This window comes from Luteimonas sp. A537, assembly GCF_054052065.1.
In genome coordinates, this window is the sequence record NZ_JBSVRH010000003.1 from 112448 (window position 1) to 167379 (window position 54932).

Consider the following 54932-nt stretch of genomic DNA (forward strand, 5'->3'; position numbering starts at 1 on the left):
TCGCCTGGAGCGGCTGCGCAGCGGTGCGGCCGAAGGGCTCATCCAGGACCGGCAGGGCGCGCTCTGGGTCGCGGCCACCGACAGCACGCTGCTGCGCTACTGGCAGGGCGAATGGCAGCAGCTGGACCAGCGCCACGGCATCGAAGGCTTCGCCTCGGGCGCGCTGTTCGAAGGGCGCGAGGGGCTGGTCTGGATGGGGACCACGCACGGCCTGTTCCGCGTGGGCGACGGGCCGGTCTGGGGCGTGGGCAAGGAGCAGGGCCTGCGCAACGATTTCGTCCGCAGCCTGGTGGAGACGGCCGACGGCCAGGTCTGGGTGGGGCATTCCGGCGGCTTGAGCCGCCTCCGCGATGGGCGGGTCGAGGTCGTGATGCCCCGGCCGGGATGGCCGTCGGCGTCGGTGCTGTCGCTGGCGCCGGCCTCCGATGGCGGGGTCTGGGCGGGCACCTACAACCGCGGCGTGATGCACCTTGACCCCGGTGCCGAGGCGCATGCGCGCGCGCTGGTCCCGGAAGGCAGCCCGCTGGCCACCGAGCATGTCCGCGCGCTGCTGGAGGATCCCGACGGGACGCTGTGGATCGGCACCGAGCGCGGGCTTACGGCCTGGCGGGACGGCCAGGCGGAGGCGCAGCCCTTCCCCACGCTGCCGACGCTTCCGGTCCGCGCCCTGCACCACGTCGACGACGGCACGCTGTGGATCGGCCTCCTTGGCGGGCTGGCACGACGCGGAGCCGATGGCCGCCTGCAGGTGCTGGAGCCGCAGGTCGATTTTCCGGCCCTGTCCGCCTTCGACTTCCTGTCCGATCCCGACGGCACGCTCTGGATTGCCAGCGATCGCGGCGTGCTGCGCCACCGCGATGGCGCCTTCACGCTCTACGGGCGGCGGCAGGGGCTGACCGGTAGCGCACTGTTCCGGATCCTTTCCGACGACTTCGGCAATCTCTGGGTCAGCAGCAACGAGGGCGTGAGCCGGATACCGCGTGCCTCGTTCGACGAAATCGACCGCGGCGATGCGATGCAGCTGGACATGCAGTCCTTCACCCGCGACGACGGCATGCCCAGCCGCCAGTCCAACGGCGGCAGCTCGCCGGCCGGCTGGCGCATGGCCAGCGGCGAACTGTGGATGCCGACCGCGGCCGGCATCGCGGTCTTCGATCCAGCCCGGGTCGTGGATGCGGCCGCCGGCAACGTTTCGCTGGTGATCGACCGGGTCCTGGTCGACGGTGCGCCGGCGACGGACGTCCCGCCCGGCGGGCGCGTGCAAATCCAGTACACCGGCGTCAGCCAGCGCAGTCCGAACAGCCTGCGCTACCGCTACCGGATGCAGGGCGTCGACGCCGACTGGATCGAGGCCGGCTCGGCCGGCGAAGTGGCCTACACCCATCTGCCGGCGGGCACCCTGCGCTTCGAGGTCCAGGTGGCGCGCGCACCGGCCGACTGGTCGCGCCCGGCCAACCAGGCGCAGGTCGAGCTGCGGGTTGCGACGCCCTGGTGGGCGCGTACGTCGGTTCGCCTGCTGGGCGCGTGCCTGCTGGCGCTGCTGCTGGCGGGCACGCACGCCTGGCTGGGTCGCCGCCAGCGCGGGCGCCAGCGGCGGCTGGAGTCGAAGGTCGCACAGCGGACCGAGGAGCTGCGCGAGAAGAACGCCGAACTCGAACAGGCCTCGCGCGAGCGCGAGCACCTGATGGAGCAGCTCGCCCACCAGGCCCACCACGATGCCCTGACGGGCCTGCCCAATCGCCGCGCCTGCGACCTGTGCCTGGAGTCCGCGGTGGCGCGCGCCGCCGCCACCGGCAGCCCGCTGTGCGTGGCGCTGCTCGACGTCGACCGCTTCAAGGCCATCAACGACCGCCACGGGCACCAGGCCGGCGACCAGATGCTGGCGCACGTGGGCGCGCGGCTGCGCGACTCCCTGCGGGACCCGTCGGTGTTCGTGGGGCGGACCGGCGGCGAGGAGTTCCTGGTGGTGCTCCACGACATGGGCCTGGACGAAGCCCTGCCGCGCCTGGAGCGGGCGCGGATGGAGATCGCCGCGATGCGGGTCGCATCGCCCGGCGACGACCTGGCGTGCACCATCAGCGCAGGCCTGGTGGAACGCGCCGGTGGCGAGCAGCCGGACGACCTGCTGCGACGCGCGGACGAGCGCCTGTACGAGGCCAAGCGCAGCGGCCGCGACCGCGTCGTCGCCGCCTGAGGCGGGCCGAATCCCCGCGCTGCGCGGGGACGGGCGCGTGCCCCTCAGCTGCGCTTGGCGCGGGCGAAGGCGTCGGCCAGGGCGTTGTTGGCCGGCGCCGCGCCGGTGCGCGGGGCGTTGCCGCCGCCGCCGCGGGGTGCCGGGCCGCCGCGCTGGTTGCCACCACCGCCACTACGGTTGCCGCGTGGACCGCCATCGCGCCGCGCCTCCTGCCGCTCTTCGCGCGGCGCCTGGGTATCGTCCAGGCGCCGCGTCAGCGCGATGCGTTTGCGCGCCACGTCGACCTCCAGCACTTTCACCTTGACGATGTCGCCGGCCTTCACCACTTCGCGCGGATCCTTCACGTAGCGGTCCGACAGCGCCGAGATGTGGACCAGGCCGTCCTGGTGCACGCCGATGTCGACGAAGGCGCCGAAGGCCGCGACGTTGCTGACCACGCCCTCCAGGATCATGCCTTCGCGCAGGTCCTTGATGTCCTCGACGCCGTCGGCGAACACCGCGGCCTTGAACTCGGGGCGCGGGTCGCGGCCGGGCTTTTCAAGTTCGGCGAGGATGTCGCGCACGGTCGGCTCGCCGAAGCGCTCGTCGGTGAACTCGCGCGCCTTCAGCGTGCGCACGAAACCGGCGTCGCCCACCAGCGCGTGGATCGGCTTGCCAGTGGCGGCCACGATGCGCTCGACCACCGGATAGGCTTCCGGATGCACGGCGGAGCCGTCCAGCGGCTCGTCGCCGTCGGCGATGCGCAGGAAGCCGGCGCACTGCTCGAAGGTCTTGTCGCCCAGGCGCGGCACCTTCAGCAGGTCCCTGCGGCGCTTGAAGGGGCCGTTGGCGTCGCGATGGGCGACGATGTTCGCGGCCACCGTCGACGACAGCCCGGACACGCGCGCCAGCAACGGCGCCGAAGCGGTGTTCACGTGCACGCCGACCGCGTTCACGCAGTCCTCGACGCGGGCGTCGAGCGCGCGCGCGAGGCGATACTGGTCGACGTCGTGCTGGTACTGGCCGACGCCGATCGCCTTGGGTTCGATCTTGACCAGTTCGGCCAGCGGATCCTGCAGGCGGCGCGCGATCGACACCGCGCCGCGGATCGACACGTCAAGGCCCGGGAACTCCTTCGCGGCAAGCTCCGACGCCGAGTACACCGAGGCACCGGCTTCGCTGACCACGATCTTCTGCAGCTTCAGCTCGGGCGCGGCCTTCATGACGTCGGCGGCCAGGCGGTCGGTCTCGCGCGACGCGGTGCCGTTGCCGATCGCGATCAGCTGCACGCCGTGCTCGGCGCACAGCTTGCGCAGCGTGTGCAGCGACTGGTCCCACTGCTTGCGTGGCTCATGCGGATAGATCGTGTCGGTCGCGACCAGCTTGCCGGTTGCATCGACGACCGCGATCTTGCAGCCGGTGCGGATGCCCGGGTCGATGCCGAGCACCGCCTTCGGGCCTGCGGGCGCGGCCAGCATCAGATCCTTGAGGTTGTCGCCGAACACGGTGATGGCTTCGGCTTCGGCCTTCTCGCGCGCCTGCGCGAACAGGTCGAGCATCAGGTGCAGCTGCAGCTTCGCGCGCCAGGCCAGGCGACAGGCGTTGAGCAGCCAGGCATCGGCGGGGCGCCCCTCGTTGCGGATGCCGGCCCGCAGCGCGACGCGGCCCTCGGCGTAGGCGTTGCCGGCGTCGAGGTCGGTGCCCGGATCCAGTTCAAGCTGCAGGAACTCTTCGCGGCGGCCGCGGAACAGCGCCAGCAGGCGGTGCGAGGGGATCTTCGACAGCGGCTCGGCGTGGTCGAAGTAGTCGCGGAACTTCTCGCCGGCGGCTTCCTTGCCCTCGGCCACCTTGGCGCGGATCACGCCGCAGCCTGCCAGCCACTCGCGCAGCTCGCCGACCAGGCTCGCGTCCTCGCCCCAGCGCTCGAGCAGGATCGCGCGCGCGCCTTCAAGCGCGGCCTTGGCGTCGGCCACGCCCTTTTCGGCGTCGACGAACTGCAGCGCGAACTCCTCCGGCACCTGCGTCGGGTCGGCCAGCAGGCCGTCGGCCAGCGGCTCGAGCCCGGCCTCGCGCGCGATCTGGGCGCGGGTGCGGCGCTTGGTCTTGTAGGGCAGGTAGAGGTCTTCCAGGCGCGCCTTGCTGTCGGCGGCCTCGACGTCGGCGCGCAGTTCGTCGGTCAGCTTGCCCTGCTCGTCGATGCTGGCCAGGATCGCCGCGCGCCGGTCTTCGAGTTCGCGCAGGTAGGCCAGGCGCGTTTCAAGGTCGCGCAGTTGGGTGTCGTCCAGGCCCTCGGTGACTTCCTTGCGGTAGCGCGCGATGAAGGGCACGGTCGCGCCCTCGTCGAGCAGGCCGACGGCGGCCTCCACCTGGGTCTGCCGGGCGCCGATCTCGTCGGCGATGGTCCGGGCGATCTTGCGCGCGAGCGCGGTCTTGGGGTCAGCCATCAGTGGTCTTGCATCGGGCGGCACGGGCCGCGGAGGCGCCGATTGTGGCCCCGCATGGCGATGCGCGGAACCCGTTGACAGCGCGGCGCGCGCGGGTCAGGCGCGGCGCACCACGGCGTCGTCGTCGCGTTGGCGCCGCCAGGGCAGCGGCAGGCCGAGCAGCATCAGCGCCGCCCAGGCGATGCGGCTGGAGAGGCTCTCGCGATCGGGCGGGTGCAGCCTGTCGCGCGCATCGCGGGCGGCAGTGCCGCCGGTGCCGTCGCGGCTCGCCTCGAGGCCGTGATCGCGCCCCGGCTGCAATGCGTGACCGCGATGTCGGGCTTCTTCCGGCGTCGCCTCGTGGAGCGCGCCCTCATCCAGCGCGTCCTCATCAAGCGCGTATTCACCGGCGTCCAGCGCCGCCAGCACGCGCCGCGCGTGGATGGCCTGCGCATCGGGCACGCGCAGGCGCATGCCGCCGATCGCCAGCCGCCACTCCCAGTTGGCGATCGCGGTGCCGGTGTCGTCCAGGCGCGCGGGAATGCCTTCCGCCTGCAGCAGGCCCGCTGCGAGCTGGGCTTCGATCGGATCGGTATAGGCGGCGACGGTGGTGAACATGATCGATCCCTACGGTACGCTGCCGGGATGCGCATCGCCATGATCACCCTTGCCGTGCTGGGCCTTGTCGCCGGATGCGGCGGCGAGGCACCGGCACCCGTCCCGGCGGCGTCCACTGCCGCGGTCGATCCCGCCGCGGCTCGCATGGTCGAAGAGTGGCCGCTGCCGGCGATGCTGCCCGGTTCGGCGCTTCCCGACCTGGCTGCCGTCGACGGCGGGAAGCTGCTGCTGGCCTGGACCAATTCGCAGCCAGGGCGCCGCCACATCCTGCAGTTCTCCAGCTACGACCTCGCAGGCGCGCGCTGGGAATCGGCACCGGTGACCATCGCGGTGGGCAACAGCATGTTCGTCAACTGGGCCGACACGCCGCACATCATGGCCACGCCCAACGGCGCGCTGTGGGCACACTGGCTGCAGAAGAACGGCGACGCGCCCTATGCCTATGACGTCCGGCTGAGCACCTCGCTCGATGGCGGCCGCAGCTGGAGCGAGCCGGTGAGTCCGCACGATGACGGCACGCAGACCGAACACGGCTTCGTCTCGATGTGGCCGCAGGGACAGAGCACGCTCGGGATCGCGTGGCTGGACGGCCGCAACACTGCCGGCAACGGGCACGCGGGCCACGGCGAAGCGGACGCAGCCGGCGACGCGGCAACCGGTGCGACGACGGGCGCGGCAACGAATGCTGCCAGCGCCGCCGTTGCAGAACCGGCTGCGATGACCCTGCGCGCCGCAAGCTTCGACGGCCACCTTCGCCGGGCCGCCGACGTCGAGATCGACGCCAGCGTCTGCGACTGCTGCCAGACCAGCGCCGCGGTCACCGCGCGCGGTCCGCTGCTGGTCTATCGCGGGCGCGCCGAGGGTGAAGTGCGCGACATCCTGGCCACGCGCCTGGACGGCGAGGCCTGGACCACGCCGAAGGCCGTGCACGCCGACAACTGGGTGATGCCGGCCTGCCCGGTCAACGGCCCCGCAGTGGCCGCCGACGGTGAGGCGGCCGTGGTCGCCTGGTACACCGCCACCGACGGCGACGTGCCCGAGGTGCGCATCGCGTACAGCGGTGATGCCGGTGACAGCTTCGCCGCACCGGTCACGCTCGATCGCGGCGAGGCGGTGCAGGGGCGTGTCGCGATCGCGCTCGGCGACGGCCAGGCCTGGGTGCTGTGGCTGCGGGAAGAGAGCAGTGGCCAATCGCTGTGGCTGTCGCGGCGCTCGCCGGACCTGGCCACGGAGTTCGAGCGCATTGGCGTTGCGCACCTCACCGGTCGCGGCCGCGGTACCGGCTTCCCGCAGCTGGCGGTGGCCGGCGGCATCGCGCACGTGGTCTGGACGGATGTCCACGACGGCGTGCCCGGCCTGCGCGGCGCCCGGATCGTGCCGGCGACGGCTGGCCCGTGAGCGCCGCCGCCAACTGACTCCGGGCGCCGCCAAGCGATTCTGCGGGAGCGGCCATCGCCGCGACCGTGGCTTTTGTAGGAGCGGCGATAGCCGCGACCGGGACGAAGCGATAGCGCTTCGTGGTTGCCGTTGATCCTGCAGGGGCTTCGCAGCTGTAGCTGTTCCTACAACGGCTAGCGTTCGTGGCGGTAGTTGACCGAGCCGCGGCTCTCCAAGGTGCTGGATTCGACTTCGACGTCGAAGCCCTTGCGCAGCAGGTACTTCAGGGTCAGCACCTGGCCGGTGCCCAGCAGCGAGACGCCGAAGCCGACGTACAGCCGCGGTGACAGCTGCTTGCCGATGCCGAGCACGCTGCCGCCGAGTGCGCGCGACTCCATCACGCCGGCGTCGTCGAGGCCGATCTGCTTGCCCAGCTGACCGGCCAGCAGGCTGCCGCCGGCGTTGAGCGCCGCCGATGCGGCATCGAGGTCGCTGGCCTGGCGGCCGCTCAGGCTCGACAGCGGGCGTCCCAGCGCGAGCAGGGCCAGGGCTTCGGACTCGTCGCTGGAAGGGTCGGTCCAGACCCGGGCACGCGGCGCCGATGCGCGCCCGTCGACGTTGATGCCGGCGGTCACGTCTCCGACCTTGCGTTCGGCGCGGATGTCGAGCAAAGGATCGGAGACCGGCGTGTTCGACCATTCAAGGCGGCCGCGGGTGATCGCGAGCTCCTGGCCATAGGCTTCATACCGGCCACCGACTTCGAGCATGCCCTGGCCGGTCATTTCGCGCCCGGCGCGCGAGAGCACGCGCAGTTCGCCGGTCAGCTCACCTTCGAGGCCGAAGCCGTTCAGATGCACGTCGTCGCCCATCGCGAGCGTGAGGTCGAGTTCCATCGCCATGGCCGGGCCCTCGTCGGGATCGACCGGGTCGAGCACCACCACGTCCGGCGACGCCGAGACGCCGTCGCTGAGCCGCTCCAGGTCCATGCGTGCGCTCGGCACCAGCACCCGGCCGCTGACCTGCAGCGGCCGGCCGGCGGCATAGCGCACCTCGATGTCGGGGCTGGCGACGGCGCGCAGGTCGCGGGTGTCGGACAGCAACACGTTGTCGCCGCGCAGCTGCAGCAGCAGCGGCGAGCCCTCCGTCTGCCAGCCGAGGCTGCCGTCGATTGCCAGTCGTCCCTCGCCGCCGGTGCCCAGCGTGCCGCTGATGCGCGCACTGCCGTCGGGCAGGGCCTCCAGCCGCGCCTGCCCATCGACGATCGCGATCGCAAGCGACGGGATCTCGGTGCTGAAACCGGCCAGGCTCGCGCTGCCGCCAAGCCGCGGTTCGGCGCGGGTGCCGGCCAGGCTGACGTCGGCGTCCAGGCGTCCTTCGGGCGAGACGATGTCGGGCGAGAACAGCTCCAGCCAGGTCAGCTCGCTGGTGGCAGCGGTGATATTGCCTTCCAGTGGCGCATAGGCGTCCCAGCCGGTGCGCAGCTGCGCGTCGATGCGGCCGTTGCCGTTGAAACCCAGCCCGAGCGTTGCCGCGATGCGGTTGGCATCGAACTCTGCGTCCAGCGCCAGGCCGCTGTAGGACAGCACGTCGCGGCGCGAGCGCGCGCTGGTGCGCAGGGCTCCGCTGGTCGAGGCGACGTTGAAATGGCCCTGCCAGGCGGTTCCGGCCGGGCGCAGGCGGCCGTCGATGTCGACCAGGCCTTCCAGGAACCACGGGCGACCGCTGTCCTGCTTCGGCAGGTACGGCGCGACAAGCGCAAGCGGCAGCTGTTCGCCGTCGATCGACAGCCCTTGTCGCGGCCAGTCGGCGCTGGCGCAGAGATGGCCGCCGACCTCAGGCGCCAGGCACGCCGGCGACAGCGTCCAGCGTCCGCCCGACGCCTGCGCGAAGGCGGCCGCGGACTGCAGTCGCCAGGCGGCACCGACCGCGGGCGCCACCTGGAGCGCGTCGAGTGCGCCGCGCCAGAGGCCGTTGCCGCCGCGCCGCGCGTTGCCCGACAGCGTCGCGTGGCCGAGGTCGCCGCGGGCCTCGGCATCGAGCTGCAGGTCCTCCACGGCGCCGCGCGCGCGCAGCGCCACCGTGTCCAGGGCCAGGCCGGCCTGCACGCCGCGGGCGTCGAACTCGAGCTCGCCACCGCCGCTGCGCCAGGGCAGGCGGCCGCGCAGCTGCAGGCTGTCGGCGCTGTAGTCGCCGTAGCGCAGCCCGCTGCCGTCGAGGTCGGCCTGCAGGTCGGGAGCGTCGCGTGCGCCGGCGACGGTGAGCGTGCCTTCGATGCGGCCCGTGGTGCCCGGCAGCAGGTCATCGAGCTGCAGCGGCGCCAGCGACGCTTCGATGTCCAGCTGCTGGTCGATGCGGCCGCGGGCGTCGATCCGGCTGCCTCCGATGCTGAGCGCGGCCTCGCCTTCGTACGCCGCCGGCGCGGTGCTGCCGGTTGCAGCGCCGTGCATGGCGACGCTGGCGCTGCCGGAGAGCCGGCGCCCGCGCAGCTGGCCGCCCAGGTCGTTGGCATCCACGGTGAGCTCGAGTCCGCCGTCGTCGCGGGTGCTTCCGGTGGACGAGATGCGGCCGTCGATCGCGCCGCTGAAGTCGGGGGCGAAATAGCCGGGGTCGAAGCCGGCGAGATCGGCATCGATCGACCAGCCAAGCGCCGGCGCCCAGGCCACGTGGCCGCTGCCATCAAGGCTTCCGCCGGGCGTGCGCGCGGCCAGGCTGCGCAGGTCCAGGCGCGACTGGTCGCCGCGGCCGCGGAGCTCGACCTCGGCGGCTTCGCCATCGCGGGTGAGCGTGGCCTTGCCGACCACCGCCCAGGCTTCCGCGGTGCCGGCCAGGCCGATGTCGGCGTCAGCGTGTACGGTCGCGGCGGGATCGGGGGCGGCGCCGTCCGCGGGCGTCGGTGCCCAGGCCAGGCCGCGCGCAAGCACGGCGTAGCGGACGCTGGCGGCCTGCGGATCGGCGAAGTCGCCGCGGCCGGTAACGGTGATGCGGCCGTCGAGCACGTCGACCACCAGCGGATCGAACTCCAGCACCTGTTCGTCGAGGATGGCCACCGAAGGCTGCACGGTGGCGCGGAATTCGCCGTAGGCGATGTCGCCTTGCAGCTCGGCGCGGCCGCCGGTGCCGCGGGCGTCAAGGTCGAAGGCCAGCGGCGTGCCGGGCTCGCCGAAGCCGGCCAGCAGCGCGGGATCAAGCGCTTCGCTGGCGGCCTTGAACGTCCAGCGCGGTGCCTCCTCGCCGCCGCGCAGGCCCAGGCGTGCGCGCACCGGCGCGGGCGCATGCCCGGACAACGCCACGTCGAGCGCGGCCACGTTGCCGCGCGCCACCAGGCCCAGGCGCGGCCGCGTAGTGCCCGCCGGCGCCGGCAGCAGCGCCGAGGCCGTGAGGTCCATGCGGTAGTCGTCGCCCGGCGCGTACTCGCCGCCGGCCCTGAACACGCCGCGGTCGCTGTCGACCACGACCTCGCGCAGGCGCAGCAGTCCGCTGCGTGCCTCCATGCCGCCGCGGACGCTGGCGATGTCGATCATCGGCTCGCCGCCGCGCAGCACGCGGAAACCGTCGATCTCGATGGCGTCGGCCTGCAGGCCGAGCGGCGGCTCGACCTGCGGCAGCACTTCGGGCCAGCGCGGCAGCGAGAACGGCTCGCCGTCATCGGACGGTGGCAGCTCCAGCACCGCGCCCTCGACCTGGGCCGCGTCCAGGCGCAGCACGCGGCCGAGCAACGGGCGCAGCGCCGGGTCGATGGTGACCCGCCTGGCGCTGAAGCGCAGCGCGTTGGGCGCCGCGCACTGGCCGTAGGGCACCGGCTGGTCATCGACCTCGGGGCAGACCAGCTGCTGGAAGGCGACGTCGTGCAGCGTCAGCGGTCCGGAGGCCGGGCCTTCGGCGTCGCGCCATTCCAGCGTGGTGCCGGCGGGCAGGCGGGAAACCACCTGTGACAGCAGGAAGTCGCGGCCGCCAAGCGTGGACAGCAGCCAGTAGCCGGCCACCAGTACCAGCAGCACCAGCGCCGCGATGCCGATGCCGCTGCGCACCGCCAGCTTGCGCACCCGTGCACGGCGCCGCGCGCGCAGCTCGACGATCCGCGCCTCGCGTTCTTCAGGAGTGATGTCGGGCGTGCGTGCCATGGCTACAGGCTGGTACCGATGTTGAGGTGCAGGGTGAAGGGCGAATCCGGATCGTCCAGGCCGCGGGCGATGTCCAGGCGCAGCGGCCCGACCGGCGTCTGCCAGCGCAGGCCGACGCCGACGCCTGTGCGCAGGTCGGGCGAGCCGTCGTAGGCGCTGCCGGTGTCGACGAAGGCACCGATGCCCCAGGGCCCGCCGCCGAAGTAGTGTTCGTATTCGGCACTGGCGGTGAACACGTGGCGCGCGCCCAGGGCGAAGCTGTCGTCGTCGTCATCGACCACGCGCGGGCCGACCTCGCGCCATTCGTAGCCGCGGATGCTGCCGTCGCCGCCCGCGTAGAAGCGCAGGCTCGGCGGCATGTCGACCAGCGCGCTGGTTTCGGTGCGGCCGTACTCGCCGCGCAGGATCAGGCGGTCGCTTTCGCCGACGCCCAGGTACCAGTGCGCGCGCGCGTGGAACTGGGCGAAGCTGGCCTCCGAGCCCGCGCCTTCCACGCCGCCGCGCAGCAGCAGGCTGCCGTTGTAGCCGCTGCGCGGGAACAGCGTGTCGTCGAGATCGACGTAGGTCGCGCGCAGCGAGGGATAGGTGAACGTGGCATAGCGGTACACCGGAGGCGTCGTGGGGTCGGTGTCGGCCTCGTACTCGTAGGCCCAGCGCTCGCGCAGTGCGTGCATCGAGGCCACCAGGTTGAGGTTGCGGCTGTACTGGCCGCTGCGGCTGGCGACGAACTCGATGCGCCGGCTGTCGATGTAGTCGGTCTGCTCGTCGGCGGCCTGCAGGCTGGCGGTGTACCAGCCGTCGAGCCAGTGGAAGGCCGGGACCCGGTACTGCAGGGTCAGGGTCTTGCGGTTCTGGGCATAGTCCACCTGCCACAGCGCCTTGTGCCCGCGGCGGTTGACGTAGCGGCGCTCCTGCCCGAGGCGAACGCCGGCGCCGCTGTCGGTGCCGTAGCTCAGGCCGGCGCTGTAGACATCGCGCTTGGCCGGGGTGAGCGTGACGTCCACCGGCACCCGGCCGTCCTCGGCCTCCTCGGGGCGCGGGGTGATGTCGACGCGGCTGAAATAGTCGAGCGAATTGAGCGACGTGCGCAGGCGGTCGAGCCGGCCCTGGTGGTAGTACTGGCCTTCTTCCCAGTACACCAGGCGTTCGAGCAGGCTGTTGTCGACGACCTCGTGCGGTGCCTGCGTGAAGCGCGTTGCGCCCATGTCGTAGCGGTCGCCGCTGGTCCAGACCAGTTCGATGTCGGCGGCTTCTTCGGCGCGGGTGACCGCGACCCGTCGCGCGGAGAAGTCGGCGTCGAAATAGCCGCGCTCCGACAGGCGGCGGCTGATCCGCGCCTTGCTGGCTTCGTAGGTGGGGTGGTGCAGCACCGAGCCCTCGCGCGGAAGGAAGTCGTCGACCTCCTCGCTGAGGTAGGGGTCGTCGTGGCCGTCGCCGATGATGGCGATGTCGGCGCGACGCACGCGCACGGGGTCGCCGGTTTCCACCGTGATCACCACCGAAATCGGCGCCTGCGCGCCGTCGCGAGCGCGCCCGGGGCCGGGGCCGGCCTCGCGCACCACGGCGGCGGTCGCGGCCGCGGTGTCGGCGGCGTCCTGGCCCTCGGTCGCCGCGGTGTCCAGGACCACCCGTCGCTCGCCATCGCGCACGCGCTCGACCACGATCCGTGGCGAGTAGTAGCCAAAGGGCTCCAGCGCCTCGCGGGTCTCCTCACCCGCGGCGCGAAGCATGTAGCCCAGGCGGCGCCAGCCCAGTTCATCGCCGATGGCATCGACCAGCGACAGCGAAGTACGGACGTTCTCTTCCATCTCGTCGTCGAGGCCCTTGACCTCGACCGAAGAGACGCTGACGGCATGCGCGCTGCCGGTGGCTGCGAGCAGAAGGGTGGCGAGGAGTGCGCGGGGGGGCGAAAGCATCGGTGAAGGATACCGGGGCCGCGTCGAGGCGCGATTAACGCATCGCCGCCGATGTCATGGCAGTTGCCTGTCGCCGGTCGCACCCGCGGCCCCGGTCAGCCGCGGGGCAGGCTCGCCGCGCACCGGTGACCAGGAGACCGGCCGACTGCCCGAGACCGTGATCCATCCCCGTGCCATCGCGCCTTCCGGATCCTGGCGCACGCTGTAGACATCCACGTTCGCACCGGCGGCTTCGCCCCAGGTGGCGGTCCAGGCGTTGCGTCCGGAATGCTTGGCGGCATACAGCGCACGATCTGCCATGCGAATGGCGCTCTTCCAGTCGGCGTGGCCGGGGAAGTACGGACAGGGTGCCAGTCCGAGCGAGACCGTCACCGAGGTCGACTGGCCGCCGGGCAGGGGGATCGCCAGGCGTTCCACGGCCGCGCGCAGGTGCTCGGCAAGCGCGTACGCGGCGGCCTGCGAAGTCTGCGGTCGCAGGACCAGGAACTCCTCGCCGCCCCAGCGGGCAACGATATCGTTGCCATCGCAGGCCGCGCGCAGGCAGTCGCCGAGGGCCACCAGGACCTGGTCGCCGGCTTCGTGGCCGTGCTCGTCGTTGACCGCCTTGAAGTGATCGATGTCCAGCAGCAGCAGCGCGGCGCGGAGGCCGTCGCCGGCGGCGGCGGGCAGGGCGTCGAGCTCCCGGGTCGCCGCGCGGCGGTTGGCCAGGCCGGTCAGCGCGTCGGTCGTGCTCGAGCGGGCCAACTGGCGCTGCCTGCGCCGGGCGTGCAGCAGCATCCAGCCGCCGACGAGCAGGGTGGCGGCCAGCGCCAGCAGCGCCAGGGTACCGATGACCCGGGCCCGGGTGAGGTTGCCCAGTTGCTCGACCGACTCGTCCGGTCGCGGCGCGCGCGCCTCCAGCGACGCGGCGATGGCGGGGTCGCGTTCGCGCTCGGCCTCGGCCCGGTGCTGGCGCGCCCGCTCGCTCCAGGCCCGGGATTCGGTTGCGTTGCCCAAGGCCGAGTGGATCCGTGACATCAGCTCGAACGACGGCTGGATCTGTTCCGCCATCCGCCCGCGCTCGACCAGCTCGGCGGACTCGCGGGCGTGCACGAGCGCCTGTGCCGGCGCGCTCTCGAGCAGGGCCAGTTCGCCCAGTTGGCGCAGGCTGGTGGCGAGGCCCGGCATGTCGTCCATGGCCCGCTGCATGCCGATGGCGTCCTCCAGCTGGGTGCGGGCCAGCGCGAGGTCGCCGCGCTCGAGCGCGATGCGGCCCAGCGTGCCGATGACCCGGCCGCGGAGGCGGTCCAGGTGCCGGTCGCGGCTGGCGAGGTCGCGTGCCGTCTCCAGCAGCCCGGCGGCGGCGTCCGTGCGTCCCTGCTCGAGCGCGGCGAGGCCGTAGTTGAAGTAGGGGATCGCATCCATCGGGATCTGGCCGCCGGGACGCTTGGCCGTGGCCGCGATGGCACGCTTGAACCAAGGCTCGGCGCCCGCCGGGTCGTCCATGCCGCGGGCGTGGTGCAGGGCGATGGCCACCAGCGTCTGCACGCGCAGGTTGGTGTAGGCCGCGGACTCCTCCAGCGCGCTTTCAAGCACCTCGCCGGCCAGCTTCAGCTGGCCCAGCTGCTGCAGCCCCGTGGCCGCGAGCAGCTGCATCTCGATCCGCAGCTGCTGCGGCATGGCCGCCGAGTCCAGCAGCGGCAGCAGCTCCGGCATCAGGGCCTGCGCGGCCTCGCCCTCCCCGGTCATGAGCTGTCCGCGAACCAGGCAGGACAGCGCCATCACCCGGCTGATGTCGCTGGCGCCTTCGCGCGCCAGCATGTTGCGGGCCTGGTCCATGGCGCCGTGGGCGTCGCGTTCCATCTGGCGCAGGCAGTGCTCGCCCTGGGCGATGTCCTGCTGCTGCCGTCCGTCCGTGGCCTGGGCCTGCGCCGTGCCCGCGGCGCAGCCGGCGGCGAGCAATACGGACAGGAGCATGTAGCGCAAGGACACGATGCATTCCCCGGTGGATTGATTAACCGCGGCCGCGGCGTGCCGGAATTGTGGCATCGATGGTGACCGCGGGCCCGGCCTATACTTTCGCCTTGCCGCCCCGGGGCAGGCGCCGCCGGGAATGGAATTCGACGAGGGTGCAGTCCGGATGGGTGTTGGCAGGAAGGGCGCGCGCGCTATCGGCGACGCGGCGGCCGGCGCGCTGGCCTGGATCCTCAGGCGCCAGGGCAGGGAGCCGGAAGAGCTGCGCAACGCGCGGATGCTGGCCGTGCTGCTGGTGTTCATGGGCCTGTACCACCCGCTGGCGCTGGTCCTGCACGCCTGGCTGAGGCCCTGGATGCCGCTGCCCCAGGCGGCGATCGCGTTGGCGGCGGCGGCGACCGCGCTCATCTGGGGCTGCTTCCTGCTGCTGCGCCGCGGGCGGTTCAACCTGCCCGTGCTGCTGTTCCTGGCGGGGACGCTCGGCATCCTTGGCTGGAACTACCTGCGCGCGGGGCTGGGCCTGCAGGTCGGTGGCCAGTTGATCACCCTGCTGCCGCCCCTGCTGGGCGCGCTGCTGCTGGGCAGGTGGGTGCTCTGGGCGTGCGCGGCCACGCTGCTGGCGATCATCGCCGGTGCCGCCTGGACCGACATCGGCCGCCACTTCTACGACCCGGTCGTGCTGCGGTCCGCGAGCCTGCTGGCCGCCCAGTTCGCGGTCGGGCTGCTGGCGACGGCGCTGCTGTTCGACCGCGCGGCGGTGCTGATGCGGGGCTACGTCAGCACGCTGGCGGAGCGCAACGCGCAGTTGGCCCGGACCCGCGACCGCCTGCAGCTGGAGATGGAGGAGCGGGAACGCTCGCAGCGCCAGCTGCTGCATTCGCAAAGGGTGGAGGCGGTGGGCCGGCTGGCCAGCGGCGTGGCCCACGACTTCAACCACCTGCTGGCGCTGATCCAGGGCTACGCGGAGCGCGGCCGCCGGGAGCAGGACGTCGCACAGCTGCATGCCATGTTCGAAGGCGTGGAATCGGCGTCGCGGCGCGCGACGGCCGTCAGCCGGCGGCTGCTCGACTTCAGCCGCCTGGAAGCGACGCGGCCGGAAGTGTTCGACGCCGCCGCCCTGGTGGGCGACCTGCGCCCGATGCTGCGGCAGCTGTTCCCGCCCGGCGTGGAGCTCCGCCTCGAACTTCCGTCCACGCTGCAGCCGGTGCTCTTCGATCGCGGCCAGCTGGAGCTGATGCTGTTCAACCTGGCGTCCAATGCCGCCGAGGCGATGCCGGAAGGCGGGCTGTTCACGGTCAGCCTGCCCGGTCCGGATCCCGGCCGCGTGGAGATCAGCGCGCGCGACACCGGGTGCGGGATGGGGGGCGAAGAGGTGGCCCGCTGCCGCGAGCCGTTCTACACCACCAAGCCTGCCGGCCAGGGCACGGGGCTGGGGCTCTCGGTGGCGTCCGACCTGGCGAAAGCGGCGGGCGGCGCGCTGCTGGTCGACAGCGCGCCCGGCCAGGGCACCACCGTCCGCATCCGCCTGCCGCGGCAGGCCGTGCCGCGCTGAGGCGGCCGGCGCCCGCAGGCGTCAGGCCGACAGGTGCTCGATGGCCGCCACGCTGCCCAGGCGCGAGGACAGCCGCTGCAGCAGGGCCAGGCGGTTGCCGCGCAGGGCGGGGTCTTCGGCGTTGACCATCACCGCGTCGAAGAATGCATCGACCTGTGGCCGCAGCCGCGCCAGGCGCGCAAGCGCATCCGCGTAGTTGCCGGCGGCAAGCGGCGCGCCGGTGTCGGCGTACGCGGATTCCACCGCGTCGGCCAGCGCCTGCTCGGCCGGTTCCCGCAGCAGCGCGGCGTCCACGGAATCGGGCACCGTGCCGTCGGCCTTGCGCAGGATGTTGCGGATGCGCTTGTCGGCGGCGGCCAGCGCCTCGGCTTCCGGGAGCTTCGCGAAGCTGGCGATAGCGTCGATGCGGCGGTCGAAGTCGCGCAGCGACGGCGGACGCAGCGCGGCCACGGCATTGAACTGCTGCACCGGCACGCCGCGGTCGGCGTAGTAGCCGCGCAGGCGATCGAGGATGAAGTCGTAGAGCTCATCGGCAGGCGTGCCGCCATCGCCCGGGGTCGCGGCGATCGCGGTGGCGAGCGTTGCCGGCAGGTCGAGTTCGACCTCGCCTTCGATGATCGTGCGCGCCAGCGCCAGCGCATTGCGGCGCAGGGCGAAGGGATCCTTGTTGCCGGTGGGCTTGAGCCCGGCCGTGAAACCGCCGGCCAGCGTGTCGATGCGTTCGGCGATTGCCAGCAGCCGGCCCAGGGCCGAAGGCGCGATGGCGTCGCCGGCGCCGCGCGGCTGCCAGGCTTCTTCCAGCGCGCCGGCCAGGGCCTCGCGGTCGCTGTTCGCCAGCCCGGCCAGTGCGGGGTCCTGGCTCGCGTAGTAGCGCGCGGCGATGCCCTGCAGCTCGGGGAACTCGTTGACCATGCGCGACTGCAGGTCGGCCTTGGACAGCAGCGCCGCCTGGCGCGCCAGGTTCGGGTCCACGCCTGCCGCCGGCGCCAGCGCCGCGGCCAGCGCCGCCACCCGCGCGACCTTGTCGGCCACGCTGCCAAGCTTCGCCTGGTAGGTCACCGTGGCCAGGCCTTCATTCATCGCCGACAGGCCCTGTTTCATGTCTTCGTCGAAGAAGAACCCGGCGTCGGCAAAGCGCGGGCGGATCACCCGCTCGTAGCCTTTGCGCACTTCGGATTCGTCGCGCGAAGCGATGTTGGCCACGCCGATGAAGTGTTCGGTCAGGCGACCGTCCTTGCCCAGCACCGGGAAGAATTTCTGGTTGGCTTCCATGGTCGCCACCAGGGCTTCCTGCGGCACGGCCAGGAAGCCGGGGTCGAAGGAGCAGGCCACGGCCACGGGCCATTCGACCAGGCACTCCACCTGGGCAAGGTTGCCGGGCTCGATGCGCGCGCTGCCGCCGGCCTTCGCGGCCGCGGCCTCGACGCCGGAGACAATGGCGCTGCGGCGCTCTTCGGGATCCACCAGCACGTTCGCCGCGCGCAGGGCGTCGACGTAGCCACCGGGTGCGCCGATCGATACCGGCCTGTCGTGCATGAAGCGGTGGCCGCGGCTCATGCGGTCGGACGCGATGCCGAACGCGCTCGCCGGCACCACCTCGTCGCCGAGCAGCACCACCAACCAGTGCGCCGGCCGCGCGAAGGCGTGCGCGTGCGCGCCCCAGCGCATGGGCTTGGGGATCGGCATCGCGGCGATGGCCTCGTCCAGCACCGCCTGCAGCAGGTCGCGGGTAGCCGCGCCGGGCGTCACCGAACGGTGCACGAAGCGTTCGCCCTTCTGGTCGGTGGCGCGCTCGAGCGCGGTCCACTCCACGCCGGCCTTCTGCGCGAAGCCCTGCAGGGCGCGGGTCGGCTGGCCCTCGGCGTCGAGCGCGATGTTGAGGTACGGGCCCATCACTTCCGACGCCTGCTCGGGCTGCGTGGTGGCCACGCCATCAAGCAGCACCGCCAGGCGGCGCGGCCCGTACAGCGGGCGCGCGCCGTCGGCGAAGGCGATGCCGCGGCGCGCAAGCGCGGCGCGCACGCCGTCGAGGAAGGCGCCGGCCAGTCCCGGCAGCGCGTTGACGGGAAGCTCGTCGGTGCCGAGTTCGATCAGCAGGGGGAGTTGTTCGCTCATGGATTTCAGGCGGCCTTGTCGTTGTGCGTCTTCAGGCCAGGGAAGCCGAGCTTCTCGCGCTGTGCGAAATAGGCCTCGGCGACCGCCTGCGACAGCTTGCGCACGCGCAGGATGTAGCGCTGGCGCTCGGTGACGCTGATCGCGCGCCGCGCATCGAGCATGTTGAAGCTGTGGCTGGCCTTCATCACCTGCTCGTAGGCGGGCAGCGGCAGGCCGAGTTCGACAAGCTTCAGCGCCTCGGCCTCGCAGGCGTCGAAGCGATGGAACAGCTCGGCGACGTCGGCATGCTCGAAGTTGTACGTGCTCTGCTCCACCTCGTTCTGGTGGTACACGTCGCGATACGTGACCGGACTGCCGTCGGGGCCATGCGTCCACACCAGGTCGAACACGTCGTCGACGTTCTGCAGGTACATGCACAGGCGCTCGAGGCCGTAGGTGATCTCGCCAAGCACCGGCTTGCACTCGATGCCGCCGGCCTGCTGGAACCAGGTGAACTGGGTCACTTCCATGCCGTTGAGCCAGACCTCCCAGCCCAGGCCCCAGGCGCCGAGCGTCGGTGATTCCCAGTTGTCCTCGACCAGGCGCAGGTCGTGCACCAGCGGGTCCACGCCCACGCTCTTCAGCGATTCGAAGTACAGCTCGACGATGTTGTCGGGCGAGGGCTTCATCACCACCTGGTATTGGTAGTAGCGCTGCAGGCGGTTGGGGTTCTCGCCGTAGCGGCCGTCGGTGGGGCGGCGGCAGGGCTGCACGTAGGCGGCGTTCCATGGCTCCGGCCCGAGCGAACGCAGGAAGGTCGCCGGGTGGAAGGTGCCGGCGCCGACCTCGAGGTCGAGCGGCTGGACCAGCACGCAGCCCTGCGCGGCCCAGAAGTCGTTGAGCCGCTGGATCAGCTGCTGGAAAGTGGGTGCGGTCATGCGCGGTCCGTGCCCGCCGGGGCGGCGTGGATGAAGGGCGGGCTAGTATAGCGGCCGCTCCCGCGCGCCCCGCGCGGCTGCAGGTCGCAGGGTCGCACGCATGTTCCGGAACACACCTCCCTTCCTGGCCCTCGAGACCGGCCGCCCCGTGGCTTCGATGCGCCGCCACGGCAGCTTCGCGCACTGGATCCGCACCGCGGCAGGACTGTCGCGCGGCGAAGTCGAAGTGGTCGATGTGCAGTCGGGCGACACGCCGCCATCGCATCGCGGCTATGCCGGCGTGCTGGTCAGTGGCTCCGGCGCCATGGTCAGCGACCGCGAACCCTGGAGCGAGCGCACGGCAGGCTGGCTGCGCGACGCGGCCCACGACGGCGCGCAGCTGTTCGGCATCTGCTATGGCCACCAGCTGCTGGCGCATGCGCTGGGCGGCACCGTCGCCGACAACCCGCGCGGCCGCGAGATGGGCACCGTCGCCATCGACCAGGGTCCGGAGGCCAAGGGCGATCCGCTGTTCGCGGGGCTGCCGGATCGCTTCCTGGCCCAGGCCACCCACCTGCAAAGCGTGCTCGAACTCCCCGCCGGCGCCGTCGCGCTTGCGTCTTCCGACCTCGACGACTACCACGCCTTCCGCTGGGGCGACGCGGCTTGGGGCGTGCAGTTCCATCCCGAATTCAGCGCCGGCCACATGCGCGGCTATATCGATGCGCGCCGCGACAGCCTGGCCGCCGAAGGCCGGGATCCGGCCGCCATGCGCGCCGCGGTGCGCGCGGCACCCGACGCACGCCGCGTGCTGCGGCGATTCGTGCGCCGGGCGCGCCGCCACGCCTGAGGTCGCCGGGTTACGATACGCAGGCGCGGCATGGCCGCGAACAGACTGGCAACCGGGGACACTGGATGAGTACACGAACGATGGGCCCGGCTTCGGGCTGGCGCTGGCTGCTGAACGCCGTGAACCTGGGCGGCGGCAACCCGCGCGCGGTCCTTGGCGGCGCGGCACTGATGATGCTGGTCGCGCTGGTCCCCAGCCTCATCCAGATCGTCGTGCAGAGCGTCCTGGGCGTCACCAGCGCCGGGATGATGATCGCGCTGATGGGCTTTTCGGTGCTGTTCTCGCTGCTGGTGATGGGTCCGCTGTTCGCGGGCTACCTGCGGCTGTTGCACGCCAGTGAAACCGGTGTGCCGACCCGCGCGGCGGCGGTCTTCGACGTGTTCGGCGCTGGCCAGGGTGCGGGTCGCGTGATCGGCGTCCTGCTCGGGCTGATCGCCGTCGGCATGGTGCTGTTCGGCGCGGTGGGGTTCGCCTTCGGCGGCGACTTCTTCGCCCAGATCGGTTCGGTGTTCGAGGCGCTCGAGGGCGCGGAGCCGGGCACCACGCCGGTGCTGCCGCCGCTGCCCAGCGGCCTGGGCACCTTCCTCGGCCTGCTGTTCATCGTCGGCATGTTCTTCAACGGCGCCTACGCGATCGCCGTGGGGCAGGTCGCCCTGGGCGGCCGCGGCATTGGCGAAGCCCTGGGCGATGGCCTGCTGGGCGCGCTGCGCAACCTGCTGCCGCTACTGGTGCTGAGCATCGTGGTGACGGTGGCCGGGATGCTGGCGCTGCTGCTGCTGGGCCTGGTCGTGGCGGTGCTGATGGGCGTGGGCAGCATGGTGCATCCGGCCCTGGGCATGGTGCTTGCCGCGCCGGCCTATCTTGCCGCGATGGTCGCCCTGTACGTGGTGATGTTCGGGGTCATCTACTACATGTGGCGCGACGTCTGCGACGGTCCGGCCGAGGGTGGCAGCCAGCACGAAGTGGTGGCCTGACGGGGTTCAGCCCCACAGCGCGCGGTCGAGCGCCGCCTGCATCGGCAGGGCCATCGCCTGCGCGACCCAGGCCATGGCCATCAGCCATGCGACAGCCTGCAGGGCCAGCCACGCCGTGGCCCATGGCGGCATCCGCTCCGGTGCGCCGGATGCAAGCACCACGCGGGTCCGACTGAGCCGGTCGTGCAGCGCCGCGTGATCGGGCGCGACGCCTGCCAGCAGATGGCCGATATTGAGGCTCAGCCACGACAGCGTGCCGGCCAGGAAACGGCCCAGCGCGGCACCCGCCCCGATGCGCCTCCCGGCCGGGTCGACCACGCGCAGGCCCAGCGCGCGCTTGCCCGGCGTGGCCTGCAGCGGCGAACGCTCGAAGCCCACGCACCAGGCCAGGAACAGGGCCACGAACAGCACCATCGGCCCGCCCAGCAGTCCGGCCAGCGCCGACTGCAGGGCGGTCGCCGCCGCGAGCAGCGCGGGATCGTGCAGCCAGTCGCGGGCGAGCCCGGCCAGGGCGCCGGGATCGACGGCCTCCATCGGGGCCGGGACGGAGAGGATGGCCGCGGCCATGCGCTGGGCCACGGCGTCCACCAGCCTGTCCCAGGCGCCGCCAACGCCGGCCGCGGCGCGGTGCATGGACGCCCGCGACAGCAGCAGCACCGGCAGGGCCACCAGCGCCGCATCCAGCGACCATGCCGCGCAGCGCCGCCAGAAGCCGGCGGGGTGCATCAGTCGGCGTCGCTGTCGCTGTCGCTGTTGCCGGCGGCGGCGGCGGCGGCGGGTCGCGGCGCGACCATGCGCGCGGCGATGATCCCGGCCTCGTACAGCAGGCACATCGGGATCGCCAGCAGCAACTGCGAGACGACGTCGGGCGGGGTAATGACCGCGGCCACGATGAAGATGCCGACGACCGCGTAGCCGCGCGACTCCTTCAATTGCGCAGGCGTCACCCAGCCCAGCAGCACCAGGATCACCAGCGCCACCGGCAGCTCGAAGCTGATGCCGAAGGCGAGGAAGATCACCAGCACGAAGTCGAGGTAGGCGTTGATGTCGGTCATCATCGCCACGCCTTCGGGCGTGACCATGGTGAGGAAGCCGAACACCGAGGGCAGCACGATGTAGAAGGCGAAGGCGCAGCCCGCGTAGAACAGCAGCAGCGAGCTCGCCAGCAGCGGCAGCGCCAGGTGCTTCTCGCGCTTGTACAGCCCGGGGGCGACGAAGGCCCAGGCCTGGTAGAGCAGCCACGGCATGCTCAGCACCACGGCGGCGAAGAACGCGAGTTTCAGCGGAGCGAAGAACGGCGAGGCGACCTCGACCGCGATCAGGTGCGCGCCTTCAGGCAGCTTGGCCACCAGCGGCGCCGACAGCCAGGCATAGAGTTTGTTGGCGAACGGCAGCAGCACCAGCAGCACCACGCCCAGGCCCGCCAGCCCGCGCATGATCCGGCTGCGCAGCTCGAGCAGGTGGTCGAAGATGTGGCCTTCGCCCTCAGCGGCCATCGCGGCCTCCGCTGGCTGGCGGAAGTGCGTCGCCGTTGGCAGGGTCGGCGGGCGGGGTGTCGGTGTCGATGCCGGCATCGGTGTCAGCGTGGGCGTCGCCGGTGGCCATGCCCGTGCCGGCGTCCGCATCAGGGTCGCTGCTGGCCCCGGGCTCGACGCCGGCGGCGAGCCCGGAGCGGAGCGTCACCAGCCCGCGCTGCGTGTCCTCTCCGGCCTGGCGGACCTTGCGGTCGACATCGCTGGCCGCCGAGCGCACGCCGCGCTCGAGGTCGGTGGCGGCGGTGCGCGCAGCGTCGAGGTTCTGCTTCAGTTCGTCGGCGGCCATCTCGCGCTCGAGTTCGGACTTCACCGAATACCACTGCGCGCGCGCGCGCCGCACCCACAGGCCGGCGAAGCGCGCAGCCTTCGGCAGGCGCTCGGGGCCGAGCACCACCAGCGCCACCAGCGCGACGAGCATCAGCTCGCCGAAACCGAGGTCGAACATGCCGGACGGCCCGCCGCGCCGGGATCAGCGCTGCACGGAATCGTTGTCGCGCTCGGCCTTGCGCTCACCGTCGCGGGTCTGGTCGCCCAGCTGGCCGGTCGGCTTGTCGTCGTCGTCGGCGATGCCCTTCTTGAAGCCCTTCACGGCTTCGCCCAGGTCACGGCCGGCGCCGCGAAGGCGCTTGGTACCGAAGATCAGCAGCACGACCACCAGGACGATGATCCAATGCCAGATGCTGAAACTGCCCATGCCGCTACCTGCGTGTGTTCGGGCGCTCAGGATACCAACTCGCCCGCGGCATGGACCGCGGGCGGTGCATCCGGCGCGTCAGTCGATGGGGTCGGGAAGCGGCGCCGGCAGGTCGTCCGCGGGAAGCGGCTCGGAGGTCACCGGGGCCTCGTCGACCGGTTGGAATGCGCTCGGTCCCTGCGGCGGCAGGCTGTCGCTGCCGAGCGGGGCGGTCCGTGCGCCGGTGGCCGGTGCGTCCGGGGCTGGTGCGGCCACCGGCGCGGCGTCGCTGCCGGCGGTGTCGCGCGAAGCGCCATCGGTGGCGCGGTTGGCGCGCGCCAGCGCCGTGGCTTCTTCCAGGCTGTCGCGGAAATCGACCACCGCGACCGAAGGCTGGCCGGTGGCGCGGCCCTCGAAGATCATCCGCGGCGTGGTGTCGCGGCCATAGGCGGCCTCGTTGGCCTCGTCGTCGATCGAAAGCACGGCGCCATCCAGGGCCACGCCGGCAAACAGGCCGCGCGCACGCGACCACGACCAGATCTCGGCCTTGAGTTCGCCGTCGGTGGCGGTGGAGGCGTTGCGGCCGACCGGGCCGGCGGCAACCCCGGCGTCGGCACCGAGCGTGAACTTGCCGTTGACGATCGACTCAAGGCCGCGCTCGCTGCGGAACACCAGCACCACGTCGGCCGATTGCACGCCGGCCTGGAAGCCGATGCTGCCGCCGGTGAGCTTGACGAAGCTCGGGTTGGACCAGGTGCCGTCGGGATTCTTCACCGACATCAGGCCGTGGCCGCGGCGGCCGCCGATCACCAGGCCGATCTTGATGGTGTCGGGCACGACCACGATCGCGTGGCCTTCGTCGAACAGCTTCTCCGGGATCGCCGACTCCGGGATGGCCTGGATGTCGGTGAGCACGCGCACCGCGTTGAGTGCGCGTGCGTCCTCGTCGGGACCGGCGGACGCGGGCGCAGCCACCAGCGCAACGCACAGTGCAGCGGCGAGGACGGGCAGGCGGAGCAGGTGGCGCTTGGCGGTCATGGACGACTCCGTGGCGGGTACGCGGACAGTGGGAGGATGCGACGCAGGGCGTGCGATGTCGACCGCGCCGCGTGGGCCGTCAGGCTATTCGCGCGGCCATGAATCGGCGGTGAGCCTGCGTGCCGCCGTACCGGACCGTACACTGGCGGGCCACGCCCGCACGCAAGACGCCAGCCGCCGCCCATGACCGAAGCCGCCCTTCCCGCCCGCGATGTGCTGTTGCTGGCCAACCTCGGCACGCCCTCGGCCCCGACCGCGGACGCCGTGTCGCGCTACCTCCTCGAATTCCTGTCCGACCCCCGCGTGGTGCAGCTGCCGCGCCTGTTCTGGCAGCCATTGCTGCGCCTCGTGGTGCTGCCGCTGCGCGCACGCAAGGTGTCGCACAAGTACGCCGAAGTGTGGATGGATGGCGGCTCGCCACTTGAAGTGCACACGCGCCGGCTGGCGCAGGCGGTGCAGGGGCTTCTGCCCGGCGTGCACGTCGAACACGTGATGCGCTACGGCGAGCCCGCGCTCGCCCGCCGGCTGCGCGAATTGCGCGGCGAAGGTGCGCGCGTGCTGTTGCTGCCCCTGTACCCGCAGTACTCGACCACCACCACGGCCTCGATGGGCGACGTGGTCGCGCGCGAGATGCCGGCCGCGCGCATGGTCGGGGATTACCACGACGATCCCGCCTGGGTCGCCGCGGTCGCCGACTCGATCCGCGCGCACTGGGCGGCCCACGGCCGCGGCGACCGGTTGCTGTTCTCCTTCCACGGCATCCCGCAGCGCCTGGTCGACCAGGGCGATCCCTACCAGCGGCAATGCCTCGCCGGCGCGCGCGCGATCGCCGCCGCGCTCGAGTTGCCCGACGTGGCCTGGCAGACCACGTTCCAGTCGCGCTTCGGCGGCGGCAAGTGGCTGTCGCCCGCAACCGACGCCACGGTTCGCGCGCTGCCCGCCGAGGGCGTCCGTCGCGTCGATGTCGCCTGCCCGGGCTTCGCCGCCGACTGCCTGGAGACGCTGGAGGAGATCGCGCTGCAGAACGCGGAGTTCTTCCGCGAGGCCGGCGGCGCGGAGCTTTCCTATATCCCCTGCCTCAACGACGCGCCGGCGCACGCCAGCGCGCTTGCGGCGATCGCCACCCGCGGCTTCGACGCATGGCGCTGATGCAGGACTTCGCGCTCGCGCTGCCGATGGGCACCGTGCGCGGCCTGCGCACGGGTGCGGCCGGCGCACCGCGCGTGCTGGCCCTGCACGGCTGGCTCGACAACGCCGCGAGCTTCCTGCCGCTGGCGCCGCTGCTCGGCGCGATCGACCTGGTGGCGCCCGACCTGCCGGGGCATGGCAGCAGCGACCATCTGCCGCGCGGCATGGACTACTCCTTCGCCGGGGCCGTGCACACCGTGCTCGACATCGCCGACGCGCTGGGCTGGGAGCGCTTCGCGCTGCTCGGGCACTCGATGGGGGCGGGCATCGCCAGCCTGGTGGCCGCGGCATGCCCGGACCGTATCGAACGGCTGGTCGCGATCGAGGCCCTGGGCGCGCTGGCCGAGGAGCCCGGACGCACCGTCGAACGACTGCGCGAAGCGGTGGCGTCCACGCGCGCGCTCCATGCCAAGCACCTGCGCGTGTTCCCCGATCTCGACATCGCGGTGCGCGCGCGGATGAAGGCCAATGGCCTGGGCGATGCCGCCGCGCGCCTGCTGGTCGAGCGCGGCACGCTGGCGGTGCAGGGAGGCTGGAGCTGGAGCAGCGACCCGCGCCTGACCCTGCCGACGATGGTGCGCATGACCGAGGCCCAGGTCGAGGACCTGGTGGCGGGCATCAGCTGCCCGACCCGGGTGCTGTTCGCCGATCCCGCACAGCCCTACCTGCCTGATCCCGTGCGTCGCGCGCGCGCCGCGCTGCTGCCCGCCGGCGAGCTGCAGGTGCTGCCCGGCGGACACCATCTGCACATGGAAGACCCGCACACGGTCGCCGCCGCCATCGGCGACTTCCTCGCCGCCTGAGCGTGATCTAGTGCCGCGTGGCCCTGTCGCGCAGCCGGATGCCGACCAGGACCTGTTCGCCATTGCGGCTGGTGAACGTGTAGGTGGCTTCCCGCTCGCCGCGACTGAAGCCGAGCATGGCACTGTCGGCCTGCTGCATCGCCAGCGTCTGCGACCAGCCCCTGCGCTCCATGTCGGTGCGCGCGGCCTCGAACATCGACGTCGCCGAGCCGCCCGACTCCAGGTTCACCAGTCGCGCGCCGCCGACGTCCATCACGCTGTTGATGCCGTAGTTCGCCGGCAGGAACACGTCGCCGGGGAAATCCGCCGGCAGCGCGACGCCGTCGCTTGCGACGATGGCCATTGCGTCGCCGCCGCCATCGCCGCGCATGCGCAGCCGGTTGCCGTCGCGATCGACGTCCATCCGCTCGCCCGTCGCGCGCCCGATCGCGGCGTCGGCCGCGGCGTCGGCGGCCCTTTGGCAGCCGCCTGCAAGCAGGACCATGCTGGCCAGAAGCGCGGAAAACAGTGGGGGGGACATTGGACTTGCTCCGGACTCGCCAGCGTGGTGGCCTGATCCGTACAACGATGTCAGCCGGGTGGACCGGACAGCATCCTCAGCATCGCCTTGAGGCGCCGGCCGTGCTCGCGGAACCAGTCGCGCTCGCGGCGCCAGTCGGGGCAGCGTGCCTCGACCTCGGCCCAGAACGCCGGGGAGTGGTCGGCGTGCACCAGGTGGCAGAGTTCATGCACCAGCACGTATTCGAACGCGGCCGGCCGGCCCAGCACCAGGGCCAGGTCGAGGGCGAGCGTGCCGTCGGGTGCCAGCGAACCCCACTGCGAAGACATCGCCCTCAGGCGCACGCGCGCCGGTGCGCGCGGCAGGCCCGGCAGGTAGCGCGGCAGCCACGCACCGATGTCGGCGCGGGCCTCGCCTTCGTAGAAGTCGCGCAGGGCGCGGCGCAGCGCGTCTCCGCCGCCGCGGCCGGTGTGGCGGAACACCAGGCCGTCGCCGTCACGCGCGACACAGGCATAGCGACCGGGTTCCCAGCGCAGCGGAACCATTGCGCCCCGCAGCGGCAGGGCCGGCGTGGTGCCGCGCTCCAGCGGTGCGACGATGTCGTCGATGGCGTGCGCGCGCAGCTGGGCCAGCAGCCAGTCGCGGTGCAGCTCAAGGAAGCGTTCGCCGGAGATCGCGCTGGCGCGTGGAGGCAGGGTCAGGCGCGCACCGCGTTCGTCGACCGACAGCCGCAGCCGGCGCGCACGCGGGTCGCGCACGCGCAGCACCGCGACCTCGCTGCCGTCGTCCATCGCCAGCGCGACGATGTCGCGCTGGATGTTGCGGGCGCCCGGTGCCGGGGACTTCGTGAGCAGCAGGCGGAGCAGGGACGACATGCGTGGATTCTACCGGCGTGCACGCCGCGATTCGCGATCAGGCGTCGACGCGCGACAGCTTCAGCGCCGGCTCGAGGATCTCGAACAGCCGCCGCACTTCGGCCGACATCAGCATGAAGCGTGCGTCGAGTTCAGCGCGCAGGTCATCGCGGTCGCCGCCTTCGAGCTGGTCCACCGCGCCGTCGAGGAACTTGATCTTGCGCAGCACCAGGTCTTCGCCGAGCACGAACGAGACGTGGTCATCGAGCACCAGCGCCAGCTTGGTGACCTGTTTTCCGGCCTCGAGGTGGTGGCTGATCTCGTCGCTGCCCAGGTCCTGGCGCTGGCACTTCACGATCGCGCCGGTGTCGTTGCCGTCCTTGAGCTCGCACTCCTCGCCCAACGACAGGCCTTCGGGCAACGGCTCGCCCGCGATCCATCCGGTCAGCACGCTGCGCGGCGCGACCTCGGCGTTCGCCGGCAGTGCCGGGAAGCTGCCGAGCGCCTGGCGCAGCGCGGAGACCACCGCCTCGGCGTTCTTGCGCGATGACGTGTCGACGATGCACAGGCCGTGCTTGAGGTCGAGCATGGCATCGGTGCGCGAGGGGCGGACGAAGGCGCGAGGCAGCAGTTCGTGGATCAGCTCGTCCTTCATGCGCTTGCGTGCGCGGCCACCAGGGCGGCGGCCTTCGCGCTCCTCTGCTTCGTCGAGCTTGCGCGCGAGCATGTCGTTGACCACCGCGCCGGGCAGCAGCCGGTCTTCGCCGCCGACCGCGACCCAGGCGGCGTCGTTGAGGCGATGGCTATAGGCCTCGGACTCGCGGCCGAGCGCGGCCACGAAGCCGCTCGAGGACAGTTCAAGCGGGCCGACGGGCTTGAGCGGATGGGTGCCGAGCGCCTCTTCGAGGCCCTCGAGGTCGAGCGATTTGGGGAAGCGGAACAGGGTCAGGTTGCGAAAAAACATGGGGAATGGGTGCCGTGGTCGATGTGGGGGATCAGGATGCGCGCGCGCTGTCTCAGGCGACGCGGCGGCGGCCCGCGGATACGGGTCGGGACGTGCGTTGATGGAGCATCAGGAAACGCTGCCGGCGTGCAGTTCGGTGGAGGGCAGGACGATGCTCATTGCGCGAACATTCTAGCGGCTGCCCGCCGAGGTCCGCGCACTGCATGCGGCGCACATGCCGGGCGTCGCCGGGCATGGTCGCCAAAGGTATGCTTCGCCCATGTCGTCACCAGGCAAGGGGCTTGCGCAAGTCATCCGGCACCCGCCGCTGCGGGTGCTGCTGGCGATCGCCGCGCTTGCGGTGGTGGCCGTGGCCCTGGTCGGCGGACTCCGCGGCACCCGCGGCAAGACCCTTGCCACGCACGGTGCCGGTGCCGTCATCGATGCCGGTGCGCTGGAGCTCACGCCGCTGCGCGCCTGGATCTCCGACGTGCGTCCGGGTCGCGACCGCCCTTCGTCCTTCGGACCCTCCGAACGCTACCTGGTGCTGCAGGTACGTGCACTCAACCGCAGCGACAGCAGCCAGGCGGGCGGCTTCGCCCTGCACAACTCGATCCTCTGGCTCCCGGTGCTGCCCGGCGAGGGGATCCGGCCCGAGTCGGTGTCGCGTTCGGACGACCACGGGACCTACTACCACCTGCCCCCGCTGCTGCCCACCGGGATCGACCTGGTGTGGGTCGTGCCCGCGGACTGGACGCCGGATGCGGAGACGCAGTGGGGCGTGCGGGCGGTGCGCTTCAAGTCGCGGACCTGGCTCACCGGCGGCAGCGAATGGCTGCCGGCGGAGCAGTTGGCCAAGCTTGTGCTGCCGCTGGAAGAGCGGCGGGCCATGGAAGCGGGACCGTGAATGTGCGCAGGCGGCCGCGCTGGCTTCCGCACTGGCTTCCGCGCTGGCGCGACCTGCTGCTGGCCATGCTGGCGCTGGTGGCGATCGTCGTCCTGCGCAATGCCGAACCCGCCTACAACGAGCGGCTGCTGCCGATCGTGCTCGACGGTGGCGTGGAGCAGCGCATCCAGGCGCGGAACTTCGCGGTCGAGGCCAAGCGCCCGAAGCTGGCCCATGCCTATCTTGTCGATGGCGGAGCGCTCGCGCCGGACCCCCGGCGCGTCGCTACGGCGGGCATTTGGCTCTCGGTCGTGGCCGACGTCGAGGCGCTGCGCGTGCCGGGCCTGGTCGGCGCGCGGATCCGCACCCGCGACGGCCTGCTCTACCAGGGCAACCAGGACCGGCCGGCGACCGCGGTGAACTTCATCGGCAAGACGCTTGATCCCGGACTGCCGGTCACCGGCGCCTGGTTCTTCGAACTTCCACCTGGCCAGGTGGAGGGTGCTCGCCTGCAGCTCTTCTGGGGGCCGTATGACGGCCTCGGCGGGATCGACCATCTGGTCGACATCGACCTGGGCCTCGATGCCACGCGTACGCGGCAGCTCCTGGACGAGGCGCCCGCCGCCCTGGACCTGCGCGGATGAACTGGTGGCGGCGTAATGGCGGGTGGTTGGCCGGCGCGCTGCTGCTGGGTGCGCTGGCCGTCGCTGTCCCGCTGCGCTCCGCATTGCAGGACCGCGCGGGCTGGGTGCCCTCCTACCCGCGCGAGGCAGCGCCCGGCGAGTGGGTGGAATACGAAGGTTCGCGCTGGCGGGTGGTCGAGGCGTTCCTGGCCAAGGCCGATGCGCCCGAAGTGCTTGAGTTGGGCTATCGGAAGGATGCCCAGGTGCTGGTGGTGCAGTTCGAAGTGCTCCCTGGCCGTGACGCCACCGCCGAACGGCTGTCGCAATGCCGCAGCCGCGTGTCCGATCGGGAGGAGCGGCACTGGGATGCCGACACCGGCCTGGCGGCAAGCCGCCGGGCCAGGCGCGGCCTGGGCCAGGACTGCGGCCATGGACCGGTGCGGGCGGGAAGGGAGCCGGCGGAGATCGGGCGGCCCTTCCGCTTCGAGAAGATCTATCGCATCTCGCCCGGCCACGAGCTCGAAGACCTCAGTCCCGAGCTGCGCTTCATGCAGAACGAACTCGAGCCCCAGGGCACCTACCTGCGCTTTCCACTGTCTTCGTCCACGGACTGAGCGCCGGACGCCGCGGCACGCATCGCCGCCGGCAGGCGGGTGGCGACATAGCCGAAGGTGGCGGCCAGCAGGCAGACCCGCGGCAGCTCGGTGAGCAGCGCCGGGCGCAGCGAAGCGGGGCCGTTGACGAACACCGACAGCGGCACGCCGATCAGCCGCCACTCCCAGTCGTCGCGTGGCCCTATCAGCAGCGCGGTGAAGCGGAACAGGGAGGCGTCGAGGCTTGCCAGCAGCTGCCAGCCCAGGCACAGCGCGAGCATCGCCGGCAGGCCCGCGCGCAGCACCAGGCGCAGGCTGTTGACTACCGGCACGCCCTTGCCCGCCCAGCCCGAACTGAGCTTGCCGGCGAGCTTCTTCCAGATGAAGTGCAGGCCCTTGTAGCGCGACGAGAGCAGGCGGAACGGCGCGTCGGCGACCCCCAGGCGCTGGCGCCGGCGCAGGTCGAAGCCGTAGATGATTGCTGTGATCGCCAGCCATACCAGGGGCATCAGCATCGCGCCCGCGGCGGTGGAAACCAGGTCGAGCACGGGTTGCAGCATGCGCCTGGGCGGGGCGAGGAAGCCCGCGTCGGGAAGCGGGTTGCTCCACCACTGCGAGACCGCGACGTAGACCGCGCGTGCATGCCACCAGTCCTTCAGCCAGCTCATGCCCCTGGCGACCGCGGCCACGCCCACGAACACCCAGTAGGCCTCGCACAGGGTCGCGAGTACGCTCCAGCCACCGCGTCCGGTCGCTGCCACGCGGCGCTTGGCCACGTGCCGGAGCACGGCCGCCGCGGCGAGCGCGATCCAGATGCCGCGCAGGGCGAAGACGTCCTGCAGGTTCTCACGGCCCTCGAACGAAGCGCCAAAGAGGTAGCCCGTCAGGAAGGCCCGGCGCACGTTGTCGAGCAGGCCCCAGGTCGCGTAATAGGCGAAGAACGGCAGCAGGGCGATCGCCATCGCGTTCAGCCAGGGCCGCACCACGTGCCCCGGCCCGCTGCCGTGCGCCGGGGCCAGTGCCAGTGCCAGTGCGGGCAGCGATGGACGCAGCACCAGGAACATGGCAATGGTGCCGGCAAGCTGTGCGACCACCAGCGCCGCGACCACGGCATAGGACAGCACCAGGCCGAAACTGGACAGGCGGATGGCCAGTGCCATCAGCAGTTCATGGGCCAGGCGCTGGGCGAAGAACCAGAACAGCAGGGCCGGCCAGTGACGCCACAGCAGGGTCGCGGCAAGCCGGGGGATCCCGGTCCAGGCGGGATCCAGTGCGTGGCGGTCCAGGTGCGGGGCGGCTTGGATGGCGGACATGGCGACAGCCTAGCGCAGCCGGATCACCTGTTTAGCCGGCTGTGTTGGTGTTCGCGGTGCCGCCGCCGCAGCGGGCGTGTAACCTCGGGGCGATGCAGCCCGTCGACCCCGCCGAACAAGCCCGTCTCGTCCAGCGTCTGGTGGAGTTGCGGAGCGGGCACCGCGACCTGGATGCCGCCATCTCCCGGCTGCACCTGGACCCCTGCGCCGACGAGCTCATGGTCAAGCGCCTGAAGAAGCGCAAGCTGCAGCTGAGGGACTGCATCGAGCGCCTGGAGTCGGCACTGATTCCCGACGAGCCGGCCTGAGCCCACGCCGGCCGGCCCTGCCCGGCCCGTCAGGACTGCAGGCTGGGGCTCTCGCCTTCGCGGACCGCCTCGGGGCTGATCTTCTCGATCGTGTGCCGCAGCTCGCGGCCCAGGATCAGTTTGGCGTCGCGCGCGAACGCGGCCAGGCGTTCGTCGAAGGCGAGCTTGCTGTTCTGGTCGAGCTTGACCAGGCCCATCTCGCGCAGCTTCTGGATGAAGCCGCGGAACAGCGCCTTGTCGAAGAACTCGGGTGCCGCCGGCGCGTACAGCAGGCTCAGGCGCTGAGCGGCGAGCTGGCACAGGCTTTCGAGTTGGCCTGCACCGAGTGCGCCCGAACCGTTCTTTGCCAGCACCGAAATCGCGATGTAGTAGCGCTCGAAGGCCTGCTGCAGCGGATGCCCGATCGCGCGCAGGCGGAACACCTCGTCTGATTGTCCCGCCTGGCGGGCGATGATGCCGCCGTCGTCATCGCTGACCTGTTCCAGCAGGCCCTCGCGGATGAACAGGTCGATGGTGGCGTCGATGCGCGCGGAGAAGCCATCTTCGTCCCAGGGCAGGAACAGCTCGCCCTGCAGGAAGGGGTACATTCCGCGGCCGATGCGCAGCAGGGTTTCGCGCGCCATGCGCCGGTTGTGCAGGAAGCAGCACGCGATCCAGGCCGACGCGGTGAACAGGTGCACCACGTTGTTGCGGAAGTACGAGAGCAGCACCGCGGTTTCGCCGTCCACGCGCAGGACGTCGCCCAGCGGATGGACCACCCGGTGCAACACGCCGATCTCCTCGCCGTGGGCGATGATCTGCTCCGGCGAATGCGGGGTCACCGTCACCAGCGCGCTGTAGGGCACTTCCGCCAGCAGCTTCTTCGACAGCACGATCTGTGCGGTCAGGTCGCCCTCGCCCATCGCGTGCTTGGGCGTGGACAGCAGTGCCAGCGCCAGCAGGTTGATCGGGTTGACGTCGGCGGCGCTGTTGACGCGCTCCTGGATGCGCTGCGCGGTGGCGTCGACGGTGGTCGCCAGCCACTGCGGCTTGTCCTCGTCGGACAGCGGCTTGCCGTCCCAGTCGGCCGCGTGCTCGGCCAGCACGTCGGCCAGTGCGATCGGCTCGCCAAAATTCACCACCACCTGGCCGTAGTTCTGCCGCAGCACCTTCGGGATGCCCCACAGCAGCGCCCAGATCGACTCGCCCTCCTTGGGCTTGCCGGAGAGTTCGTCGAAGTAGCTGTTGCCCTCCATCAGCTTCTCGTAGCCGATGTACACCGGCTGGAACAGCACCGGGCGCGTCGGCTGGCGCACGAAAGCGCGCACGGTCATCGCCACCATGCCGCCCTTGGGCTGCAGCAGGCGTCCGGTGCGCGAGCGCCCGCCTTCGATGAAGTACTCGATCGAATAGCCGCCGGCCACCAGCTGCGCCACGTACTCGGTGAACACCGCCGAATACAGCGCGTTGCCGCGGAAGCTGCGGCGGATGAAGAAGGCGCCGCCCTTGCGCAGGATGGTGCCGATCACTGGCAGGTTGAGGTTGATGCCGGCGGCGATGTGCGGCGGCACGATGCCGCGGGTATAGAGCAGGTACGACAGCAGCAGGTAATCCATGTGGCTGCGGTGGCAGGGCACGTAGACGATTTCATTGCCCGGGGCCACCGCCTTGAGCTGGTCAAGGTGGTGGACCAGGACGCCGCGGAAGATCCGGTTCCAGACCGTGGTCAGCAGGAAGCTGGCCGAGCGCACCACCGGATGCGAGTAGTCGGCGGCGATCTCGTAGGCGTAGCCGTGGGCCTTCTTCCAGGCCTCCGCCTGGCCCTTGGCGGCATCGCCACCCTCGCGCCGGGCCTGGTCGGCGATGGCCTCGCGCACCGGGCCCGAGGACAGCACCTTGTCCACCAGCAGGCGCCGGGTCGACAGGTCGGGGCCGATGACCGCGGCGCGGATGCGGTTGAAGTGGGTGCGCAGCAGGCGCGACAGCTTGCGCACCTCGCGCTCGGGCTCGAGGCCTTCGGCGATGATGTCGCGCACGGCCACCGGCGGCGCGAAGCGCACCAGGGTGTCGCGGCCGTTGAGCAGGATCGCAAGCAGGCGCCGGAAGCGGCCGACGATCGCCCAGTTTTCCGAGAACAGCACCGAGAACCAGCCGCTGTTCTTGTCGGGCGCGCGGCCGACGAAGATCGACACCGGCACCAGCTGCACGTCCAGCGCCGGATCCTCGTGGTGGGCCTCGAGCAGGCGCGCCAGCGAGTCGGAGTGGCTTTTCTTCTTCTTGGGCTTGCGCTGGGTGGCGATCTGGGTGGCCAGGGCCAGCGTGCTGCCGGCGTTGCGCCGCGACAGCGCCACGTAGGCGCGCTTGCGGCCCAGCAGGTCGCCGGGCAGCGGCACCAGGGGCGATGGCAGCCTGGCCTCGCGGCAGGCGCGATCGAGGATCAGGGCGTTGGACATGCCGTAGTCCTCGAGCACATAGCAGACCTGGCGGCCATCGAGGCTGTCGCCCGGGCCCTGCGGCTCGATGCTCAGCCCGATCCAGGGTGCCAGCAGGCGCCCGAGCAGACGGGCCCACCACGGTCGCGGGCGGCGCGAAGCGCGCGCCGGCGCGCCAGTCGCGGGGCCGGGTTCAAACAGGGAGGGCTGGGTTGGCATCGTCGACATTATGCCCAAGCCGCGCCGACGCCCCCGTTGCGGGGCCCCGCGGGCGTCTGGTTCATGGAGCGGCTACCGGGCCCGCGGGCGCGCCCGGATCGTGCTGCGGCCGGGGCTGTGGACCAGGCTGCAGTCCGGGCTGTGGCCCTGCCGGCAGGCCAGCGGCGCGGACGGCCTCGCGTGCGTGGCGCAGGTAGTCGCTGAGGTACCAGCGGTCGTCGACGCGCTCCATCGCGACCACGGTGTCGATGGGGCTGCCGGCAAGGGTGTAGCGCAAGCGCACGGTCGCCTGGTCGCCCTGCTGGACCTGCAGCGCCGCCTGGACGCTGTCGAACGTGGAGTCCAGATCCAGGCCATGTCCCGCGAGCACGCGCTTGGCCTCGTTGGCGAAGATGCCGAAGCGCTCGAGCGAAGCATCCATTCCGGCCGCGGCGATGCCTTCCGCGGTGGTCGGGCCGAGGGCGCGCGCGGCGGCGACCAGGCGCGGGATCGCGGCCTGGGCAAGCTCGCGGTCGGCGAGCGGTGCGCCGGCAGCCCATTGCGCCATCGCGGCCACCAGCTGCACGTAATGCTCGCGCTCGGCATCGCTGAAGTCGCCCTGGTGCTCGACGTACTGGGCCCCGAACATGCCCATGGTGGCCGCGGCGGCGCGGATTTCGCGCCCGGAGCCCGCGAACTGGCGCTCGAAGTCGGCGGCCAGCGTGCTTTCGGCGTCCGGCGCGGCCAGCGCATCCAGCACGGCGGGCAGGTGTTCGGAGAACGGCAGCTCGTCCAGCGGCCAGCGCGTGTGCCCGGCGCGCCAGGCGACCTGGAGCTGCGCATGCAGCGCTGGCGGCACCGCGTCGCGCGCGAAGGCTGCGAGATCGCCCGTGCGCATGTGGCCGGCCAGCACCTCGACTGCGAGCGCGGGCCGGCTGAGGTCACTGCCGGCGGGGGCCTGGGCCTCGGGCGGCACCGGGCGACAGGCCGCAAGCAGGCCTGCCACGACAGTGGCGACCAGCAGCGACCTCAGGATCGGTGGCATCGACATGGGTAAAGTTTCCCCTCCCCGGGACGGCCCATCTTGGCCACCGCCCGGCGCCGGCGGCAAGCCTGCGCCGTCACAGGTCGCGGACGATCCAGCCATGCGCGGCCGCCGCCGGGGCGTCCACCGCGGCTTCCGCGACCCGCTCGGGCGTCTCCCCGGCCGCCCAGGCGGCCGCGATCGCCGACAGCCGGTCGCGCGTGGCGCGGGTATAGGCGCCCTCGAGTTCGTTCTGGGCGTCGGCGGCGAGCTTCTGCGGATACAGGGTGCGCGCTTCCTCGCTGCGGTTGAACATGGTGATCATCCGGGCGAGGCTGCTGCGGAAGCCATCGGCCGACAGCGCGGTGCGCTGGGTCCGCTGCAGGTGCCAGACCACCAGGTATTCCACGGGCCCGAGCATGCGCCGCGGGGTGGCGCCGAAAAAATGCCCCGACAGCGCACTGGCAGCCACCGGTGCCCCATGGTCGGGCAGGCCGGTAGCCCCCCAGGAGCTGAGCGCGCCGCCGGGCAGGTCCATCCGCCGCAGCGCCACGCCGAAGGTTTCGGCCAGCAGGCGCTGCGCGCGTTCGTCGTCGCTCTCGGCAACCACGCCGACCAGGCGCAGGAACAGCGGGTATTGCTCCTCGCCCAAGCGGCGCACGAGGCGCTTGAGGACGGCAAGGCGGTATTCGGGATCGGAGTGCGCGGCCAGCGCCGAAACCAGACGGTCGGCGGCCGTGCGCAGGGCGTCCGGGGTGGGCAGGGATTCGTTCATGGCCGCGGCATTATCGCGGCTGCGGCAGGCGGGTGCCTGTCCGGCTCAGTTGAAGGCGTCGAGCACCGAGTCCACGGCGCTTTCCGCGGCCTGGGCCAGTGCCATGCCACCCAGCCGCGCTTCCAGGCCAAGGTCGCCTGCCAACATGCGGCCGCCGGTGGTCTCCCACGCCGGAGCGGTGAGCACGCGCTCACCGGCATCGGCCAGTGCAACCGGTGCGGCTTCGGCGTCCGCGACGGGACTGCTGCCCTGGACCTTATGCGCATCCCCACCCTGGCGACGCAGGTCGTCCAGCTGCCCGTCAATCCGGTGCAGGCTGGAAGCGAGGTTGAGACGGGAGTCGGGACCGATGGTGCTCATGGGGCGTTGCAGGACCTGGGAAGGGGATTCGTGGCGATGGGAGGACTCTATCGCCAAGGGGGCTGCTTGCCACCTCGGGGGAACCCTAGTCCCGGACTTCCGTTCAGCTGTCTTTCCATTTCGAAGCGGTGCGGGCGCAGGCCGGCGCTCGCCTTTCGCTTGCGTCCGCAGGCGCTTGTGCAACGAAGGGCATGCTAGCTTTCCGGGGCACTCCGGAGGACACGATGGCGAAAGACGAGGGCGCCGACAGAACCGAGCCGCCGACCCAGAAAAAGCTCCGCGACGCGCGCAAGGACGCGAACGTCAGCAAGAGCAAGGAGTTGACCAGCACCGTGCTCGTACTGGGCTGGCTGGTTGGTGGCTGGATGCTGCTCGGCTTCATGTGGGACCGGCTGCGCGCGTTGTTCGATGCCAGCCTGGCCGCGATCGGCACGCCGTTCGCGGAGGCCGCCCCCGCCCTCGGCGTCCATGCGTTCCAGACCCTGTTGGCGCTGAGCCTGCCGCTGTTGCTGCTGGCCCTGCTCCTGGGCCTGGTGGTGGAATTCCTGCAGGCCGGCCCGGTGGTGAGCATGAAGAAGCTCACCCCGGACATGTCGAAGATGAACCCGGTCGAGGGCATCAAGAAGATGTTCTCGATGGACAACCTGGTCGAACTGGTGAAGGCCTTCTTCAAGAGCATCGCGCTGCTGTTCATCGGCGGCGTGGTGCTTTACGGCATGCGCCACAGCCTGCTGATGCTGCCGCACGCGCCGCCCGCGGCGATGGGCACCGCGATCTGGCACGGCCTGCTGCGGATCGGCATCTGGACCATCGGCGTGTTCTTCTTCGTCTCCGTGCTCGACGCCTGGTACCAGAAGTACTCCTACCTCAAGCAGCTGCGCATGAGTCGCCGCGACATCAAGCAGGAGGTCAAGGAGAACGAGGGCGACCCGTACGTGAAGCAGCGCCGCAAGCAGTTGCACCAGGAGTGGTCGCAGCAGAACATGCTCAATTCCGTCCGGGGGTCGAACGTCGTCGTGACCAATCCAACCCACATCGCAGTCGCGCTGCGGTTCGAAGCCGGGGACACCGACCTGCCGGTGGTCGTGGCCAAGGGCGAAGGCTACCAGGCCGAGGAGATCAAGCGCGCGGCCGAGGAGGCCGGGGTGCCGATCCTGCAGAACGTCCCGCTGGCGCGCGGTCTCAACGAGAAGGTCGAGGTCGACGACTACATCGCCACCGAGTTCTTCGATGCGGTGGCTGAAGTGCTGTTCTGGGCCGAGGGCATCCGCCGCGGCGAATGAGGCTCAGCCCAGCGCCTGCTCCAGCACGCCCAGCAGGTGGCGGTTGCTGCCCAGTCTCTGCAACACGATCTCCACGTACACCCCCAGCAGCAGCAGGATCAGCGCGGTCGCAAGCCAGGCCTTGATCGGGAGCGTCAGCGCGAACACGTTGAGCTGCGGTGCATACCGGTTCACCAGGCCGAACGACAGGTCGATGATGAGCAGGATGACCATGATCGGCGCGGCCATCACCAGCACGGTGGTCATCATGAAGTTGAACTGGCCCACGAACAGGTTCATGCCGGCCGCGGGCAGGTCGGGGAAGTGCGAGGTCACGGGCCAGAGCACATAGCTGCCCATCAGCAGGTCGAGGAACACCAGGAACGCGCCGCTGGCCATGAACAGCCAGGTCGCCAGCTGCGAAAGGAATTCGCCGTGCAGGGTGACCTGGTGGCCCTGGATGGGATCGAAGACCTGCGCCATCGACATGCCCACCTGGGTGTCGACCACGCTGCCGACGGCGGCCACGGCCCAGAACACGATGCCGAAGCAGAAGCCGATCGTGACCCCGATGAACACTTCCTTGAGCACGATCAGCGGCCACTCGATCACGCCCAGACTTTCCATCGGCAGCCCTGCCAGCGCCATCGGCAGCACGATGATGCCGAGGCTGACCATGAAGCTGTTGCGCACCATCGCCGGCACGGTCTCGCGGGTCATCAGCGGCAGCATCAGGAACGCGCCGATGACCCGCGGCAGTACCAGCGCGAGCGCCAGCAACGGGTTGCCGAGGAAGTCGAACACCCGTCAGTTCCGCACCGTCAGGCCCGGGAAGTCGCGGAAGATGCGGTCGGTGTAGTTGTACAGCGAGCCGCCGATCAGCGCCGCGGTCACGAACAGCATCAGCACGATTGCCAGGAACTTGCAGGCGTAGGCGAACGTCTGCTCCTGCAGCTGGGTGGCGGCCTGCAGGAACGCGATGACCAGCCCGACCAGGGCCGCGGCGCCGATGGGCGGCCCCGACAGCAGCATGACCAGGAACAACGCCTCCTTGGTGAGTTCAAGGACCTCGTTCACGTCATCCGCCTCCCCCGTAGGTCAGCACCAGGCCGTGGACGAGCTTCGCCCAACCGTCCACCAGCACGAACAGCAGCAGCTTGAACGGCAGCGAGATGGTGGTTGGCGACAGCATCATCATGCCCAGCGCCAGCAGGATGTTGGCGACCACCAGATCGATGATCAGGAACGGCAGGAAGATCAGGAAGCCGATCTGGAAGGCGGTGGTCAGCTCGCTCACGGTGAACGCAGGGATCACGACCATGAAGTCGTCGACGTCGATGTCGTCGCGGCGGTCGGCGGGCAGCAGGCGCTGTGCGCTGCGAAGGAAGAAGGCGCGCTCGGCGTCGTTGGAATGGTGGATCAGGAAACTGCGCAGCGGCTCCTTGCCGGCCTCCAGGATGCCGAGCATGCGAGCGGCGTCCATCGGGACGTCGCCGCCGGGGGACGGCGGGCGCGCTGCGCCAGTGGCGGTGATCACCACCGGGCCTTCGTCGTCGACGTCGGGTCCGGCGTCGATGGGCTCCCCTGGAGGGTCGATGCCGTTGTCGACGTTCGCGAACTGTGCGGCGCGCGTGGGACCCTGGGCGCTGTCGATGTCAGCGGTGTCGCCCGCGGCCCGGGCCTCGGCTTCCGCCCTGAGCGCATCGGCCGCCGCAGGACTCGCCGGCGGCGGATCCGCGTCCGGGTTGGCGGCGCCGTCGCCGCCGGCCGTGGCCGGAACAAGCGGTGCTTTCGGCTGCCGCGCGGCAATGCGTTCGGCGCGCGCCACCGCGCGCTCCTCGATCTGCGCCTGGATCTGCGGCGGTGGCGGCTGGCCGGCCAGATAGGCGGTGACCGCGGCCTGGGTGTCGAAGATCACCGGCGACATCACATAGGCCGACAGCACGATCGCCAGGCCGTTGATCACCACGTTGGGCGGCACCTGCTGCAGGCCCAGGGCGTTGCGCAGCAGGCTCAGCACCACCACGATCTTGGTGAACGAGGTCACCATCACCGCCACGAACGGCGCCAGTGCGATGAAGACGACGGTGACGAGGACGACCGCCGGCGAGAAGGTGGTGAAATCCATTCCTCAGCTCCAGGACAGCAGGCGCACGCCGAGGGTGTCGCCCACGGCGACCAGTTCGCCGCGGCCGGCCACGCGGCCGTTGGCGCGGATGGTGACGTTGTTGCCTTCGACCACCGCGCCCAGTGCGAACACGTAGCCCGGCTGCAGGTCGGCCAGCTCGCCCACGCTCATCTCGGTGCGTCCGAGTTCGAACTCCACCTGCACCGGCAGGCTGCGCGCGGGATCCGGGGCGGGGGATGGCGCTTCGGCTGGCGTGCCGGCGCCCTGTTCGTTCTCGTCCATGGGTGGGTCCTCTCTGAAGATGGGTGTGGGGACGGGCTGGCCGTGTACGGTCCAGCCGGTGGGTGCGGGTGCCAGCGGCCAGTCGCGGCCGGCGGCGCGCGCGACGCAGGCGGGAGGACGGCCGCGATGGCCGGCGATGAGCACGTCGCCGGGACGCAGCGCGCGCCAGTCGCGCATCGGGATGGTGACCGGGAGCAGCAGGGAGACCGGTGCCGGCAGCGTGCGCCAGCGCCCGGCGTCGGGCGGCGGGTCGTGCTCGTAGGGTGGTTCGGCGCGGGCCGCAAGCGGCCGCAGCCAGGCGATCGGCACCCGCAGCCACGCAGTGGTGGCCGTCGTGGGCGACGATGCCGGCGGCGGCGGGCCTTCGCCTTCGCCGTCGTGGTCGGCGTCGCCCTGCTCGCCATCGTCGGGTTCGTCGTCGATATGCACCCGCAGCCACAGCGAGGGCGCGCCGCCGGCATCGCCTTCGCCTTCATCCGCGCCGTCACTGCCGTCGAGCGCAGGCAGCATGGATACGCCCAGCCAGTCGCTCAGGCGGCGCAGCGTGGTTTCGTGGGCCAGGCTCCAGGCCAGGATGCGTGCGCGCCCGGCGTGGTCGCTCCAGCGCAGCCGCGCGTCATCGTCGCCCGCGGTGGCGGGGCCGTCCACGTGCAGCGCCAGCCGGGTCCCTTCGGCATCGATCAGGAAGCTCGCCGGTGGCGCGGTCCCGGGCGCAGCCTGGACCGCGGCGCCGTCGCCCAGCAGCCACCACCGCGGCACCGCGAAGAAGCCGCGCAGGGCCTCGCAGGAAGCCGCATCCACTGTCGGCAGCACGCCGTGAACGGACCGGGCCACGGGTGCGGTGGACGCAGTTCGACGGGTGCGCGCCTTGCGCGCGCCGCGCTCAGCCGTGGCCAAGGGCCACCTTCATCAGCTCCGGCAGGGAGCGGACGCCCAATTTGCTCATCATGTTGGCCCTGTGCAGTTCCACGGTCTTGATGCTGATGCCGAGGATGTCGGCGATGATCTTGTTTGGCTTGCTCGCCACCACCAGGTCAAGCACCTGGCGCTCGCGCGGGCTGAGCTTGGCCAGCAGTTCATTGGCCATGCCGCCGACCGCCGCGCGGTTGCGCGCATTGGCCAGGGCGGTGCGCAACGCGTTCACCAGCGCATCCTCGGAGAATGGTTTTTCAAGGAAGTTGGCCGCGCCCTTGCGCATCGCCTCGACCGCAAGCGGCACGTCCCCGTGCGCGGTCACGAACACCAGCGGCAGCTTGATGCCGCGTCGGATCAGCTCTTCCTGCAGCTGCAGGCCGCTCATCTCCGGCATGCGCATGTCCGATACCAGGCATTCGCTGGCGTCGCCGTGGCGATCGCCCGCATAGGCTTCCAGGAACGCCGGGCCCGAAGCAAAGGCTTCGACCTCGAAGCCTGCGGTTTCCAGCAGCCACGCGGTTGAATCGCGGAAACCGTCGTTGTCGTCCACCAGGTAGACGCGTGTCACCGTCATTGCCTATCCCCTCCCTTCCGCGGGCGGCAGGGTGAAGCCGAACATGCTGCCACCGCCCTCGCGCGGCTCGAAGAACAGCCGCCCTTCGTGGTATTCGATGATCGAGCGACAGATCGCCAAGCCGATGCCCAGGCCGTCGCTCTTGGTGGTGAAGAAGGGCGAGAACAGCTGTGCGCCCTGCTCTTCGCTCAGGCCTTCGCCGCGGTCGCAGACCCGGACCTCGACCTCGCCGTCGAGGTTCACGCGGCCCTCGATGCGCAGGCCGCGGCTCTGCGCCGGCACCTCGCGCATGGCTTCGATCGCGTTCTTGACCAGGTTCAACAGCACCTGCTCCACCATCACCCGGTCGGCGTAGACCGCGGGCAGGCGGGGCGCGAGCGCCAGTTCGATGCGCAGCTGCAGGCGCTCGGCCTCCAGGCGCAGCAGCTCGACCACGGTGTGGGTGATCTCGACCACGTCGTGGGCGTCGCGGCGCGGTTCACGCGCGCGCACGAATTCGCGGACCCGGGAAATCACCGCCGCGGCGTGCTCGGCCTGGGTGCGCGCCGCGACCAGGGCGCGCTCGACCTGCACCGGGCCGCCGGCCTGGCCCACCAGGCGGAGGCTGCCGTTCAAGTAGTTCACGATCGCCGCCAGCGGCTGGTTGAGCTCGTGGGCCAAGGTGGCGGCCATCTCGCCGACCGACATCAGCCGCGAGGTGAACAGCAGTTTCTCCTGCTGGCTCTTGTGCGAATCCAGGGCTTCGATGCGTGCGCTGATGTCGACCGCGGTGAGCAGGTCGATTGCCGAGCCACCGACGCTGGCCGTACCCCAGTGCAGCGCGTACCAGCGGTTGCTGTGGGGGGCGTTGACCTCGCGCGGGGAGCTTGCGGCATCGTCGTCGTCGCCGTCCGCGAGCGCTGCCAGCAGGTGCGCGCGGTCGTCATGCCCGGCCAGGCCGGAGAACGCCTCGCGGTAGCCGGCGTTCGCGGCAACCAGCGTTCCGCTGCCTTGTGCGAACGCGGCACAGGGAAAAGGGATGGCCTCGAGCATCGCCGCCACGGCGGCCTCGTCCCCGGCCTGCGTCCGCGCGCGGACACCGGTGGCCGTCCCCTTCGCAGGCGTCACGCAGCAACCTGCGCGATGCGCGCCGCAGTCCCGCTGCGGTAGGCTGCCGGCGCGCTGTCCGCGCGACCCTCAAGGCGAGTGCGTTTCCCCATGTTCAAGCGATCCCTGATTGCCATTACCACCATCCTGTCCCTCGCAAGTGGCACCGTGATGTCGGCCGAGGCCGTCTCCGATGCGCCGGCCCCGACGTCGTTCGTCGCGGAGCTGCTCGCCATCCTGCTGCCCCTGGCCTTCATCATCATCGGCCTGCTGCTTGTGCTGCGCCTCATCCGGCGCCGCCACGGAATGACCGGTCCCGATGCGCCGCTGTCGATCCTGCAGATTATTCCGCTGGGACCGCGTGAACGCCTGGTGCTGGTCAAGGCGCGATCCGGTCGCGTGTTTACCGTGGGTGTCAGTGCGCAAAGCGTGAACTTCGTCACTGAACTCACGGCCGGTGATGTCCTTGTTCCCGGAAAGGGCGGAACCGGTTCCGAATGAATGCGACGGCGGTCACGCAATTGCTGTTACCGCAAAATTTCCGTTTGATTACAGGTGCCTGCAACGACCTCCGTGAATTTTGCCGACGAGCGAGGTGCGCGGGCCGATTAAAAATTTCCTTGATTGCGCTTGCACTGAGACTATCGTAATTTGCCACAAAGTGACGCATGGGGGCAGCGCTTGATTCGCAAGGCAAATCACGTGGCGGGCGGGTCGCAGGGAGGTGGCATTGCCACCATTCCTGCGCGCGGCGTGAGGCTCGGAACAGCATGCGCGCGCTGATCCAGAACCTCTTCGCGGCGCCGGCCAACACCAAGCGCGCACGCCTGGGTTACAGCGACATCGTGCTTGCCGTCGCCGCGGTGCTGATCATCAGCGTGATGATCCTGCCGCTGCCGCTGGTGGTGATCGATGCGCTGGTGGCGGTCAACATCTCGATTGGCTTCGGCCTGCTGCTGCTGGCGATCTACATTCCCACGCCGGTGGCGTTCTCCAGCTTCCCCAGCGTGCTGTTGCTGACCACGCTGTTCCGGCTGGCGCTGTCGATCGCGATCACCCGTTCGATCCTGCTCGATGCCGAAGGCGGCCACATCGTGGAGACCTTCGGCAGCCTGGTCGCCGGCGGCAATCTGGTGGTCGGCCTGGTGGTGTTCATGATCATCACCGTGGTCCAGTTCATCGTGATCGCGAAGGGCGCCGAGCGCGTGGCCGAGGTCTCGGCGCGCTTCACGCTCGACGCCATGCCCGGCAAGCAGCTGTCAATCGACTCCGACCTGCGCTCGGGGCTGATCGACAAGGACGAGGCCCGCAGCAAGCGGCGCCTGCTGGAAAGCGAAAGCCAGCTGCACGGCGCGCTCGACGGCGCGATGAAGTTCGTCAAGGGCGATGCCATCGCCGGCATCGTCATCATCATCATCAACCTGCTGGGCGGCCTGGCGATCGGCGTCATGCAGCGCGACATGGCGCTGGCCGATGCCACCCATACCTACAGCATCCTGACCATCGGCGACGGCCTGGTCTCGCAGATCCCGGCCATCCTCGCCACCATCGCGGCGGGGCTGGTGGTCACCCGCACCACCGGCGAGGTCGACGACAAGCACCTCGGCGCCGCCATCGGCCGCCAGGTCAGCGGCCAGCCGCGGGTGATGCTGATCACCGGCATCCTGGCGTTGCTGATGATGCTCGTGCCCGGCTTTCCGAAGCTGGTGTTCCTCGCACTGGGCCTGACCCTGATAGGAATGAGCGCATGGCGCTACCGCCACGGTTTCCAGATCCTGCGCCGCGCGTTCCGCGTGCCGGAGGGCGAGGTCGCCGAGGCCGATCTCCCGGCCCAGCTCGACGACCTTGCTCCGCCCGCGCCGCTGCAGCTCGACCTGTCCCCGGACCTGGCTCCCATGCAGGACGCGCTGCTGTCGCGGGTCTCGGCGATGGCGCAGGGCATGCGCGACGAGTTCGGCGTGCCCGTGCCGGCGCCGAAGCTGCGCCTGGTCGGTGACCTGGGTGAAGGTGGCTACAGGCTGAGCGCGTTCGGCGCGCGCCTGGCGTCCGGGCAGCTGCGGACCGATGCGGCATTCCGGCGTGCGGCCGTTGCCGGCGATGGCGGTCGCCAAGCCGGATTCTTCCCGGCCATGCCTGGTGAGTGGGTCGCGGCAGGCACCGAGGGTGCGCTGGGTGCTGAGGAGCTGCTGGCCGCGCATGCGCGTGGTGCGCTGCAGCGCAGGCTGGGTGGTTTCATCGGGATCCAGGAAACCGCGAACCTGTTCGCGCGCATGCAGCGCGACTATCCGGACCTGGTGAAGGAAATGCTGCGCGTGGTCGCGCCGCAGCGGGTAGCGGACGTACTGCGCCGGCTCGCCGAAGAAGGCGTGCCGATCCGCAACCTGCGCGATGTGTTCGAGGCGATCACCGACGTCGGTGGCCGCGAGAAGGACGTGGTGCTGCTGACGGAATACGTGCGGGTCGCGCTCAAGCGCGAGATCGCCGAACGCCACGCCGATGCCGAGCGCACGCTGCACGTGCTGCTGATCCATCCCGAGCTCGAGGACAAGCTGCGCCAGTCGGTGCGCGTGGCCGGCGGTGCCAGCCAGCTTGCGATCTCGCCGGAGCTGGCCGCGCGACTGGGCAGCGAGGTGCGCGCGCACCTGGCGCGGCAGTCGGCCGGCGTGCGCCCGGCGCTGCTGTGTTCGCTGGACGTGCGCAGGCACCTGCGCAAGCTGATGGAAGTCGATTTCTTCGAGGTCCCGGTACTGTCGTACCAGGAGCTCGCGCCGGACCTGCGCATCGTGCAGGCGGGGCAGGTCAACGCATGAGTCGCGAAGGCTTCACCGCAAGGTAACGGGGCTGCTGCAGGATTCAATACATTCGGAGGACGGCATGGGCGGTACTGGCAAGGACATCGACGTGGAGGCAGCGGAAGACCGCGGCATCGTGCTGCGCGTCGTTTCGGGCCTGCATGCCGGCGCCGAGCGTGACCTTGCCGGTGGCGAGATGATCCTCATCGGCAGCGGCGACGACTGCGACATGGTCCTTGCCGATGCCGGCGTTGCCGCGCACCACGCGCTGTTGAGCTTCGTCGACGGTCGCTTCTCGCTGCGTGCGCTGGACGCGCCGCTGCACGTGGGTGCGGCGATGGTCCATCCCGGCGATCCGGTCGAACTCGACCGCGTGCAGCGCGTGGGCGTCGGCGAGGCCGCGATCGCCTTCGGTGCAATGGACGATGGTGGCTGGGAGCGGCTGGTACCCGGCGGACTGGGTCCGCGCGCGGCGCCGGAGCCGGCGGATCGTCCCTGGTTGCGCCGGCTTCCGGCCGTCGCGGCGGTCGCGGTGCTGTCCCTGGCGTCGTTGGCGATCTTCGCCACGGTCATGCCGCAGCGCCAGGAAGCGCCCGACCCGCGTGAACAGCTCCAGCGCCTGGTGCCCGAGTACGGCATCGATGGCGGGCAGGCCGGTACCGATCTGCGGGGCCGGCTGGTGCTGACCGGAACGGTTCCCGATACCGCCACCCGCGAGCGCATCGCCCGGCGTATCGCCGACGACGGCATCGAGGCCAGGCTTGAACTGCGTACCGGCGACGACATCGCCGGCGACGTCGCCGAGATCCTGCGCGGCCAGGGCATCACGGCGCACACCCGCTACCTGGGCAACGGCGATGTCGAAGTCAGGGGCGCTTTCGAAGACGAAGCCGCCCTGCAGGCCGCCTCCTTCTCCCGCGCGATGCGCGAGGTGAGTGGCGTGGTCCGGGTCATCCCCGTCAACGTGTCCGAGCGCGCCACCGCCAGCCGCCAGCAGCCGGCGGTGCCGGCCAAGCCGGCGCGGATCCGGGTCGCTGCGATCGTGCGCGGCGACGAGCCGCACGTGGTGTCGGGCAAGGGCGACCGCTATCTGGTCGGCGCGGATTTGCCAGGCATCGGCACCCTGGTATCGATCACCGACAACAGCGCGCACGTGCTGCTCCCGGATGGCAACCTCGAACGGATCAAGGTCGAGACTCCGAAGCAGGACGAGCGCGAGTCCGAGGATTTTTCAAATGTCCGCAGCGAGGCCACGCCACTGCGGATGTAACACCCGTTGCGGGCATGAAGCCCGCGGCGTCACCAGTCACACAACCGAAAGGGAAAGGAGAGAATCATGACCAATATCAGTGCAGGTGCGCCCGGTCTGGGCCAGTTCATCGCAGGGGCGGCCGCGAATGGCGGTGCCGGCATCCGTGGCGGTTCGTCCGCCGGGGACCGCGGCAGCTGGTACGAGGCGATGTCCCGCGCATGGGGGCAGACGCTCGACTCGCAGGCCTCCGTCATCACCGACATGTCGGCCAACATCAGCAGCGGCAGCGACCAGCCTTCGGACATGGTCCAGCTGACGGCTGCGAGCCTGAAGATGCAGTTCATGTCGAACAACGCCGCGACCTCGCAGAACAGCGTGGGCCAGGCGCTCGAGACGCTCGGCAAGCGAGGCTAAGCGCGAAAGCGCGGGAGGACGACATGATCGAAGCTATCCAGGTGGCGGCCATGGACCCGGCGATGGCCGGCCAGGCCGGCATGCAGGGCGCCGGCGGGGCCGGCGGCCAGCAGGCCACGCCGTACGACGTCCGCGACTTCGCGGCCGCTCTCGAACGCACCGGGGGCGTTTCGCCCCAGCAACAGGCGGCACCGGTGGATCTCACGCCGGCGCAGCCCTCCGAGGGCACGCGCGCGCTGATCGGGGCAATCAACAACCTCAACGCAGGTGCCGAGAACATCAATGCGCTGTCGCAGAGCATGAGCGGCAACATCGCTGAGCTCACGCCCGGACAGATGATGGAAATGACCATGAAGTGCCATCAGTTCCTGTTCCAGGCCGAGCTGACCTCGAACGTCGCGAACCGCACTTCGGACGGCATCTCGCAGCTGTTCCGGCAGCAGTCCTGACCGGAGGGAGCACTCCATGAGGTTCCATCAACGGCTGCGGCCGCTGCGTGCGGTCCTGTTCGCGCTGGCGGCAGCGGCCCTGCTTGCTGCTTGCGGGGGCAAGCCGCTTTACAGCCAGCTCGACGAGAACCAGGCCAACCAGATCATGGGCGTGCTTATCGCGTCGGGCATCGACGCCGACAAGAACCCGTCGCCGTCGAAGGTTGGCTGGGAAGTGCGCGTGGCCCCATCCGACTTCCCGTACGCGATGCAGCTGCTTGGCGCGCACGGCCTGCCGCGCGCGCAGTTCGCCAATACCTGCGACGTGTTCAAGAAGGAAGGCTTCGCGTCCTCGTCCACGGAGGAGCGTGGGCGCGAGCAGTGCAGCCTGCAGCAGGAGCTTGCCGATACGCTCACCCGCTTCCCGGGCGTGGTCGATGCGCGCGTGCACGTGACCCTGGCCGAGCGTGATCCGCTGGGCGGGTCCAGCCAGGATTCGTCGGCCTCGGTGGCGATCTTCGAGCAGGCTGGCACCAGCGCCCGTGACCGTGAAGCCGACATCAAGCTGCTGATCAAGGATGCGGTGCCCGGACTGATCGACATCAACAAGGTCACGGTGAAATTTGCCGAAGCACCGCCGCTGCCGCCGGCCAGGCCGCAGGGCCCGGCGCTGTCGTCGATCAGCCCGCTTACGCTGGCAATCGCCGCCGGCGTTGTGCTCCTGCTTGGCCTGCTGGTCGCGTTCTGGGGCCGGGTGCGTGCCGTGGCGCAGCCGAAAAAGTCGTCGGACCAGGTCTGGAACGGCTGAGGCATGTCGCTCCGGGCACTGCTGGTCGAGGTCGATCCCGCGTGGCTTGAGCATGCTGGCACGCCGCTGGACGCGGAGTTGGCGGAGCGGGCAGGCAAGTCGGCGCTGGGCCGGCGCCTGCTCGGCGCATGGCTGGCCGAAGGGCCGGCGTCATCGCTGTTGGCACCCGATCCGGTGCGCGATCCCGACGCCGTCCGCCGCCGCTGGGCGCGTGCGCGACTGGACGCGCTGTGTCGCGACATCGGCATCCTGGCGCACGCGCCCCCCATCCGCGCCGAGGTTCGCCGGGAGCCGGTGCGGCGGCTGAGGGCGGCGCTGGGCAACAGCTACATGCTGGCGCTGGACCGCAGCGTGTGGGACGGGGTGCTGCCGCCTGACCGGCAGCGGGCGCTGGTTGCCGACTTCGATCACGCCCTGGCTGATGCCATGGCGAGCGATGACGCGGCACCGCTGTTCGCGATCTTCGACCGCCAGGGGCGTGCCGAACTGCGCGGCTGGGCACGCCGTCGCGACCCGGCGCTGGCCGACTGGTGCCGCCTGCTGCATCCGCCCGATGACGAATTGCCGCCGCACCTGCCGGAAAAGCCGGTGCTGCGGGTCTATACCCACCACGAATCACGCGCCGCCTGACGCGCGCTCCGGAGTCCCATGAACGCCGAAGCCAGTTCCAACGCCACCTCGCCACGCGCGCGAACCGCCGGGCCTGCGTCCGCAAGCGGTGGGGTGGCGGTGTTCGAGCAGCGCGCGTTCACGCGCTCGCTCGGGGCCAGCGTGGTTCCGGCCACGGCCTGGTCCAGGCTGGCCGAGCTGGATGCGCTGCTTGAGCGCGTCAATCGCCTGTACGAGGAGGGCGTCAACGACATCGCGCGGGCCCGCGAACGGGGCCACGCCGAGGGCTTTGCCGAGGGCCTGGCCGAGGCCAAGCTGCAGATGACCGAGCAGCTTGCATCGCTCAACGAACGTCGGGCGCGTGTGCTCGGCGAGGCGGGCGGGCGCATCACCGAGCTGGCCTGTGCGATCGTCGACCGGATCGCGCCCGGCTTCGACGCGCGCACGGTGGTGCCGCCGCTGGTGATGCAGGCGGTCGAAGCCGCGCAGGCCGAACAGTTCCTGCTCATCCGCGTGCATCCCAGCGTGCGGCAGGAAGTGACCGCAGGGCTGGGCGCGGTGCGCCAGGCGCATCCAGCGGTCGGGGTCATCGAACTGGTCGACGACCCCAGCCTGGAGCCGACCAGTTGCGTGGTGGTGTCGGAGGCCGGCGAAGTCCGCGCCGGCGTCGCCCAGCAGATCGAAGCCATCCGGACCGCCCTGGCCGGCAGCGCGGCGCAGCCGGGACCACCGGCATGAGCGCCACCGCGCCAGCGCCGTTCACCGGCACGGCCGGGGATCCGGATCCGCTGCTGCATGCGCTGGCGCGGGTCCAGTCGATCGAGCGCGTGGGTCGCGTTGCCGAGGCCTACGGCACCCTGATCCGAGCCACCGGGCTCAAGGCGTCGATCGGTGAACTCTGCGAATTGCGCAATCCGCGTGGCGAAGGCGACGCGTCATTCCGCCTGGCTGCCGAGGTGGTCGGCGTGTCGAAGCAGCTCACGCTGCTGACGCCGCTGGGCGCGCTTGACGGCATTTCGGCGACCACCGAGGTCTACGCCAGCGGTCGCCAGGCGGCGGTGCGCGTCGGCCCGGGCCTGCTCGGTCGCGTCCTCGATGCCCACGGCGAGCCCATCGACGACCTCGGGCCGGTGGGACGCACGGTCGACGCGCCGATCTATGCCGCGTCGCCGAACCCGTTGGCACGCAAGCTGATCGAGCGCCCCTTCTCCACCGGCGTGCGCGCCATCGACGCCACCATGACCGCGGGCGAAGGCCAGCGCATCGGCATCTTCGCCGTTGCCGGTGGCGGCAAGAGCACGCTCCTGGGCATGCTTGCGCGCGGCGGCGACGCCGACGTCAACGTCATCGTCCTGGTCGGCGAGCGCGGTCGCGAGGTCAATGAATTCATCCACGACAACCTGGGTCCGGAAGGCCTCGCGAAGTCGGTGGTGGTGGTCGCGACCTCCGACCGGCCTGCGCTCGAACGCAGCCGCGCGGCCTGGGTCGGCACCGCCATCGCCGAACACTTCCGCGACCAGGGCAAGCGCGTGCTGCTGCTGGTCGATTCGGTGACCCGCTTCGCGCGCGCGCTGCGCGACGTCGGCCTGGCGGTCGGCGAGCCGCCGGCGCGGCGTGGCTTCCCGCCGTCGGTGTTCAGCGCCCTGCCGCGCCTGTTCGAGCGCGCCGGCAACAACGACAAGGGTTCGATCACCGCGTTCTACACCGTGCTTGCCGAAGACGAGGACGGCGGCGACCCCATCGTCGAAGAAGTGCGCTCGATCCTCGACGGCCATATCGTGCTGTCGCGCAAGCTCGCTGCGGCGTACCACTATCCCGCCATCGACGTGCTGGTCAGCCTCAGCCGCACCATGCCGCGCGTGGTCGACCAGCCCCACCTGCGCGCCGCCGGGCAGCTGCGCAAGCTCCTGGCCAAGTACCAGGACATCGAGTTGCTGATCCAGCTCGGCGAATACAAGCGCGGCACCGATCCCGACGCGGACGCTGCGATCGAGAAGATCGGGCCGATCCGCAAGCTGCTGCAGCAGTCGTCGCAGGAGCTGGTGCCGTTCGAGCAGTCGGCCGCCGCGATCCGGGCGATGTTCCCGTGAAGCGCTATCCGCTGCAGACCCTGGTCCGGCTGCGCGAACACCGCACCGAGGCCGCGCGCCAGCAGGTGCTCGAGCGCCAGCGCGAGGCCCAGGCCTGTCGCGACGCGTGCCTGAAGGTCGAAGGCGAAATCGCCGCGCTGGGCCTCGAGCAGAAGCGGCACCGTGCGCGGATGCTCGATCCGCCGCCGCCGGGCGTGCCATGGGCGAGTGCGCTGGCGCAGCGCGAGGCGCATATCGACCTGCTGGGCGAACAGGCGGAAGCCGCTCGCCAGCGCCTGTTGAAGGCGCAGGAAGTCCTGCGCGCCGCCGAAGCCGCGGTCGCGGCAGCCCGCACCGCGTTCTTCCGTGCCCAGGCGCGGCTGGACGCGCTGCAGAAGCGCCGCGAAGTATGGCGCGGCGAGCAGACCGTGCTTGAAGTGCGCGAGGAAGAAAATGCAGCGGAAGACCTGCTGCAGGCGCGCCATCTGGCGGGTGCCTGAGTGAATGGAGAACCATGATGTCGATTGAGCGCAGCAGCCAGAGTTCCGCCGCAGATGCCGCGCGTGCGCGCGAAGGCACGCCCGAGGCCCGTGAGCGGCCGCCTGCCAATCGCGAGCAGAGCGATCGTTTCCGTGATGCCCTGGATCATGCCCGCCAGGGCGTGCAACAGCAGTCGCAGCGCATGGGCGAGGCACGAATGGACGGGGCCGGTGAGGCGGAGGGTGCGGAGCTGCACCAGTCGGCCACCGAGGATGCCGTGCACCGTGCCGGCGAGCGCGGCCGCGGCGGCGACGGCGGGGGACGCGATGGCGGCTCCGATGCGGAAATGAAACAGCTCGACCCGGCGATGCTGTGGCAGGCGCAGCACGCGCTTCGCGGTGATGCGCCGACAGCCATGCCGGCACCGGTGGGCGCGGGCAATGCCGTGCTTGAGCTGATCGAACGCCACGTCCGCCAGCTTGCCGTGGCCGGCGGTGCCAACGACGCCCGCGGCGATGGCCAAGTATTGCTGCGCATGTCGGACGCCACGCTTCCCGGCACCGACCTGCTGTTGAGCCGCGAAGGTGGCGGCTGGGTCCTGCGTGCCGATGTGCATTCACGTGGCAGCTACGACGCGATCCAGGATGCCGCGCCCGAGTTGATGAAGCGCTTCGCCGAGCGCAACCTCGGCAGCCTGCGCGTCGAGCCGCACTACCACGGCTGAAGCCATGTGGGTCGCGCGCCATGGCCTGCGCCCGGATGTGTCCTTCAGGGCCGGCCCCGGGCCCTTCGGGGTTGTATGCCCTGCCACTCCTCGCGCCGAAGCCGCATTCGCAGAGCGGTCCGGCCGAACTGTTCGGTGGTGCCGTCCGGCCGGAAGCCCAGGCGGGCAAGTACCGGCGGAACCGAACGGTTGCCGGGATCGCATAGCCCGATGAGCGCCGGCAGGCCGAGCGTCGCAAAGGCGTGTTGGCACAGCGGGGCGGTGCCTTCCAGCACGTGCCCGCGCCCCCAGGTGCGCGGCAGCAAACGGGCGCCGATCTCGACCTCATCGTCGGAGAATTGGCCCATGAGCGAGAAGAAGCCCACGAAACCAGCTGCGTCATCCGCGCGCCACACGCCGAGCCCGGGCTTTTCCCGATACACCTGGCGGGCGGTCTCGACCAGCGCGCATGCCGACACGATGTCATCGACCGGTGCGTCGAGCAGCGCGCGCGACACCCGGGGGTCCCGCCCGAGGCGCTGCAGGTCGAAGACGTCGCCGTGGCGCAAGCCGCGCAGCACCATGCGCCGGGTACGCAGGAATTCGTCGTCTGGCGCGTCCGTCATGGCTGGAGTATGTGGCAGACGCCACCGGTGCGGACCCGGGCCAGCCCTAGGTGGGGTACGCACCAGCTAGGCGTGGTGTGCCAGGTGCGGAAACTGGTCGCCGTGCCCGGACAGTCCGGGCCGCCAAATTCCCTACTAACTGAGGACATGGATATGGGCAGTCAAATTGGATCAGTGGTCGGCAGCCTGGTCGGTACGTATTTCGGCGGTCCGCTCGGTGCGGCAATCGGCCAGCAGCTCGGCTCGTGGCTCGGTGGCGTGCTCGGCAGCGAAATGAGCGATGCCGTCGGCTTCAACCTCGATACCGTGTTCAATGCGGCCTACTCCAATGGCTTCGATCTCGGCCTCGGGAACGGTTGACGCATGTCCATGGACGGCGCACCGCCGAAAACCCGCGAAGAGCTGGTTGAACGCCTCGCAGACCTGCGCGGGCAGGGCGTGCTCGATACCGGCGAGGAGTCACGCCTGCTCCAGCAGTTCGATGAAATGCTGCGCGACGTGAACGAAGAGAAGGCGCAGCTCAAGCCGGAATACCAGCGTCGGGTGGAAGCCGACGGGCTCGACTCCGCCAACGAGTGGCTGCGCGAAGTTGCCACGGAACTCGGGCGTCGCCACGGCGAAGCCACCCGCGCCATCACCGACCAGCTTCGGGTCGTGACGGGCTGAGTACGACGCGGACAAGGCCGGCGGGTCGCGGCTCCTAGGGTCGCCCCCAGTTGTCGACACCGCCGCGCCGCGCGAAGCTTCAATCAACACGCTTCAACCCGCAACACGCTCCAACCCGACGCCTTCGAACCAACCGCAGGATCCGACCACGACCATGCAAGGCCAACCGCCACCGAGGAAGCTGTCCCGCCGAGCGCTGACGCCGGCCGAGCTGTTGGCCCGGAACGACGGCCAGGCGGGCAGCGAACGGGCCGCGGCTGGCGTTGGTGCGGACCAGGGCTCGATGGCCGGCCAGCAGGGCCTGCTGGACCAGTTCAAGGACATGCTGCAGCAGGAAGGCAGCCTCGGGTACGACGATCGGGACGAGTTGTCCCGCGTCTTCGAGCAGGCGCTGCAGGATTCCTCTTCGTCGTCGTCAGGGCTGGACGCTTTCGACACGGCGACCTGGCGTGACACCGTCGACATGCTCCTGCAGAGCGGACTCGTCGAACAGGATGAAGCCGACCATCTGGTCCGTTCGCTCAATGATGCGCTGGCACCACTGCAGCGGCGCGAATCCCGGCTGGCGATGGAATTCAGCCAGCGCGTCGAGGCCGAGGGCCAGGAAAAGGCGCTCGAGTGGTTTCGTGAAGCCAGCAAGGCCGAGCAGGAACCCGCCGCGGGCCAAGGCCCAGGCGCTGCAGCGCCGGACCGGACGATAGCGTCGCCGCTCCGTGGCGACACCGTGAATTCAAGGTCGAGGCGTCTCCGGGGGCCGCCGAAGCAGGGTTGGACCTGATCCATCCATCCCCGCACTACCCCTTGAAATTCCAAACGGAGAACAACCATGTCAGTCGACCTCAATTC

At 70.8% G+C, this 54932-nt stretch carries 54 protein-coding genes (2 of these 54 running past the window's edge); 27 read left to right on the plus strand and 27 right to left on the minus strand.

Going from position 1 to position 54932, the window contains the following annotated elements:
- Window positions 1-2194: the 3' portion of a diguanylate cyclase gene (locus ACW7GZ_RS08140; RefSeq protein WP_457008718.1), read on the plus strand. The gene continues 677 nt to the left of window position 1, outside the view; the window shows 2194 of its 2871 coding nt (coding positions 678-2871); its start codon lies off the left edge, out of view; it ends in the stop codon at window positions 2192-2194.
- 44 nt (window positions 2195-2238) lie between these two features.
- Here the strand turns inward: ACW7GZ_RS08140 and ACW7GZ_RS08145 are convergent, their stop codons facing one another.
- Together ACW7GZ_RS08145 and ACW7GZ_RS08150 are read right to left on the minus strand one after the other, a co-directional pair.
- Window positions 2239-4617 carry a Tex family protein gene (locus tag ACW7GZ_RS08145; RefSeq protein ID WP_457008720.1) on the minus strand — a complete coding sequence of 793 codons (2379 nt, stop codon included), beginning with the start codon at window positions 4615-4617 and terminating at the stop codon, window positions 2239-2241.
- 96 nt (window positions 4618-4713) lie between these two features.
- A complete protein-coding gene (locus tag ACW7GZ_RS08150) occupies window positions 4714-5214 on the minus strand; it encodes a putative signal transducing protein (protein WP_457008722.1) in 501 nt (166 codons plus the stop codon).
- A 39-nt stretch (window positions 5215-5253) separates the two neighbouring features.
- On the opposite strand from ACW7GZ_RS08150, the gene ACW7GZ_RS08155 reads away from it, so the two are divergent.
- Window positions 5254-6612 carry a sialidase family protein gene (locus tag ACW7GZ_RS08155; protein ID WP_457008724.1) on the plus strand — a complete coding sequence of 453 codons (1359 nt, stop codon included), beginning with the start codon at window positions 5254-5256 and terminating at the stop codon, window positions 6610-6612.
- Between the two features lie 173 nt (window positions 6613-6785).
- Here ACW7GZ_RS08155 and ACW7GZ_RS08160 read toward each other — a convergent pair whose 3' ends face one another.
- Genes ACW7GZ_RS08160 through ACW7GZ_RS08170 form a run of 3 tightly spaced genes read right to left on the minus strand, consistent with a single transcriptional unit; the run spans window position 6786 to window position 14599 of the window.
- Window positions 6786-10712, minus strand: coding sequence for a translocation/assembly module TamB domain-containing protein (locus ACW7GZ_RS08160; protein WP_457008726.1), 3927 nt, complete (start codon window positions 10710-10712; stop codon window positions 6786-6788).
- A gap of 2 nt (window positions 10713-10714) precedes the next feature.
- A complete protein-coding gene (locus ACW7GZ_RS08165) occupies window positions 10715-12628 on the minus strand; it encodes an autotransporter assembly complex protein TamA (RefSeq protein WP_457008728.1) in 1914 nt (637 codons plus the stop codon).
- Window positions 12629-12682: 54 nt separating this feature from the next.
- Entirely contained in the window at window positions 12683-14599 is a 1917-nt protein-coding gene (locus ACW7GZ_RS08170; RefSeq protein ID WP_457008730.1) for a diguanylate cyclase domain-containing protein, read from the minus strand.
- A 148-nt stretch (window positions 14600-14747) separates the two neighbouring features.
- Between ACW7GZ_RS08170 and ACW7GZ_RS08175 the strand changes: the two genes are divergently transcribed.
- Complete coding sequence (locus tag ACW7GZ_RS08175) at window positions 14748-16133, plus strand: sensor histidine kinase (RefSeq protein WP_457008732.1); 1386 nt, start codon at window positions 14748-14750, stop codon at window positions 16131-16133.
- A 21-nt stretch (window positions 16134-16154) separates the two neighbouring features.
- On the opposite strand, the gene glyS is transcribed toward ACW7GZ_RS08175, so the two are convergent.
- Window positions 16155-18248: a glycine--tRNA ligase subunit beta gene (gene glyS / locus ACW7GZ_RS08180; RefSeq protein WP_457008734.1), complete on the minus strand. Its 2094-nt coding sequence runs from the start codon at window positions 18246-18248 to the stop codon at window positions 16155-16157.
- A 5-nt stretch (window positions 18249-18253) separates the two neighbouring features.
- Complete coding sequence (gene glyQ, locus ACW7GZ_RS08185) at window positions 18254-19165, minus strand: glycine--tRNA ligase subunit alpha (RefSeq protein WP_457004188.1); 912 nt, start codon at window positions 19163-19165, stop codon at window positions 18254-18256.
- A gap of 100 nt (window positions 19166-19265) precedes the next feature.
- Here glyQ and ACW7GZ_RS08190 point away from each other — a divergent pair, with 100 nt between their 5' ends.
- Window positions 19266-19994 carry a glutamine amidotransferase gene (locus ACW7GZ_RS08190; protein WP_457004190.1) on the plus strand — a complete coding sequence of 243 codons (729 nt, stop codon included), beginning with the start codon at window positions 19266-19268 and terminating at the stop codon, window positions 19992-19994.
- Between the two features lie 65 nt (window positions 19995-20059).
- Window positions 20060-20968, plus strand: a complete 909-nt coding sequence (locus ACW7GZ_RS08195; protein WP_457008736.1) for a hypothetical protein — start codon at window positions 20060-20062, stop codon at window positions 20966-20968.
- Between the two features lie 6 nt (window positions 20969-20974).
- Here ACW7GZ_RS08195 and ACW7GZ_RS08200 read toward each other — a convergent pair whose 3' ends face one another.
- From ACW7GZ_RS08200 to ACW7GZ_RS08220, 5 genes are all read right to left on the minus strand, one after another.
- Window positions 20975-21694, minus strand: coding sequence for an RDD family protein (locus tag ACW7GZ_RS08200; RefSeq protein WP_457008738.1), 720 nt, complete (start codon window positions 21692-21694; stop codon window positions 20975-20977).
- A complete protein-coding gene (gene tatC / locus ACW7GZ_RS08205; protein WP_457008740.1) occupies window positions 21694-22464 on the minus strand; it encodes a twin-arginine translocase subunit TatC in 771 nt (256 codons plus the stop codon). The genes ACW7GZ_RS08200 and tatC overlap by 1 nt, the downstream gene beginning before the upstream one ends.
- Complete coding sequence (gene tatB / locus ACW7GZ_RS08210; RefSeq protein WP_457004197.1) at window positions 22454-22948, minus strand: Sec-independent protein translocase protein TatB; 495 nt, start codon at window positions 22946-22948, stop codon at window positions 22454-22456. Before tatB ends, tatC begins: the two co-directional genes overlap by 11 nt.
- Before the next feature lie 24 nt (window positions 22949-22972).
- Window positions 22973-23197 (minus strand): Sec-independent protein translocase subunit TatA, encoded by a 225-nt coding sequence (tatA, locus tag ACW7GZ_RS08215; protein ID WP_457004199.1) that lies wholly within the window; start codon window positions 23195-23197, stop codon window positions 22973-22975.
- 78 nt (window positions 23198-23275) lie between these two features.
- The gene (locus tag ACW7GZ_RS08220) at window positions 23276-24196 is read right to left on the minus strand and encodes a lipid-binding SYLF domain-containing protein (RefSeq protein WP_457004736.1); all 921 of its coding nucleotides are present in this window, start codon (window positions 24194-24196) and stop codon (window positions 23276-23278) included.
- A 201-nt stretch (window positions 24197-24397) separates the two neighbouring features.
- On the opposite strand from ACW7GZ_RS08220, the gene hemH reads away from it, so the two are divergent.
- Complete coding sequence (gene hemH / locus ACW7GZ_RS08225) at window positions 24398-25363, plus strand: ferrochelatase (RefSeq protein WP_457008742.1); 966 nt, start codon at window positions 24398-24400, stop codon at window positions 25361-25363.
- The gene (locus tag ACW7GZ_RS08230; protein WP_457004738.1) at window positions 25363-26205 is read left to right on the plus strand and encodes an alpha/beta fold hydrolase; all 843 of its coding nucleotides are present in this window, start codon (window positions 25363-25365) and stop codon (window positions 26203-26205) included. The genes hemH and ACW7GZ_RS08230 overlap by 1 nt, the downstream gene beginning before the upstream one ends.
- A gap of 7 nt (window positions 26206-26212) precedes the next feature.
- Here ACW7GZ_RS08230 and ACW7GZ_RS08235 read toward each other — a convergent pair whose 3' ends face one another.
- The 3 genes from ACW7GZ_RS08235 to ACW7GZ_RS08245 are packed head-to-tail and all read right to left on the minus strand — an operon-like array spanning window position 26213 to window position 28522.
- Complete coding sequence (locus ACW7GZ_RS08235) at window positions 26213-26725, minus strand: hypothetical protein (RefSeq protein WP_457004202.1); 513 nt, start codon at window positions 26723-26725, stop codon at window positions 26213-26215.
- 50 nt (window positions 26726-26775) lie between these two features.
- Complete coding sequence (locus ACW7GZ_RS08240; protein WP_457008744.1) at window positions 26776-27579, minus strand: M48 family metallopeptidase; 804 nt, start codon at window positions 27577-27579, stop codon at window positions 26776-26778.
- A gap of 37 nt (window positions 27580-27616) precedes the next feature.
- Entirely contained in the window at window positions 27617-28522 is a 906-nt protein-coding gene (locus ACW7GZ_RS08245) for a recombination-associated protein RdgC (RefSeq protein WP_457008746.1), read from the minus strand.
- 259 nt (window positions 28523-28781) lie between these two features.
- Here ACW7GZ_RS08245 and ACW7GZ_RS08250 point away from each other — a divergent pair, with 259 nt between their 5' ends.
- The 3 genes from ACW7GZ_RS08250 to ACW7GZ_RS08260 are packed head-to-tail and all read left to right on the plus strand — an operon-like array spanning window position 28782 to window position 30624.
- On the plus strand, window positions 28782-29408 hold the full coding sequence (locus ACW7GZ_RS08250; protein WP_457008748.1) for a hypothetical protein: 627 nt from the start codon (window positions 28782-28784) through the stop codon (window positions 29406-29408).
- A complete protein-coding gene (locus ACW7GZ_RS08255) occupies window positions 29405-30031 on the plus strand; it encodes a hypothetical protein (protein WP_457008750.1) in 627 nt (208 codons plus the stop codon). Before ACW7GZ_RS08250 ends, ACW7GZ_RS08255 begins: the two co-directional genes overlap by 4 nt.
- The gene (locus tag ACW7GZ_RS08260; protein WP_457004209.1) at window positions 30028-30624 is read left to right on the plus strand and encodes a hypothetical protein; all 597 of its coding nucleotides are present in this window, start codon (window positions 30028-30030) and stop codon (window positions 30622-30624) included. The genes ACW7GZ_RS08255 and ACW7GZ_RS08260 overlap by 4 nt, the downstream gene beginning before the upstream one ends.
- On the opposite strand, the gene ACW7GZ_RS08265 is transcribed toward ACW7GZ_RS08260, so the two are convergent.
- Window positions 30588-31916, minus strand: a complete 1329-nt coding sequence (locus ACW7GZ_RS08265) for a hypothetical protein (protein ID WP_457008752.1) — start codon at window positions 31914-31916, stop codon at window positions 30588-30590. The genes ACW7GZ_RS08260 and ACW7GZ_RS08265 overlap by 37 nt on opposite strands.
- Window positions 31917-32008: 92 nt before the next feature.
- Between ACW7GZ_RS08265 and ACW7GZ_RS08270 the strand changes: the two genes are divergently transcribed.
- Window positions 32009-32224, plus strand: a complete 216-nt coding sequence (locus ACW7GZ_RS08270; protein ID WP_457004213.1) for a YdcH family protein — start codon at window positions 32009-32011, stop codon at window positions 32222-32224.
- 29 nt (window positions 32225-32253) lie between these two features.
- Here ACW7GZ_RS08270 and plsB read toward each other — a convergent pair whose 3' ends face one another.
- The 4 genes from plsB to ACW7GZ_RS08290 form a co-directional block, all read right to left on the minus strand.
- Window positions 32254-34863, minus strand: a complete 2610-nt coding sequence (gene plsB / locus ACW7GZ_RS08275) for a glycerol-3-phosphate 1-O-acyltransferase PlsB (RefSeq protein ID WP_457004215.1) — start codon at window positions 34861-34863, stop codon at window positions 32254-32256.
- A gap of 52 nt (window positions 34864-34915) precedes the next feature.
- Entirely contained in the window at window positions 34916-35884 is a 969-nt protein-coding gene (locus ACW7GZ_RS08280; RefSeq protein ID WP_457004217.1) for a hypothetical protein, read from the minus strand.
- A 70-nt stretch (window positions 35885-35954) separates the two neighbouring features.
- Window positions 35955-36632, minus strand: a complete 678-nt coding sequence (locus tag ACW7GZ_RS08285) for a hypothetical protein (protein ID WP_457004219.1) — start codon at window positions 36630-36632, stop codon at window positions 35955-35957.
- Between the two features lie 45 nt (window positions 36633-36677).
- Window positions 36678-36992: a hypothetical protein gene (locus ACW7GZ_RS08290; protein ID WP_457008754.1), complete on the minus strand. Its 315-nt coding sequence runs from the start codon at window positions 36990-36992 to the stop codon at window positions 36678-36680.
- Between the two features lie 224 nt (window positions 36993-37216).
- Here ACW7GZ_RS08290 and sctU point away from each other — a divergent pair, with 224 nt between their 5' ends.
- Window positions 37217-38275, plus strand: a complete 1059-nt coding sequence (gene sctU, locus ACW7GZ_RS08295; RefSeq protein ID WP_457004222.1) for a type III secretion system export apparatus subunit SctU — start codon at window positions 37217-37219, stop codon at window positions 38273-38275.
- A gap of 3 nt (window positions 38276-38278) precedes the next feature.
- On the opposite strand, the gene sctT is transcribed toward sctU, so the two are convergent.
- Genes sctT through ACW7GZ_RS08325 form a run of 6 tightly spaced genes read right to left on the minus strand, consistent with a single transcriptional unit; the run spans window position 38279 to window position 43260 of the window.
- A complete protein-coding gene (gene sctT, locus ACW7GZ_RS08300; RefSeq protein WP_457004224.1) occupies window positions 38279-39058 on the minus strand; it encodes a type III secretion system export apparatus subunit SctT in 780 nt (259 codons plus the stop codon).
- Window positions 39059-39061: 3 nt separating this feature from the next.
- Window positions 39062-39331 (minus strand): type III secretion system export apparatus subunit SctS, encoded by a 270-nt coding sequence (sctS, locus tag ACW7GZ_RS08305; RefSeq protein WP_456965402.1) that lies wholly within the window; start codon window positions 39329-39331, stop codon window positions 39062-39064.
- Between the two features lies 1 nt (window position 39332).
- On the minus strand, window positions 39333-40382 hold the full coding sequence (locus tag ACW7GZ_RS08310) for an EscR/YscR/HrcR family type III secretion system export apparatus protein (protein ID WP_457004226.1): 1050 nt from the start codon (window positions 40380-40382) through the stop codon (window positions 39333-39335).
- Window positions 40383-40385: 3 nt separating this feature from the next.
- Complete coding sequence (sctQ, locus tag ACW7GZ_RS08315; protein ID WP_457004228.1) at window positions 40386-41498, minus strand: type III secretion system cytoplasmic ring protein SctQ; 1113 nt, start codon at window positions 41496-41498, stop codon at window positions 40386-40388.
- 49 nt (window positions 41499-41547) lie between these two features.
- Complete coding sequence (locus ACW7GZ_RS08320) at window positions 41548-42153, minus strand: response regulator transcription factor (protein WP_457004230.1); 606 nt, start codon at window positions 42151-42153, stop codon at window positions 41548-41550.
- A 3-nt stretch (window positions 42154-42156) separates the two neighbouring features.
- Window positions 42157-43260, minus strand: coding sequence for a sensor histidine kinase (locus tag ACW7GZ_RS08325; protein WP_457004232.1), 1104 nt, complete (start codon window positions 43258-43260; stop codon window positions 42157-42159).
- Between the two features lie 90 nt (window positions 43261-43350).
- On the opposite strand from ACW7GZ_RS08325, the gene ACW7GZ_RS08330 reads away from it, so the two are divergent.
- The 11 genes from ACW7GZ_RS08330 to ACW7GZ_RS08380 all read left to right on the plus strand — a co-directional run bounded on the left by ACW7GZ_RS08330 (window position 43351) and on the right by ACW7GZ_RS08380 (window position 52815).
- The gene (locus ACW7GZ_RS08330; RefSeq protein WP_457004234.1) at window positions 43351-43740 is read left to right on the plus strand and encodes a flagellar biosynthetic protein FliO; all 390 of its coding nucleotides are present in this window, start codon (window positions 43351-43353) and stop codon (window positions 43738-43740) included.
- A 269-nt stretch (window positions 43741-44009) separates the two neighbouring features.
- Window positions 44010-46049 (plus strand): type III secretion system export apparatus subunit SctV, encoded by a 2040-nt coding sequence (sctV, locus tag ACW7GZ_RS08335; protein WP_457008756.1) that lies wholly within the window; start codon window positions 44010-44012, stop codon window positions 46047-46049.
- Window positions 46050-46113: 64 nt separating this feature from the next.
- Window positions 46114-47301 (plus strand): FHA domain-containing protein, encoded by a 1188-nt coding sequence (locus ACW7GZ_RS08340; protein WP_457008758.1) that lies wholly within the window; start codon window positions 46114-46116, stop codon window positions 47299-47301.
- A 66-nt stretch (window positions 47302-47367) separates the two neighbouring features.
- The gene (locus ACW7GZ_RS08345; RefSeq protein ID WP_457004240.1) at window positions 47368-47697 is read left to right on the plus strand and encodes a hypothetical protein; all 330 of its coding nucleotides are present in this window, start codon (window positions 47368-47370) and stop codon (window positions 47695-47697) included.
- 23 nt (window positions 47698-47720) lie between these two features.
- Complete coding sequence (locus ACW7GZ_RS08350) at window positions 47721-48146, plus strand: hypothetical protein (protein ID WP_457004241.1); 426 nt, start codon at window positions 47721-47723, stop codon at window positions 48144-48146.
- Window positions 48147-48162: 16 nt separating this feature from the next.
- Window positions 48163-48933 carry a hypothetical protein gene (locus ACW7GZ_RS08355; protein ID WP_457004243.1) on the plus strand — a complete coding sequence of 257 codons (771 nt, stop codon included), beginning with the start codon at window positions 48163-48165 and terminating at the stop codon, window positions 48931-48933.
- Window positions 48934-48936: 3 nt separating this feature from the next.
- On the plus strand, window positions 48937-49563 hold the full coding sequence (locus ACW7GZ_RS08360) for a hypothetical protein (protein WP_457004244.1): 627 nt from the start codon (window positions 48937-48939) through the stop codon (window positions 49561-49563).
- Between the two features lie 18 nt (window positions 49564-49581).
- The gene (locus tag ACW7GZ_RS08365) at window positions 49582-50280 is read left to right on the plus strand and encodes a FliH/SctL family protein (protein WP_457004246.1); all 699 of its coding nucleotides are present in this window, start codon (window positions 49582-49584) and stop codon (window positions 50278-50280) included.
- Window positions 50277-51632 carry a FliI/YscN family ATPase gene (locus tag ACW7GZ_RS08370; RefSeq protein ID WP_457008760.1) on the plus strand — a complete coding sequence of 452 codons (1356 nt, stop codon included), beginning with the start codon at window positions 50277-50279 and terminating at the stop codon, window positions 51630-51632. Before ACW7GZ_RS08365 ends, ACW7GZ_RS08370 begins: the two co-directional genes overlap by 4 nt.
- Window positions 51629-52111 (plus strand): hypothetical protein, encoded by a 483-nt coding sequence (locus tag ACW7GZ_RS08375; RefSeq protein WP_457004249.1) that lies wholly within the window; start codon window positions 51629-51631, stop codon window positions 52109-52111. Before ACW7GZ_RS08370 ends, ACW7GZ_RS08375 begins: the two co-directional genes overlap by 4 nt.
- A gap of 17 nt (window positions 52112-52128) precedes the next feature.
- Window positions 52129-52815 carry a hypothetical protein gene (locus ACW7GZ_RS08380; protein ID WP_457004250.1) on the plus strand — a complete coding sequence of 229 codons (687 nt, stop codon included), beginning with the start codon at window positions 52129-52131 and terminating at the stop codon, window positions 52813-52815.
- 44 nt (window positions 52816-52859) lie between these two features.
- Here the strand turns inward: ACW7GZ_RS08380 and ACW7GZ_RS08385 are convergent, their stop codons facing one another.
- Window positions 52860-53420, minus strand: a complete 561-nt coding sequence (locus tag ACW7GZ_RS08385) for a GNAT family N-acetyltransferase (protein ID WP_457008762.1) — start codon at window positions 53418-53420, stop codon at window positions 52860-52862.
- Between the two features lie 153 nt (window positions 53421-53573).
- On the opposite strand from ACW7GZ_RS08385, the gene ACW7GZ_RS08390 reads away from it, so the two are divergent.
- The 4 genes from ACW7GZ_RS08390 to ACW7GZ_RS08405 all read left to right on the plus strand — a co-directional run.
- Entirely contained in the window at window positions 53574-53780 is a 207-nt protein-coding gene (locus ACW7GZ_RS08390; protein ID WP_343254457.1) for a glycine zipper domain-containing protein, read from the plus strand.
- Window positions 53781-53783: 3 nt separating this feature from the next.
- Window positions 53784-54086 (plus strand): hypothetical protein, encoded by a 303-nt coding sequence (locus ACW7GZ_RS08395; RefSeq protein ID WP_457004253.1) that lies wholly within the window; start codon window positions 53784-53786, stop codon window positions 54084-54086.
- A 283-nt stretch (window positions 54087-54369) separates the two neighbouring features.
- Window positions 54370-54864 (plus strand): hypothetical protein, encoded by a 495-nt coding sequence (locus tag ACW7GZ_RS08400; RefSeq protein ID WP_457004255.1) that lies wholly within the window; start codon window positions 54370-54372, stop codon window positions 54862-54864.
- 48 nt (window positions 54865-54912) lie between these two features.
- Window positions 54913-54932, plus strand: the start of a protein-coding gene (locus ACW7GZ_RS08405) for a hypothetical protein (RefSeq protein ID WP_457004256.1). Its footprint extends 298 nt past the window's final position; only the first 20 of its 318 coding nucleotides appear in the window; its start codon is at window positions 54913-54915; its stop codon lies beyond the right edge, outside the window.

Bases quoted from the DNA above. Each gene is read 5' to 3' on its own strand.
- ACW7GZ_RS08360 (WP_457004244.1), top strand. From the start codon at position 48,937: ATGTCGCTCCGGGCACTGCTGGTCGAGGTCGATCCCGCGTGGCTTGAG.
- ACW7GZ_RS08395 (WP_457004253.1), top strand. From the start codon at position 53,784: ATGTCCATGGACGGCGCACCGCCGAAAACCCGCGAAGAGCTGGTTGAA.
- tatA (WP_457004199.1), bottom strand. From the start codon at position 23,197: ATGGGCAGTTTCAGCATCTGGCATTGGATCATCGTCCTGGTGGTCGTG.
- ACW7GZ_RS08195 (WP_457008736.1), top strand. From the start codon at position 20,060: ATGAGTACACGAACGATGGGCCCGGCTTCGGGCTGGCGCTGGCTGCTG.
- ACW7GZ_RS08400 (WP_457004255.1), top strand. From the start codon at position 54,370: ATGGCCGGCCAGCAGGGCCTGCTGGACCAGTTCAAGGACATGCTGCAG.
- ACW7GZ_RS08285 (WP_457004219.1), bottom strand. From the start codon at position 36,632: ATGAACGAATCCCTGCCCACCCCGGACGCCCTGCGCACGGCCGCCGAC.
- tatC (WP_457008740.1), bottom strand. From the start codon at position 22,464: ATGGCCGCTGAGGGCGAAGGCCACATCTTCGACCACCTGCTCGAGCTG.
- ACW7GZ_RS08240 (WP_457008744.1), bottom strand. From the start codon at position 27,579: ATGTCGTCCCTGCTCCGCCTGCTGCTCACGAAGTCCCCGGCACCGGGC.
- ACW7GZ_RS08365 (WP_457004246.1), top strand. From the start codon at position 49,582: ATGAACGCCGAAGCCAGTTCCAACGCCACCTCGCCACGCGCGCGAACC.
- ACW7GZ_RS08155 (WP_457008724.1), top strand. From the start codon at position 5,254: ATGATCACCCTTGCCGTGCTGGGCCTTGTCGCCGGATGCGGCGGCGAG.
- ACW7GZ_RS08370 (WP_457008760.1), top strand. From the start codon at position 50,277: ATGAGCGCCACCGCGCCAGCGCCGTTCACCGGCACGGCCGGGGATCCG.
- ACW7GZ_RS08230 (WP_457004738.1), top strand. From the start codon at position 25,363: ATGCAGGACTTCGCGCTCGCGCTGCCGATGGGCACCGTGCGCGGCCTG.
- ACW7GZ_RS08310 (WP_457004226.1), bottom strand. From the start codon at position 40,382: ATGGATTTCACCACCTTCTCGCCGGCGGTCGTCCTCGTCACCGTCGTC.
- ACW7GZ_RS08270 (WP_457004213.1), top strand. From the start codon at position 32,009: ATGCAGCCCGTCGACCCCGCCGAACAAGCCCGTCTCGTCCAGCGTCTG.
- plsB (WP_457004215.1), bottom strand. From the start codon at position 34,863: ATGTCGACGATGCCAACCCAGCCCTCCCTGTTTGAACCCGGCCCCGCG.
- ACW7GZ_RS08390 (WP_343254457.1), top strand. From the start codon at position 53,574: ATGGGCAGTCAAATTGGATCAGTGGTCGGCAGCCTGGTCGGTACGTAT.
- ACW7GZ_RS08280 (WP_457004217.1), bottom strand. From the start codon at position 35,884: ATGTCGATGCCACCGATCCTGAGGTCGCTGCTGGTCGCCACTGTCGTG.
- ACW7GZ_RS08265 (WP_457008752.1), bottom strand. From the start codon at position 31,916: ATGTCCGCCATCCAAGCCGCCCCGCACCTGGACCGCCACGCACTGGAT.
- ACW7GZ_RS08290 (WP_457008754.1), bottom strand. From the start codon at position 36,992: ATGAGCACCATCGGTCCCGACTCCCGTCTCAACCTCGCTTCCAGCCTG.
- ACW7GZ_RS08245 (WP_457008746.1), bottom strand. From the start codon at position 28,522: ATGTTTTTTCGCAACCTGACCCTGTTCCGCTTCCCCAAATCGCTCGAC.
- hemH (WP_457008742.1), top strand. From the start codon at position 24,398: ATGACCGAAGCCGCCCTTCCCGCCCGCGATGTGCTGTTGCTGGCCAAC.
- sctU (WP_457004222.1), top strand. From the start codon at position 37,217: ATGGCGAAAGACGAGGGCGCCGACAGAACCGAGCCGCCGACCCAGAAA.
- ACW7GZ_RS08385 (WP_457008762.1), bottom strand. From the start codon at position 53,420: ATGACGGACGCGCCAGACGACGAATTCCTGCGTACCCGGCGCATGGTG.
- ACW7GZ_RS08320 (WP_457004230.1), bottom strand. From the start codon at position 42,153: ATGACGGTGACACGCGTCTACCTGGTGGACGACAACGACGGTTTCCGC.
- glyQ (WP_457004188.1), bottom strand. From the start codon at position 19,165: ATGACCGCACCCACTTTCCAGCAGCTGATCCAGCGGCTCAACGACTTC.
- ACW7GZ_RS08150 (WP_457008722.1), bottom strand. From the start codon at position 5,214: ATGTTCACCACCGTCGCCGCCTATACCGATCCGATCGAAGCCCAGCTC.
- ACW7GZ_RS08340 (WP_457008758.1), top strand. From the start codon at position 46,114: ATGGGCGGTACTGGCAAGGACATCGACGTGGAGGCAGCGGAAGACCGC.
- ACW7GZ_RS08250 (WP_457008748.1), top strand. From the start codon at position 28,782: ATGTCGTCACCAGGCAAGGGGCTTGCGCAAGTCATCCGGCACCCGCCG.
- ACW7GZ_RS08200 (WP_457008738.1), bottom strand. From the start codon at position 21,694: ATGCACCCCGCCGGCTTCTGGCGGCGCTGCGCGGCATGGTCGCTGGAT.
- tatB (WP_457004197.1), bottom strand. From the start codon at position 22,948: ATGTTCGACCTCGGTTTCGGCGAGCTGATGCTCGTCGCGCTGGTGGCG.
- ACW7GZ_RS08330 (WP_457004234.1), top strand. From the start codon at position 43,351: ATGTTCAAGCGATCCCTGATTGCCATTACCACCATCCTGTCCCTCGCA.
- ACW7GZ_RS08165 (WP_457008728.1), bottom strand. From the start codon at position 12,628: ATGCTTTCGCCCCCCCGCGCACTCCTCGCCACCCTTCTGCTCGCAGCC.
- ACW7GZ_RS08235 (WP_457004202.1), bottom strand. From the start codon at position 26,725: ATGTCCCCCCCACTGTTTTCCGCGCTTCTGGCCAGCATGGTCCTGCTT.
- ACW7GZ_RS08350 (WP_457004241.1), top strand. From the start codon at position 47,721: ATGATCGAAGCTATCCAGGTGGCGGCCATGGACCCGGCGATGGCCGGC.
- ACW7GZ_RS08190 (WP_457004190.1), top strand. From the start codon at position 19,266: ATGTTCCGGAACACACCTCCCTTCCTGGCCCTCGAGACCGGCCGCCCC.
- ACW7GZ_RS08355 (WP_457004243.1), top strand. From the start codon at position 48,163: ATGAGGTTCCATCAACGGCTGCGGCCGCTGCGTGCGGTCCTGTTCGCG.
- ACW7GZ_RS08380 (WP_457004250.1), top strand. From the start codon at position 52,129: ATGTCGATTGAGCGCAGCAGCCAGAGTTCCGCCGCAGATGCCGCGCGT.
- glyS (WP_457008734.1), bottom strand. From the start codon at position 18,248: ATGAGCGAACAACTCCCCCTGCTGATCGAACTCGGCACCGACGAGCTT.
- ACW7GZ_RS08175 (WP_457008732.1), top strand. From the start codon at position 14,748: ATGGGTGTTGGCAGGAAGGGCGCGCGCGCTATCGGCGACGCGGCGGCC.
- sctV (WP_457008756.1), top strand. From the start codon at position 44,010: ATGCGCGCGCTGATCCAGAACCTCTTCGCGGCGCCGGCCAACACCAAG.
- ACW7GZ_RS08145 (WP_457008720.1), bottom strand. From the start codon at position 4,617: ATGGCTGACCCCAAGACCGCGCTCGCGCGCAAGATCGCCCGGACCATC.
- ACW7GZ_RS08260 (WP_457004209.1), top strand. From the start codon at position 30,028: ATGAACTGGTGGCGGCGTAATGGCGGGTGGTTGGCCGGCGCGCTGCTG.
- ACW7GZ_RS08345 (WP_457004240.1), top strand. From the start codon at position 47,368: ATGACCAATATCAGTGCAGGTGCGCCCGGTCTGGGCCAGTTCATCGCA.
- ACW7GZ_RS08160 (WP_457008726.1), bottom strand. From the start codon at position 10,712: ATGGCACGCACGCCCGACATCACTCCTGAAGAACGCGAGGCGCGGATC.